The sequence below is a fragment of the Enterobacter hormaechei subsp. hoffmannii genome, from assembly GCF_001729745.1.
In the GTDB taxonomy this organism is placed as follows: domain Bacteria; phylum Pseudomonadota; class Gammaproteobacteria; order Enterobacterales; family Enterobacteriaceae; genus Enterobacter; species Enterobacter intestinihominis.
The window spans coordinates 2,810,305-2,867,975 of the sequence record NZ_CP017186.1; the positions used below are offsets into that span (position 1 = coordinate 2,810,305).

The following is a 57,671-nucleotide window of genomic DNA, read 5'->3' on the forward strand; positions in this document are numbered from 1 at the left end:
CTGTGGTTTAACTTCTCCCAGGGCTTCGAAATTCCGGACCTGGCGAAGTACTACGGCTCCGGCACCTATCAGCTGGTCGATGGTCACTATCGCTTGCAAAACAGCGTGAACGTGAACGACTCAACGCTGGACGGTATTAAGGTCAATGCTTACGAGCTGGGCTGGCGCTTCACCGGCGATAACCTGCGTACCCAGGTGGCGGCCTACTACTCGCTCTCGGATAAAACCATCACTATCAACAAGAGCGACATGACCATCAACCTGGAAGACGACAAACGTCGTATCTACGGGATTGAAGGCCAGGTGGATTATTTCTTCACCGACAGCGACTGGAGCACCGGGGCGAACTTTAACGCCATCAAGTCCGAAACGCGTGAAAACGGGAAATGGGAGAAGCTGACGGTCGACAGCGCCAGCCCGTCGAAAGCCAGCGCATGGGTGAACTGGGCGCCGGGCGACTGGGCCCTGCGCGTGCAGAGCACACAAACCTTCGACGTGTCTGACGCCGACGGTAAGAAGATCGATGGCTATAACACCGTTGATTTCCTGGGCAGCTACGCCCTGCCGGTGGGCAAAGTCAGCTTCAGCGTGGAGAACCTGCTGGACAAAGACTACACCACCGCCTGGGGCCAGCGCGCACCGGGGCTGTATAGTCCAACCTACGGTGCACCGGGTCTTTATACTTATAAAGGCCGTGGACGTACGTTTGGTCTGAACTACTCCGTTCTGTTCTGATCCTGCGCGCCGCCTGTCTGCGGGCGGCGCGATTTGCTGTGCAATTTGAAAGCAAATTTGCTATTAAATCATCGGTTTGCTGAAATTGTCGGCAAACGAACAAAAACGGTGTTTTCCCCTTTGACAAGGCGCACGCAGGTCGATAATATGCGCCTCGTTCACACGATTCCTCTGTAGTTCAGTCGGTAGAACGGCGGACTGTTAATCCGTATGTCACTGGTTCGAGTCCAGTCAGAGGAGCCAAATTTGAAAAGCCTGCTTTTATAGCAGGCTTTTTGCTTTTGTGGGTTCGGTAAATTTGCCGGGTGGCGGCTGCGCCTTACCCGGCCTACTGATTAGCGACTAAATCTGATAATCAATCGCCACCTCTTCCGGCTCCATCACCTGGCGTTTGATCTCATCCACCGACAGCCCCGCGTTGCATAGCTCAATAAAACGCCACACGTAGTTACGCTGAAGCTGCCCGCGCTTTAGCCCCAGCCAGACGGTATTCGCATCGAACAGGTGACGCGTATCCAGGCGCACCAGATTTCCGGCCTCATATTCTCCGCCAGACTGCTCGGCCACCAGGCCAATCCCCAGCCCTAACTCGACGTAGGTTTTGATCACGTCGGAATCCTGCGCGCTCAGCACCACGTCCGGTGTGAGCCCTTTACGCTTGAACGCTTCATCAATGCGCGAGCGTCCGGTAATGCCCTGCCGGTAGGTAATCAGCGGCCATTTGACGATCTCTTCCAGCGTCAACGGCGAAACCTGATTCAGGGGGTGATCGGCGGGTAACAGCAGGCTGTGATGCCAGCGGAACCACGGGAACGCCACCAGCAGCGGGTCGTTGCTCAGCCGTTCACTGGCGATACCAATATCTGCCCCACCGTTATGCAGCAGCACTTCGATTTCCTGCGGCGTGCCCTGGATCAGTTCCAGACGTACGTCCGGGAAGATCTCACGAAATGCTTTGATAACGGTCGGAAGACTGTAGCGCGCCTGCGTATGGGTGGTGGCGATTGTCAGCACACCTGACGCGTCGTTGGTAAAGAGATCTGCCAGCCGACGAACGTTGCTGGCCTCGTTGAGAATGCGCTCAGCGATGGTCAGCAATGCCTTGCCTGGCTCCGTCATGCCCAGCAGGCGCTTGCCGCGACGGATAAAAATCTCAATGCCTAACTCCTCCTCAAGCTCGCGGATATGTCGGCTGACGCCTGACTGGGAGGTGTAAAGCATGTTGGCGACCTCGGTCAGGTTGTAATCCCGCCTGGCCGCCTCACGAATAATTTTAAGTTGCTGGAAATTCACGATTCACTCCGGCGCATCTGACATAAGGCTATTGTTAGAGTCAGCCGGGCTGAAGAACAAATAATAAAAACCAGCATCTTATGCTTATTTGGAATATCAGCTGACCAGTTGCAGCTCGCGATTTTCCAGCGACGGCTTACTGACCAGAGACATCAGGATCTCTTTCACCGCCTGCGCCTGCGGTGACAGGGAGCCGCGCGCGGACATATTCAACGACAGCGGTAAGCTCATGGATGGCGTGGTGATGCGGGCCATCCAGCCATTCGCCGCGCTGCACAGTGAACGTGCGGCAGACTCGGGCAGTACCGTTACCCCCATGCCGCTGGCAATGGCGGCAGTCAGCGTGGAGATGGAATCAATCTCCCCGATAATCTTCGCCGTCAGACGGCGCAGCGAGAACGCTTCGTCAACGCGAACGCGCACGGCGCTGTAGTCGCGCGGCAGGAACAGGTTCATCTCTGCCACGGCGGTTAAATCAATGCTCTGGCCGGGGCAATCACGGGTCCCGACCAGATAAAGATCTTCCTTCAGCAGCGGCTGGCTGGTGATCCCGGCAACCGGTGAGCGATCGTACAGCACCGCCATATCCAGCTGACCGTTGAGCAGTTTGTCATTGAGCACGGAACCACTGTTCTCATGCAGATAAACCAGCACTTCCGGTAGCTCCGCGCGCACCGCCTGAAGCAGCGGCATGGTTACCGACGATGCGGCCGTTCCCGGCGCCAGGCCGATGGAGACATTCCCGCTCAGGGTCTGACCTACGTTGTGCACGGCCAGTTGCGCCTGTTCGCACTGACGCAGGATCGTACGGGCATGGGTATATAAAATTTTTCCCGCTTCGGTAGGCGTTACGCCGCGCTTGGTGCGGATCAACAGTTGCTGGTCCATTTCGCCTTCCAGAGTCGCGACCTGCTGGCTCAGCGCAGGCTGCGCGATATGCAGCACTTCAGCCGCCTGGGTCAGGCTGCCGATATCGACGATTTTTACGAAGTATTTCAGTCGTCTTAAGTTCATGTTGCCCCCTGTTCGAAAATAGCGTGCCGGTAACGGCTGTGTTGTTAAACAGGTTTTGCAATATGGATGCCAGGTTTTGGCAGCGAATAAATATCTTTGCTAAGCGGCTGAAAATAAGGAAAGCCAATCGCTGGTGCCTGTTTTCAGACAGTGACAACGGATTCCGATCTGCCCCATTCGGGGTATATCTGCACAATAATGGTGCATTCCGTTGGCAAAAACGTCAGTTTGCTGTTTTTGTCAGCAAACAGTCTAAAGTCGGCGATCCATCCTTTGACAAGGCGTACGCAGGTCGATAATATGCGCCCCGTTCACACGATTCCTCTGTAGTTCAGTCGGTAGAACGGCGGACTGTTAATCCGTATGTCACTGGTTCGAGTCCAGTCAGAGGAGCCAAATTTGAAAAGCCTGCTTTTAAGCAGGCTTTTTGCTTTTCTGCGTTTGGTAAGTTTGTCGGGTGGCGCTCTGCTTACCGACCTACGGTCCTGTAGGCCCGGAAAGCGCAACGCCACCGGGCATTGCAAGCCTCACCGGCATCCCCGACCGCCGTTCCAGCTCAGCGCCCGCCCCTTCACTTATCAGCTGCGTCCTTTGCGCGGCCGAAATGGGCAGCGGCACTTTTCGGGTTGATTCAAATTCCGCGCGATTGCGTGAAAGCGGCTCGTGAACCTCTACCCAGCGGCTACCATCCGGCTCGGTGGTCACTTTTACGGGCTGATCGATAAGCTGTACCCGCGTCCCCACCGAAACGTTATCGAACAGGTATTTGATATCGTTATTACGCAGGCGAATGCAGCCCTGGCTGACGCGCAGGCCAATGCCGAAATTTGAGTTGGTACCGTGGATCGCGTACAGCCTGCCGATATAAAGGGCATACAGCCCCATCGGGTTATCCGGCCCGGCGGGAACGAACGCGGGCAACGTTTTCCCCTCTTTCGCGTAAGCACGTCGCGTGTTTGGTGTGGGTGACCAGGTTGGGCCTTCCTGCTTGCGCTCAACGGCGGTTACCCAGTTACGCGGCGTTTCGCGCCCGGCCTGACCAATGCCAATAGGCAGCACCTCAACCGTGTTGCTGCCGGGTGGATAATAGTAAAGACGCATTTCCGCGACGTTCACCACAATCCCTTCACGCACCGTTGGCGGCAAAATTAGCTGCTGCGGCACCACCAGCGCTGTACCGGCACGTGGTAAAAACGGATCTACCCCCGGGTTAGCTTCCAGCATATTGCTTAACCCTTGCCCGTGCTGCGCTGCAAACGCTTCGAGCGGCAGGGTATTACCTTCAGGTACGGTGACAGTTATCGGCGCTCCCACCAGGCGGCTCCCCTCGGGAGGGAGTGGGTAGGTTACAGCAGATGCAGCGGGAACCAGTATACAAAGCGTAAAAACGAACGCGGCAAATCGAATCATAGTGTTCTGTACTCGGTCAAAGAGAAAGCCTGCCGGTGGGCAGGCTTAGCCTACTCATTCAGTTAACCTTTCGTCGTGCGCCATCTCCGGGTAAGGACTTTTTCCGCTTCCACAATCATGAACATTGCGAACCCGATCAGGAAGGTAATGATCCAGTAGCGGAACGGCAGCGCTTCGGTACCGAACAACATCTGCATAAACGGCGCATAGACGATCAGAAGCTGAAGGGCCAGAAGTACGCCGCTCACGATCCATATGCCCTTGTTAGCCAGCAGACCTTTACTCAGGGAGAAGCCGTCGGTGACGCGGCAGTTGAGCATGTAAAACCACTGGGCAGTGACCAGCGTTTGCAGCAACACGGTGCGGATGAACTCCGCCGAGTAACCGCGCGGTTGCAGCCAGGCCTCCAGCACAAAGGCGCTGATGGCAATCATCAGGCCGACAAACACCACGCGCCAGATGGCGTAACCGTCCATCACGTGCAGGTTAGACTTACGCGGCGGCCGGTTCATGATGTCCTTCTCACCCGCTTCAAACGCCAGACCAAACGACAGCGTTGCCGAGGTTGCCATGTTCATCCACAGGATCAGTACCGGTGTTAACGGGATCAGGTTCCCCGCCAGCAGGGCAATAATGATCAGCAGGGCCTGGGCGATGTTGCTCGGGATAACGAACAGAATGGTCTTTTTCAGGTTGTCGTAGACCCGACGCCCTTCATGGACCGCCCGGGCAATGGTGGCAAAGTTATCATCCGTTAACACCATATCGGCGGCTTCTTTGGTGACTTCAGTACCTTTGATCCCCATCGCGATGCCGACATCCGCCCGCTTCAGCGCAGGCGCATCGTTCACGCCGTCCCCGGTCATCCCGACCACTTCCTGCTTACTTTGCAGCGCCTGCACCAGACGGAATTTATCTTCCGGGCTGGTTCGGGCAAAGATATCGTATTTTTGCGCCGCCTCGCTCAGCTGGTGGTCGTCCATCGCCTCCAGTTCGCGCCCGGTAATGGCGCTCGCCGCGTTGCCAATACCCAGCATCTGACCAATGCTCATCGCCGTTTGTGGATGATCCCCGGTAATCATTTTCACGCGAATGCCCGCCTGCAAGCAGTCGGCAATGGCCGAAATGGCTTCGGGGCGCGGGGGATCCATCATGCCCGCAATGCCGAGCAGTATGACCCCCTCTTGCAGATCCGCATGTGTCAGCTCGCGCTGCCCGCTGGCGGCCGGTTTCCAGGCCGCAGCCACCATGCGCAATCCCTCGCGCGCATACTCTTCAATCTTCTCTTCCCAATAGTGCAGGTTGAACGGCTCCAGCCCGTTTTGAGTCTGCTGGTGCTGGCAAAGACGAAAAAGGACGTCCGGCGCACCGGTGATTAACATCACCTCTTCGTCGCCCAGGCGATAAAGGGTGGACATGTATTTATATTGCGAATCGAATGGGATTTTACTGCGCAATTCGGCGTCAATTGGCGGAAGCGGGATTTTTGCCGCCAGCACCTTCAGCGCGCCTTCGGTGGGCCCGCCGGTGATTTTCCACAGCCCTTGCTCATCTTTGATCAACTGACTGTCATTACAGAGATCGACGGTGCGCAGATAGCGCTCCAGCACAGACCCCTGGGTCACGGTTACCGGTGTTGGATCGTCAACAGGGTGAATATTGCCCACCGGCTCGTAGCTGTCTCCCTCCACGCGGTAGGTGGTGTCCGCGGTAATCACCGCTTTTACCGTCATCTCATTCATGGTCAGGGTGCCGGTTTTATCCGAGCAGATCACCGTCATCGCCCCCAGCGTTTCCACGGTAGGCAGCTTGCGAATAATCGCCTTGCGACGCGCCATCGCCTGCACGCCCAGCGAGAGGATGATAGAGATAATGGCCGGTAAACCTTCCGGCACCGCCGCCACCGCAAGGCTAATCAGCGACAGCACCAGCTCTGAAACGGGCATATCGCGGAAGATAAGACTGAAAACGAACAGCGCCAGCATCATCACCAGAATGGTGATAAAAATGGTCTTGCCGAGCTTGTCCATTTGCACCATCAACGGGGTACGGTGTTTTTCAATGTCCGACATCATCTGGTTGATATGGCCGAGTTCGGTCTCCCCCCCGGTCGCCACCACCAGCCCTTTTCCCCCGCCGGAGCTGACGGTGGTGCCAGAATAAAGCAGGTTGTAACGGTCGCCTAACGGCAACTCCCCGTGGAGCGCATCGCTGCTTTTCTCCACTACCGTGGATTCGCCGGTAAGAATAGCTTCTTCCACCCGCAGGTTGTGCGCCTCTATTACGCGAAGGTCGGCAGGAATGCGATCCCCGGCGCGTATCACCACGATATCTCCCGGCACCAGCGCTGTCGTCGGGATAGTTTCATGGTTGCCCTGCCGGATGACCACAGCCTCGCTGGAGAGCATATTACGAATGCTTTGCAGCGATTTCTCCGCATTGCTCTCCTGAATATGTCCAATCAGGGCGTTGATGATGGCCACCCCAAGAATGACAAACATATCCACCCAGTGTCCCATTATCAGCTTCAGCAGCGCCGCCGCCAGAAGGACGTAAATAAGGACATCGTTGAAATGGGCCAGAAAGCGCAGCCAGCCAGGTTTACCCGGTTTTTGCGGTAAGGCATTTTCACCGTATTTTTCCAGTCTGGCGGTGGCTTCTGCACTGGTAAGTCCGTCCAGGCTGGATTGGATATTTGTCAGGGTTTCATCAACGGTCTGTTGATAATACGGATGGTGAGGCTTTTCTGTTATCATCGTTCCTTCCTCGGGTTCTTTTCAGAAATCACCTTGCTTTCATGTCATTAACGAATAACGAAAACAGGAACATGTGCATAACGAACGATACTCGCCGCCTCTGACCCTAATAAATGGGTTTGAATATTGGGATTGCGCGACCCCACAATAATCGCGCCGACGTTAAGTTCATCCGCCAGTTTGATTACCTCATCACGTATATTCCCGCTGCGAACATGTAGATGGACATTTGCTTCCGGCAGGCTGATTTTTTTTACCAGCGCGGCCAGTTTTTCTTTAGCATTATTAATCATATATTCATCCATCTTTCTCGCGTCTGCAATAAAACCGCGGGTCAGTTCCGCCGAGAACTTTGGCATAACGTACAGCAGATGGACATTACCCGATGCGCTTTGCGCCAGGAATTGGGCATGCTGTAGCGCTTTATCAGACAACGCTGTTTCGTATACATCCACCGGCACCAGAATCGTTTTATACATATCAAGCATCCTTTTTATAACCAACACAACAGTGAGTGAATCAGGAGAGATCGCATCAAACCCATGGGTACAGGCGTGAATGCCTTTTACGGAAAAAAGGAATGGATGCTATTAAACGTAGCACAGGAATATCAGGATGTTATTCAAAGGGGATACGCTATCGTATCGCTTGTTTCGCCTGAGTATGTCACGCCACTAATAATGGTTATTTAACATTTATTTATTCACCGACTATGCTCATAGTCAGACATGCAACACGTTCATTCTCATTATCCCGCGCCACCTTCAACCTCATGGAGGAATGCATGTACGGTTTAAGCCTGATTCGCCTTGGTTTGTTTATTGCGCTTGCCATTATCGCCAGCACAGCAATCGGTTTATTTACCTATGTGGTCGTCTCGGCCCTGGCGGAATAGTGCCACCCCAGCATTGATGACGAAATAAATAAAACAATTATTATCAGGGGAATACTGTGAAGCGCTACCTCTCTCTTCTGCCTGCTGTTTTATTGCTGCTGACGGCGTGCGACCCCAAACCCGACCGCGCCGCACCCCTGCCAAAAATGGTAAAAGTCACAGAGGTGGTCAAGGCCGGCAACGCGCAGCAGCGCGTATTTCCCGCGCGTATCGAATCCGGCGACGCCACCGATCTCGCGTTCAAACGTGCCGGGCAGATTGAGACTCTGGACATTCGCCAGGGTGCCGTTGTCAAACAGGGGCAACGGCTCGCCAGTCTTAACGATCGCGAAGCCCGGCAGCGTCTGAACGACAGGCAAACGGCGGCGACCCTGGCTCAGCGGCAATTCGACCGCTTCCAGACCCTGGCAGGACGCCAGGCCGTGTCGAAGGCCGAGATGGATGTCCAGCGCGCAAACCGCGATTCTGCAAACGCCGCGCTTCAGATTGCACGCGAAGAATTGAGTCAGATGACGCTCGTCGCCCCCTTTAGCGGGACAGCGGCCAGCGTACATGTGCGAAATCATCAGGTCGTCTCAGCAGGCCAGCCCGTCGTCACATTGACCCGTACCGATCTGCTGGACGTGGTGTTCAGCCTTCCAGAGAACCTGTTTAACACCTTCGATATTCGCAATGCGCAATACAAACCGGTAGTGAGGATCAACGCCCTGCCCGGTCGCGAGTTTACCGCTGTGTACAAAGAGCACTCAGGCAGTAGCGACAGCAACACATTGACCTGGCAGGTGATTTTAACCATGCCCCGCCCGGATGATTTTCCCGTCGTGGGCGGCGTCAGCGGAACGGTCACCATCAATTTAACCAACCTACCGGCGGGCGTGGGCAGTGAGGCGCTGGTGGTGCCGGTTGAAGCGGTCTTTAACCCGGATAACCGCCCGCGCAATGAGCCACACGTCTGGGTGGTGACGGGCGAAGGCGATACGTTGCACCTGGAAGATCGTAAGGTCAGCGTCGGGCAAGTCAGCGCTGAGGGGGTCGTCATCGTCGGTGGGCTTAAGGCGGGTGAACGCGTGGTGGCCGCAGGCGTTGGGGAGTTACATCCCAACCAGCCGGTACGTATCTGGACGCGTGAACGGGGACTGTAATGGATATCTCTCGTCAGTTTATCAGCAACCCGGTTCGCGTCTGGCTGACTATTCTGCTGCTGGGCGTAGGTGGCATTATTGCCCTGTTGAACATCGGCAGACTGGAAGATCCGGCGTTTACCATCAAAACGGCGGTGGTAATCACTCATTATCCGGGCGCGTCGGCGCAGCAGGTTGAGGAAGAGGTCACCCTGCCGCTGGAAAACGCGCTTCAGCAGTTACCTTACCTGGATAACGTCAGCTCCATCTCCTCCAGCGGCCTGTCGCAGATCACGGTCAATATAGCCTCGCGCTACCACTCAAATGCGCTGCCGCAAATCTGGGATGAACTGCGTCGCCGGGTGGGAGATGCCGCCCGACAGTTTCCACCGGGGGTAGTGACCCCGTTTGTGAATGACGATTTTGGCGATGTGTTCGGCTTTTTCTTTGCCATTTCCGGCGATGAATTCAGCAATCCGGAACTGGTCCGGTATGCCGAGCAGCTGCGCCGGGAGTTGGTCCTCGTGCCGGGCGTGGGCAAAGTGGCCATCGGCGGAGCCCTCACCCAGCAGATTAACGTGGACATTTCTCTGAGCAAAATGGCCGCGCGCGGGATTACGCTTAACCAGCTTTCTGCCCAGCTCAGCAGGCTGAACGTGGTTTCCAGCGCGGGAGAGATCCCCTCCGGTACTGAGTCAATTCGTCTGCATCCTACCGGTGAATTCGAAAGTATTGACGAGCTGGCCGATCTCATCGTGACCCCGCCCGGCGTTGGGGCGGCTACCCGCTTACGGGATATTGCCACCCTGTCACGCGGGCTGGATGCGTCCCCTGCCAGCATCTACCATGCCAACGGCAGAAAAGCCGTCACCATGGGCGTCTCCTTTATCCCCGGCGTTAACGTGATCGACGTGGGACATGCCCTGGAGGCGAAGCTTGAGCAGATGTCAGCCGAGAAACCGGCAGGTATCCACATCGACCTGTTTTACGATCAGGCGGCGGAGGTCGGGCATTCCGTCAACGGATTTATCATTAATTTCCTGATGGCGCTGGCGATTGTCGTCGGTGTGTTGCTGATCTTTATGGGCTTACGCAGCGGGCTCATTATCGCCTTTTCCCTCGCGCTCAACGTGCTGGGCACGCTGCTGATCATGTATCTCTGGGGCATAGAACTACAGCGTATTTCACTGGGGGCGCTGATCATCGCCCTCAGTATGCTGGTCGATAACGCCATCGTGGTTGTCGAAGGGGTACTGATAGCCCGGCAGCAGGGCTCGCCCCTGCTTAACGCCATTAACGCGATTATTCGCCGCTCTGCGCTGCCGCTGCTGGGTGCGACGGTCATCGCCATCCTGGCTTTTGCGCCCGTCGGGCTGTCACAGGATTCCACCGGCGAATACTGTAAGTCGCTGTTTCAGGTGCTGTTGATTTCGCTGATGCTGAGCTGGTTCTCAGCCCTCACCATTACGCCGGTGCTGATTAAATGGTGGCTGTTTAAACATGACGCTGCACCGCCAGACGCCGACGAAACGGATCCCTACGACAAACGCATCTATCGGATCTACCGGGGTTTGCTCAATGCACTGTTACGGCGTAAAGCGCCAACGCTGATGGTGATGGCCGCACTGCTGGCTGCCGCCATCTGGGGCTTTGGCTCGGTGCGGCAGAACTTCTTCCCCTCTTCCAGTACGCCAATTTTCTTTGTTGATCTCTGGCTCCCTTACGGGACCGACATTAACTGGACCGAGAAGATGACCGGCGATATCGAGAAAACCATTAACGGCCAGCCTGGTGTGGAAACTACGGTCTCGACGATTGGTCAGGGAAGTATGCGATTTATTTTGACCTACAGCGGACAGCGGCAGTACAGCAACTATGCACAAATCATGGTGAGAATGGACGACCAGCGTAACATCCCCGCCCTGACCCGCCACGTTGATGAGTACATCGCACGGAACTACCCGCAGGTTAACGCCAGCACGAAACGGGTGATGTTTGGCCCCTCCGGTGACAGCGCCATTGAAATACGTATTAAGGGCCCCGATCCGGACAGGCTGCGTCTGATCGCCAGCCAGGTAGACAACATTCTTACGCGCGATCCGGCGACGGACAGCGTCAGGAACGACTGGCAAAACCGCAGCAAAGTGATCCGCCCGCAGTACGTCACCGCGCTCGGACGTGAGCTTGGCGTGGATAAGCAAGACGTCGATAACGCCCTGGAGATGAATTTCTCCGGCAGCCGGGCGGGACTGTACAGAGAAGGAAGCGACCTGTTACCCGTGGTGGTGCGCCCGCCGGAAAGTGAGCGGCTGGACGCCAATCACCTGAATAACGTCCTGGTCTGGAGCCAGACCCGGCAGCAGTATATTCCGCTGAGCAACGTCGTCAGCGGCTTCGCGCTGGAGTGGGAAGATCCGCTGATCCTGCGTCGCGACCGCTCGCGCGTGCTGACCGTGCAGACCGACCCTGACCCGCTAAGCCAGCAAACGTCCGGCGATATTCTCGCCCGCGTGAAGCCGCAAATAGATGCCCTGCCTCTGCCTCACGGCTACAGCATTGAATGGGGCGGGGACGCGGAGAACTCCAGCGAAGCGCAGCAGGGGCTATTTACCACGCTGCCGCTCGGGTATCTGGTGATGTTTGTGATCACGGTGCTGATGTTCAGTTCGGTGAAAAACGCCGTCGCTATCTGGCTGACCGTGCCGCTGGCGCTGATCGGCGTTACGCCCGGTTTTTTACTTACCGGGATCCCCTTTGGCTTTATGGCACTGATTGGCCTGCTGAGCCTGAGCGGGATGCTGATCCGCAACGGCATTGTGCTGGTGGAAGAGATAGAGCAGCAGAAAGCGCAGCAGGATCAGCACAGTGCGATCGTTTACGCCGCCACGTCGCGCCTGCGTCCCATCCTGCTCACCGCCTTTACGACCGTGCTTGGCCTCGCCCCCCTGCTGCTGGATGTGTTCTTCCAGAGCATGGCCGTTGTGATTATGTTTGGGCTTGGGTTTGCTACAATCCTGACGCTGCTGGTACTCCCCGTAATTTACGCGTGTTTTCATCGTAAGGACGAAGCTGAACAACAATGAATGCGACAGGGCTGAACATCATCAAGACGCTGGGCTGTATGACGGCGGTCACCTTCTTCACCATCTACAACACCTGGGACCATTACGATTATGACTATCACTGGATACTCGGTTTTTTAACCTTCATTTCGACCATCGCCACGCCGTTGTTTTTTGTGGTTGCAGGGTATCTGGATGGGCAATCCCGACACGGCACGCGCTGGCAGCTGGATAAGATCAAAAGCCTGGTGATCGTCTTTCTGTTCTGGGTAACCATTTACTACCTGTGGGAGCCCTATCAGCGCGGATATCTGATCCAGCCTTGGTTCGTGTTCGCGTTTGTCGTGATTTACACTTTTCATCCGGCGGTGGAGTGGCTCAGCCAGCGGCGAACGCTGTTTTGCGGGGTGATTGCCACCCTGCTGCTTTTCTCATACGGGTACGATTTGCTGTCAGCCCTCTATCCTGATGTCCACGTGCTTTCATTGTCGCCGCAGTATCGCCTGTGGACGTGGCTGCTGTTTTATCTGACGGGGCAGCTCTTTTGCGATCCGCAGATTGCGGCGTGGATCGGCCGCAAAAATGTGGTCAGGGCAGCGGTGATTGCCATACCGTTTATCTATCTCTTCACGTGGTTTTACGAACGGCATTTCTTTTTTGCGCTATTTAAAGCGGACAGAAACGCCTTTATCCTCACCGGATCGCAAATCTACATCCTGATTATTGCCCTGGTGATTGCGGCCAACGGCGTACGTTTTCGCCGCAATGCGGAGTTTAAAGAGTCCGTGCTGGCCGCCATTAGCAAAACGATGACCGGGGTCTATATCATGCACTACTCGGTGTTTCACCTGCTGACGGCGCTCATTCCGGTAACGTCCCTGAGCACCAAACTTGCTCTGATTGTGCTCACCTTTGTTACGTCGGTCCTGTTTTCGCTGCTGATTCTGTCCAACGCAGTGGCCAAAAAAGTGATCACTCTTTAAAAGCCCAGGCGCAGCCAGGCAAACAGCACGTTGCCGTTGTTGTAGGTTCCGGGAATATAGGTGAACTGTACGGTGACGCGCTTATATCCGGCAGAAAAAAGCGGGAAGATAAACGGCAGCGGGACATAGTTAGCAAAGTCGTCGCGCGCGGTGATCCCCGCGGCGGCCCCCAGCCCCAGACGGAAATCTTTTGCGTTATCCAGATACCAGCCCTTTTCCCAGCCGTAGCCCATCGCGGGCTGCCACTCGTTATGTGAATCTTTAAACATCATGGCAAAGAGTGCGCTCCAGTTGCCCTCGTCGTTGTAGCGAGAAACGCCCAGTCCGCCGCCCCACGGCATTTCGTTGTAGTTATCCGTTTTCTCTTTGTCATACATAAAGCGGGCATGCCAGCTCAGAAACGGCAGGTAGAGATCGTAACGATCTGGCTGCTCCCAGGTCTGGGAAATATCGTCTGTTACCGCATCCCACCAGCGGTGGATGCGCTGTTCGCCGTAGACTTTTGGCTCCGCATGCAGCGGCGAAGCCACCAAAAATAGGACTACCCAGAGTGCAGGAAAGAGGCGTTGCATCGTTATTCCCTCAGCTTACGTCACACAGCGATCATTATTACTGTAAACCATTCAGCCCTAACCGGAGCCAAACAGGCTGATTTATATTGGGACCCGATAAGATGAAATTTATTGATTCTGCGCTTTCAGGAAAGATAAAAACGTTTTCTCAGGCCGTCTGTCGCGGTAGTCTCATACGTTCCGTCAATATGACGGCTGCAACGTGAGTGACCTTTTCTTATACCAATAATTAAAAATCAGTACAGACAGGACAACTATGGACTCCACCCTCATCTCCGCTCGCCGCAACGAGGAGACACCTTCGCTTAACCGCGCCCGCCGCGCCGCTTTAGGTAGCTTCGCAGGCGCCGTCGTCGACTGGTATGACTTTCTGCTCTACGGTATTACCGCTGCGCTGGTCTTTAACCGTGAATTCTTTCCTCAGATCAGCCCCGCCATGGGCACGCTTGCTGCGTTTGCCACCTTCGGCGTCGGTTTTCTGTTTCGTCCGTTGGGCGGGATAATTTTCGGCCACTTCGGCGATCGCCTTGGCCGTAAGCGCATGCTGATGCTCACCGTCTGGATGATGGGCATTGCCACCGCGCTGATCGGTATTTTGCCCTCCTTTGCATCGATTGGCTGGTGGGCCCCGGTGTTGCTGGTGACGCTGCGCGCCATTCAGGGCTTTGCCGTCGGCGGCGAATGGGGCGGCGCGGCACTGCTGTCCGTGGAAAGCGCGCCGAAGAACAAGAAAGCGTTCTACAGCAGCGGCGTGCAGGTAGGTTATGGCGTGGGTCTGCTGCTCTCCACGGGCCTGGTGTCGCTCATAAGCCAGCTCACGACAGACGAGCAGTTCCTGAGCTGGGGCTGGCGTATTCCGTTTATCTTCAGCATTGTGCTGGTCGTGGTGGCCCTGTGGATCCGTAACGGCATGGAAGAGTCGGCTGAGTTTGAGCAGCAGCAACGCGTAAAACCGGTCGCGAAAAAACGGCTGCCGGTGATGGAAGCGCTGGTGCAGCACCCTGGCGCTTTTCTGAAAATTATCGCCCTGCGCCTGTGCGAACTGCTGACGATGTATATCGTCACCGCCTTCGCCCTCAACTACTCCACGCAAAACCTCGGCCTGCCGCGGGAATTGTTCCTGAATATTGGCCTGGTGGTGGGCGGGATCAGCTGCCTGACCATCCCCTGCTTCGCCTGGCTGGCGGATCGCTTTGGCCGTCGACGGGTGTATATCACCGGGGCGCTCATCGGCACACTCAGCGCCTGGCCGTTCTTTATGGCGCTGGAGGCACAGTCGGTCTTCTGGATTGTCTTCTTCGCGATCATGCTCGCGAACATCGCTCACGATATGGTGGTCTGCGTGCAGCAGCCGATGTTTACCGAGCTGTTTGGCGCAAGCTACCGCTACAGCGGCGCGGGCGTGGGATATCAGGTGGCGAGCGTGGTCGGCGGCGGGTTTACGCCGTTTATCGCCGCCGCGCTGGTGACGTTCTCCGGCGGGAACTGGCATAGCGTGGCGATTTATCTGCTGGCAGGTTGCCTGCTTTCTGCTGCCACCGCCCTGTTGATGAAGGAAACCGCGCACAGCTGATCTCCTCACTTTTGTTTCACAGGCGTGTGACATACTATCGGTTATAGCCGCACACCTGTGGAACAAGGAGACAGACATGAATAATAAGGGCTCCAGCCTGACCCCGGCTCAGGCGCTGGAAAAACTCGACGCGCTGTATGAACAGTCCGTCAATGCACTGCGCAGCGCCATCAGTGACTATATCGAAACAGGGAAACTTCCCGATGAAAAGGCCAGAACCCAGGGCCTTTTTGTTTATCCATCGCTCTCTGTCACCTGGGACGGCAGCGCCAGCAGCAATCCGAAAACCCGCGCCTATGCGCGTTTCACCCACTCCGGCTGTTACAGCACGACCATCACGCGTCCTGCGCTGTTCCGCCCCTACCTGGAAGAGCAGCTTACCCTGCTGTATCAGGATTACGGCGCGCATATCAGCGTTGAACCGTCCCTGCACGAGATCCCTTACCCGTACGTGATAGACGGCTCAGCGCTGACGCTGGATCGCTCCATGAGCGCGGGACTGACCCGTCATTTCCCGACCACTGAGCTGTCGCAGATTGGCGATGAGACGGCGGACGGGATCTATCACCCGGCAGAGTTTTCACCGCTGTCGCACTTTGATGCCCGCCGTGTCGATTTTTCGCTGGCACGCCTGCGCCACTACACCGGCACCCCAGCCGAACATTTCCAGCCGTTCGTACTGTTTACCAACTACACCCGCTATGTAGACGAATTTGTCCGCTGGGGCTGTAGCCAGATCCTTGACCCGGACAGCCCTTACATCGCTCTCTCCTGCGCGGGCGGGATCTGGATCACTGCCGAAACCGAAGCACCGGAAGAGGCCATCTCCGACCTGGCATGGAAAAAGCACCAGATGCCCGCCTGGCACCTGGTCACCGCCGACGGTCAGGGCATTACGTTGATTAACATCGGCGTTGGCCCGTCGAATGCGAAAACCATCTGCGACCATCTGGCGGTACTGCGCCCGGACGTCTGGCTGATGATCGGCCACTGCGGCGGCCTGCGTGAAAGCCAGCTGATTGGTGATTATGTCCTCGCCCACGCTTATCTGCGTGACGACCATGTTCTTGACGCGGTTCTGCCGCCGGACATTCCTATCCCGAGTATCGCTGAAGTACAGCGCGCCCTGTACGACGCCACCAAAGAGGTGAGCGGCATGCCGGGTGAAGAGGTGAAGCAGCGCCTGCGTACCGGTACGGTCGTCACCACCGACGATCGTAACTGGGAGCTTCGCTATTCCGCCTCCGCCCTGCGTTTCAATCTCAGCCGTGCGGTCGCGATCGATATGGAAAGCGCCACCATTGCCGCGCAGGGCTACCGCTTCCGCGTCCCGTACGGCACGCTGCTGTGCGTGTCCGATAAACCGCTGCACGGCGAGATCAAACTGCCGGGTCAGGCGAACCGTTTCTACGAAGGGGCGATCTCAGAGCACCTTCAGATTGGTATTCGCGCCATCGATTTACTGCGTGCAGAGGGCGACAAACTGCATTCCCGTAAGCTGCGCACCTTCAATGAGCCACCGTTTAGGTGATACTAAGGACACAATATGCACACCACATCACCGCTTACGGCCCTGCGCCAGTGGCTACAGGACAATCAGCTCGACGGGATGATTGTGCCGCGCGCCGATGCCTGGCAGAGCGAATCTTGCGCACCGTATGATGCAAAGCTGGCCTGGCTGACGGGCTTTGACGGCTCGGCGGGGCTTGCGCTGGTACTGAAAGACAGAGCGCTGCTGTTTGTTGACGGACGCTATCAGGTTCAGGCCCGCGTACAGGTCAATCTCCACGAGGTGGAGATCCACCATCTGCACAACGAGCCGCTGGCCGAGTGGCTGGCGAAAAACGTTGCGGCCGGCACGCGCATCGGCTTTGATACGCTGCTGATGACCAATGCAGAGTTTACGCGGCTCTCGGCCACGCCGTGCGAACTGGTACCGCTCGCGCGCTCTCCGTTCGATACCCTCTGGGTTGACCGCCCTGCCGCCCCCGCAGGGCTTATCCGCGAGATGCCTGTAGACATCAGCGGCGAAAGCAGCGCCGCCAAACGCCAGCGCGCCGCCGCCGTGCTTGCAGAGCACCGCGCGGATTATCTGGCCGTTACCCTGCCGGACAATATCGCCTGGCTGCTGAACGTGCGGGGCTCAGATATCCCCTTTTGCCCGGTGCCTCTGTCGTTTGCCCTGCTGAGCCGCGAGGGTGCGGTGGAATGGTTTGTGGATGATAGCAAGCTGAATGCGCTGCCGGATGCCGTGCGGAACGCCTTCACGATTGCGCCCCAGGAGGCCTTTATCCCGCGCTGTAGGCAGCTTGCGCAGGGTAAGCGGGTCATGATCGATCCCGATTCCGCACCGGTGGCGTTACGCTTTGCGGTTGAACCTCAGGGGGAAATTATCTGGCAGACCGACCCGATCACCCTGATGAAAGCTACGAAAAACCCGGTGGAGCTGGCGGGCTATCGTGAATGCCATCACCAGGACGGTGCGGCATGGGTGAATTTCCTGGCCTGGCTGAGCCGGGAAGTTACTCAGCGAGCCGCGTCGGGAATGCCGCTGACCGAGCTTGACGTGCAGGCGAAACAGCTTGCGTTCCGCCTGCAACAGCCTGGCTTTGTCGAGCCGAGTTTCGCCACCATTTCCGCTTCCGCGAGTAACGCGGCGATGTGCCATTACCACTCAAGCGAGGCCAGCAACAAGCCCATCGGCCACGACCACTTTTACCTGAATGATTCCGGGGGGCAGTACCGCAACGGCACCACGGACGCGACGCGTACCCTGGCCTGGGGAAAGGTCGATCCACAGCAGCGTTTGCACTACACCGCTGTGCTTAAAGGCTTCCTGTCGCTGATTACCCTTCAGTTCCCGTCCGGCACTCAGGGGCACCAGCTGGATGCCTTTGCGCGCCGTCCGCTGTGGGAGTTGGGACTGGATTACGACCACGGCACCGGGCATGGCGTAGGGCATCAGCTTCTGATCCACGAGAACCCGCACCGTTTTGCGCAAAAGGTCAACCCGTGGCCGCTGGTGGCGGGCAATATTATGACCATTGAGCCGGGTTACTACCTGGGCGATAGCCACGGTATTCGCATTGAAAACCAGGTGGAGATTGTCGAAAGCCGTCCGGGATTTTGTAAGTTTGCCTCGCTGACGCTGATCCCAATCGATTTAAGCCAGGTGGAGCTGCATCTGTTGAGCGAGTCAGAAAAACAGTGGCTGGATGAGTACCACCAGCAGGTACGAGAGGCGCTTTCACCCCGGGTGGACAGCGATGCGCGGCCGTGGCTGGTGGAGGCAACGGCGCCAATACGTGTGAACCGGTAGTGCGACTTTTGCCGGGTGGTGGCTTCGCCTTACCCGGCCTACGATTCGATGTTTTTGTAGGTCGGGTAAGGCGAAGCCACCACCCGACAATTTTACTGAACGCAGCAAAGCAAAAAGCCTGCTTTAAAAGCAGGCTTTTCAAATTTGGCTCCTCTGACTGGACTCGAACCAGTGACATACGGATTAACAGTCCGCCGTTCTACCGACTGAACTACAGAGGAATCGTGTGAACGGGGCGCATATTATCGATGCGCCCTGAGGATGTCAAAGGGTGAATGCAGATTTTCAATCGTTTGCCGATTTATTCTCCACTTCGCACATTTGTCAGGCACTTGCCGTTTCCGAAACCTCCTGCTCCGGTTTTTTTCGCGGATATTTCCACAGCCAGCGTCCGCTCACCATGCGCCAGTAGAACAGCACGCCGCGCACGGCCCAGTCAAGGAACATCCCCAGCCAGACGCCGACAACGCCCATACCTAACATTACCCCCAGCGTGTAGCCCGCCACGACGCGGCAGCCCCACATGCCGAGCATGGAGACCCACATCGCAAACCGGGCATCGCGCGCCCCTTTCAGCCCGGCAGGAAGTACCCAGGACGCGGCCCAAATTGGCATAAACGCCGCGTTGAGCCAAATCAGCACCTTCACGACCTCTTTCACGTCATTTTCGTGCGTATAGAACGAGGCCATCAGCCCGGCTAAAGGCGCAGTTCCCCACGCAATCGCCGTCAGTCCAATGGTTGAAAGCCAGAAGACATGCCGAAGCTGCCGTTCCGCCTGCCCTATCTGCCCCTTTCCGAGGCGTCTGCCGGTGATGATCGTCGACGCCGATCCCAGTGCGTTTCCGGGCAGGTTAATGAGCGAGGCGATGGAAAAAGCAATAAAGTTGCCGGCGATGACGTCTGTTCCCATCCCGGCAACAAACATCTGCGTCAGCAGTTTCCCACCGTTAAACAACACGGATTCGATGCTGGCCGGAATCCCGATCCCCATCACTTCCCAGATAATGGCGAAGTTAAGCGGACGGAAATAGCTTTTAAGCGTCAGGCGCAGCGATGGCGTAATTCCCGCCATCAGTACGCCGATTATCGCCGCCGCACCAATATAGCGGGAAATGGTCAGCCCTAATCCCGCGCCGACAAAGCCCAGCCCCTCCCAGGAAAAGACGCCGTAAATCAAAACGCTGCTGATAATGATGTTCAGGATGTTCATGCCGCCGTTTATTAACAGCGGAATTTTGGTATTCCCTGCGCCACGAAGCGCACCGCTACCAATCAGCGCGATGGCAGCCGCCGGATAGCTCAGCACCGTCATTTCCAGATAGGTGAGCGCCAGGTCCTTCACTTCACCTGTCGCTTCACCCGCGACGATGTCGATAATTTCTTTGCCGTAATAATGGATAACCGCCGCCAGGATGATCGAAAAGAGGGTCATGATCATCAGCGACTGTCTGGCCGCCTCCCGGGCGCGTTTTGGATCGAGTTTTCCAAGACTAAACGCCACCACTACCGTTGTACCGAGATCGATAGCGGCAAAGAAGGACATCACAACCATGTTGAAACTGTCCGCCAGCCCTACTCCGGCCATGGCTTCTTTACCGAGCCAGCTCACCAGGAAGGTGCTTAACACCCCCATCAACAGGACGCAGGTATTCTCCAGGAAAATAGGCACAGCAAGGGGGGTGATTTCACGCCAGAACAGAACTCGATAACTCTTACGTTTTGCATACCAGGGCGTGCGCATAATCGCCTGGCGCAGGGGTGCGGTGACGTTCAAAATGGGCCTTAACGAGAAAGTTGAAACTCCATTTCAAATGATGGGGCAGAAATGCGTATCCTGCAAAGTATTTTCCATAAAATTATGTTTGGATTTACAACAAAATGACGACAGAATCATCAAACAATCACTTTTGCCTGAGATCAGGTTTGACAAAAGTTTTTTCGCCGCTAAGATAAGCCTCCACAACGATTCCTCTGTAGTTCAGTCGGTAGAACGGCGGACTGTTAATCCGTATGTCACTGGTTCGAGTCCAGTCAGAGGAGCCAAATTAAAAAAGCCTGCTTTTAGAGCAGGCTTTTTGCTTTTCTGCGCCACGTAAATTGTCGGGTGGCGCTACGCTTACCCGACCTACGGTCTTGCAGGCCCGGTAAGCGCAGCGCCACCGGGCAACAGAGTGTGCGATTACTCGCCTTTAGCGTCGACGTTTTTGATTTCGCCCATCACTTTCAGCTTTTTGGAGATGTCGCGACGCTCTTTGGACAGCTCAGCGTTTTTGATGATGTAGTCATCAACGCGATCTTCATAATCGCTCTTCATGCTGGCGATGATGCCCTGAATGGCTTCAACGCTCATACCTGGCTTGATGTAGTCGCTCAGGTTGTCCAGCAGCAGGACACGTTTCTGGTTGTCACGGATCTTCTTCTCTACGTCCTGGATTTCGCGCTGTAGCTTGTTTTTGCGGCGGAACAGGCGGACGAACTCCAGAACATCCTGGAACGAAGGCTTGGTAGTTTCCATTTTTACACCCCTGATAATGTGAGATTCGGATTCGTTAAAGCAACCGTTTTAACAGACAGCGGCTGCGAATGACAATGAGTATATCGTTTAAAACCATCATAAACCTAATTGTTGCTGAATCGAAGCAGCAGGCATCACATACGCTTTTTATTTGCGCAGTGCCCGGCAAATCAGCTGCGATAACAACTCCAGCTGTCGCGCCAGCTCCATACTCAGCCAGACATAGCCGTGGATGGGCGTTTCCGACACATTGTCGCCCTGACGCTCATTCATCAGCTGTTTGAGCTCGATGACGATGTCATTCAGCCGCTCGCTGTTCGCCCGTATCGGCTGTGGGTTACCTTCGTAAAGTGCATGAGCGATGGTCAGCAGGGTCTGTTGCGTCATCTGCTGCGTCTCTTTCAGCGTATGCGCGTTGAGCATCAGAAGATGGCTGGGGCGTGAGGCCCAGTGGGCATTGATTTGCAGTTCAAGCATACAGACCAGATTACGGCTGACCGTTTGAATGGCTTCAAAAATGGCTTTCTGGATATGCGTCTCTTTGCTTGCCGGGGTAATTAACCCGCGCATTTTGACCACATCATTAAGGATTTTTTGCAGGTGCTTTTCCAGCCGCGGACGCTCAATCAGATTCGGCGAAAACCCGGCCTGGTAAACCCGGTTAAATGCCGTGACGTAGTTTGCCATCTGAATGCGCCAGTGCAGGAAGGCGCGCTGCGGCCAGATGCCGGTAAACAGCATGGCGAGCAACGAGCCGAGGATCACGTCCCCGCTTCGCCACAATGCGGTGGTCATATCGCCCGCCGGTGCGCCGACCACTACCGCGAGCGTAATGCCAATCAGCAGCGCCTGATACGGTTTCTTGCCGAGGGCCAGCCATCCGCAAAGAAACATCGCCACCGCACACCACAGCAACATGAACGGAAATGAAATTAGCTCCAGCTTCAGGGCGATAAGCCCAAGCGCCGAGCCTAAAACGGTACCGCCTATGCGTTCGAAAGCGCGAGGGACCACGTTCCCCCAGAATGAGATCGGCCCCATCACCACCACCAGCGTGATCAGCGGCCACGTTCCTTCCGGGATATCCAGCAAACGAACCAGTACGAAGGTCAGCACAAACGCCAGCGCAATGCGGCAACCGTGCACCACGCGATAATGTTTGTATAACCGAATTTCAAAAGGGGTTAATGACTTGTCGGGGCGCACACCCGTCTCCAGCTCTACGGCAAACCACAATTGTACTGTGTTTTCAGCCGGGTGGATCGCGCCCGGCTGAAAAACCCTGCGTTTCGCAGGATTATCCCACTTTGTGCTCTACCGGTACAAACATCTCAATATCCCAGTAGCCGTCAGCATTGCCATCGTTCAGATAGCGTTCGAAGCAGGGTTTTGGCGCAATCTGGAATTTGCTGTCTTCCAGCAGGGAGTTGAAGAACTGATACCATGGGGTGGCGAAATCATGATTTTCGACGCGCGCGGCGGCAATAGCATACTCTCCGGCAGCAATTTCGGTCAGCATTACCCCTTCGCTGTTATCAGGGATAGTGAAATCGTCCGCTACCGTTACGGCGGTAACGCAGCGAAGCTTTTCCGCCGGCACGTCATCCGGATTGTCATAATAAACGGCCACCCACTCCTGCGGCTGAATATGACGTCCATCTACCCACATAACCAGCTGTTCAAATCCCTGCTTGACCGTCTTTTCCCACGGCCCCACGAGATGAAAGCCAGCGATCGTACGTTTCTGTTGCTGCCTGATGCTGTAGTCCATGCTGCCTCCGTTTATTACTGTATATATATACACTATAAAGCAGAATCGAGATTATCGGCAAACCAGGAGTGTTTATTATGTGAGCAGACTCGCAACACTGCCAGTCTGCCCGAAAAGGTTAGAGTTTATGATGCAGATAATCGCCGAGGCGGGAGAAAAGGCCGCCCTTTTCAACGCGCTCCAGCGTAACCAATGGCCAGTGCGCTACCACCTTGTCACGATCGTACAGCTGGATCTCCCCTACCCGCTGATGCGCGGCGATCGGCGCTTCCAGCTCTTTTTTATCCATTACATATTTCGCCTTGATGTTCGGCACTTCTGTTTTGGGTAATGCCAGCCAGAAATCCTGATCCGTGCCCAGCGCGATCTGCTCTTTATCGCCATACCAGATGCGTTCGGTTCCCACTTTTTTGCCGTTATGCAGGATCTGCACCGTATCGAAATTTTGCTGTCCCCAGTGGAGCAGCTTGCGCGCCTGATCTTCACGTCCTTTCGGGCTGTCTGCCCCCATCACCACCGCAATCAGTCGACGCTGACCATCCACCGCGGAGGCGATCAGGTTAAAGCCCGCGCCCGAGGTGTGTCCCGTTTTCAGACCATCCACGTTCATGGTCTTATCCCACAGCAGGCCGTTGCGGTTCTGCTGAGTGATGCCGTTCCAGGTCAGACTCTTCTCGCTGTACATGTGGTAGAACTCAGGCTCGCCGTGGATGATGGCCCGGGAAAGCACGGCGAGATCGTAAGCGGAGCTGTGCTGACCCGGTGCATCCAGCCCGTGTACGGTTTCGAAGTGGGTATCGCGCAGGTTCAGCTTTTCAACGTAGTCATTCATCATCCTGACGAACTGCGGCTGACCGCCCGCCACGTGATCCGCCAGCGCCACGCAGGCGTCATTGCCGGAATCAACAATCAGGCCGCGGCTGAGATCGCGCACAGAAACCCGATCGCCCTGCTTCAGAAACATCAGAGACGAACCGTCAAAGACCGGATTGCCTTTTGCCCAGGCGTCACGTCCGACCGTCACAATGTCATCGGGGCTGATGCGGTGGCTATCAATGGCACGATCGACAACGTACCCCGTCATCAGTTTGGTCAGGCTCGCCGGATTACGCTGCTGATGTTCGTTGCCCGCCGTTAAGATTTGACCCGTGGTGTAATCCATCAATACCCAGGATCCTGCCTGGATGGCAGGCGGCTGAGGTGAAAAATCCAGCGGCTCGGCAGCCAGCGCGGATGAAATACTCGAAGCGAGTAAAGAAACAGCAATAAACAGACGGCGTTTCAACGGTATATCCTCAGGTCAGTAAAAATCGATGACCTTTTTACGGGAGTTCTGATGTCGTTACCTGCCTTAATTGCAAAAAAATGTGACAGCACGCAGATTTTTTCGGAACAAATCTCGCAAATTTCTTGCCTGAAGGTGCTTTTTATTCGGACTGCTCACCCCAATCGTTTACCATAGAGACGTCAATTTTTAACAGGATGAGATTACTGGTGTCTGACTCTGCCGCGCGCCCGACTTTTTTGTTCCACGATTACGAAACCTTTGGCACCCATCCGGCGCTGGACCGACCGGCGCAGTTTGCGGCTATCCGAACCGATGACGAATTTAACGTCATCGGCGAACCCGAGGTGTTTTACTGTAAACCCGCCGATGACTATCTGCCGCAGCCGGGCGCGGTGATGGTGACGGGCATCACCCCTCAGGAAGCGCGGGATAAAGGCGTTAGCGAAGCAGAATTTGCCTGTCGCATCCACGACCTGTTCACGGTGCCCAATACCTGCGTGGTGGGTTACAACAACATCCGTTTTGACGATGAAGTGACGCGCAATATCTTCTACCGCAACTTCTACGATCCCTATGCCTGGAGCTGGCAGAACCGCAATTCGCGCTGGGATTTGCTGGATATTATGCGCGCCTGCTATGCGCTGCGCCCGGAGGGAATTAACTGGCCGGAGAACGACGACGGCTTGCCGAGCTTCAGGCTCGAGCACCTGACGCGGGCCAACGGCATCGAGCACAGCAACGCCCACGACGCGATGGCAGACGTCTACGCGACCATCGCTATGGCGAAGCTCGTAAAAACCGCGCAGCCGCGCCTGTTTGAGTATCTGCTGAGCCATCGCAGCAAGCAAAAGCTGATGACGCTGATTGACGTGCCGCAGATGAAACCGCTGGTGCACATTTCAGGGATGTTTGGCGCGTGGCGCGGGAACACAAGCTGGGTGGCGCCGCTTGCCTGGCATCCGGACAACCGTAACGCCGTCATCATGGTGGATCTTGCCGGGGATATCTCGTCGCTGCTTGAGCTCGACAGCGACACCTTACGTGAACGGCTTTATACGCCGAAAGAGGCGCTGGGTGACCTGCCAGCCGTACCGGTAAAACTGGTGCACATCAATAAATGCCCGGTGCTTGCGCAGGCCAACACGCTGCGCCCGGAAGACGCCGACCGGCTGGGGATTAACCGTCAGCACTGCCTCGATAACCTGAAAGTGCTGCGCGACAACCCGCAGGTGCGCGAGAAAGTCGTCGCCATTTTTGCCGAAGCAGAGCCGTTCATGCCGTCTGAGAATGTGGATGCGCAGCTTTATAACGGCTTCTTCAGCGATGCCGATCGCGCGGCGATGAACATCGTGCTGCAAACCGACCCGCGTAACCTGCCCGCGCTGGATATCACCTTCGCAGATAAGCGCATTGAGAAGCTGATGTTTAACTACCGTGCGCGCAACTATCCAGGCTCGCTGGATGAAGCAGAGCAGGAGCGCTGGTTACAGCATCGGCGCAACGTGTTTACACCGGAGTTTCTTAATAGCTATGCCCAGGAGCTGGAGATGCTTTACGGCCAGTATGAAGGGGATGCTGAGAAACAGGCGCTGCTGAAAGCGCTGTTCCAATACGCGCAAGAAATTGTCTGAGTAGCGGGTACAAAAAAGCCGGAGGCGATGTCTCCGGCTTTTTTTTTGCCGGGTGGCGCTAACGCTTACCCGGCCTACAAAACTGTAGGTCGGGTTGAGCATAGCCGCCACCCGACACAGTCTTACGCGACGTCTTCGTACTGAGGAACCGGGTTGCGGAAGCTCTTCGTTACGCAAGCCAGGTAAATCAGACCGATTGCACCCCAGATCAGACCCAGAACCATTGAGCTCTCTTCCAGGTTGATCCACAGGGCGCCCACCGTCAGGGCACCACACACTGGCAGCACCAGATAGTTGATGTGGTCCTTCAGCGTCTTGTTGCGCTTCTCACGGATCCAGAACTGCGAAATCACGGAGAGGTTAACGAAGGTGAACGCCACCAGCGCACCAAAGTTAATCAGCGCAGTGGCCGTTACCAGGTCGAACTTGATTGCCAGCAGGGCAATTGCGCCCACCAGCAGCACGTTCCACGCCGGGGTACGCCATTTCGGATGCACGTAACCAAAGAAGCGAGTTGGGAACACACCGTCACGGCCCATCACGTACATCAGACGAGAAACGCCCGCGTGCGCTGCCATACCGGATGCCAGTACGGTGACGCTGGAGAAGATCAGCACGCCCCACTGGAAGGTTTTACCCGCCACGTACAGCATGATTTCAGGCTGCGATGCATCCGGATCTTTAAAGCGAGAGATATCCGGGAAGTACAGCTGTAAGAAATAAGACGCACCGATGAAGATCAGGCCGCCAATCAGCGCGGTCAGGAAAATCGCTTTCGGGATCACGCGCTCGGCATCTTTGGTCTCTTCAGACAGAGAAGAGATACCGTCGAAGCCCAGGAACGAGAAGCACAGGATAGTCGCCCCGGTGATCATCGGCACAACGTGCGCACCTTCAGACCAGAACGGACGGGTGCTGGTCAGCGTACCTGCGCCTTCACCGTGGGAAACGCCGTAGATGATCAGCCCAACGATAACCGCAACAATCCCCATCTGAAGGATCACGATCAGGGTGTTGAAGTTAGCCACGGTCTTGATGCTGCGCAGGTTAGAGATGGTCATAAAGGCCACCAGCGCCACAACGAAGATCCACGACGGTACGGAAGGTACCAGCGCTTCGAAGTAAATTTTTGCCAGCAGAATGTTGATCATCGGCATGAACAGGTAGTCCAGCAGTGATGACCAGCCCACCATAAAGCCAACAGCCGGGCTAATGGATTTCTGAGCATAGGTGTACGCAGAGCCTGCGGACGGGAAACGGCGAACCAGTTTACCGTAGCTCAACGCTGTAAAGAGAATGGCGACCAGTGCAAAGGCGTACGCCGTTGCAACGTGACCGTCAGTAAGGCCTGATACGATACCGAATGTATCGAACAGCGTCATCGGTTGCATATAGGCAAGGCCCATCATAACAACCGGAATCAACGTAAGCGTTTTACGTAATTCCACGCGAGAGGTGTTTGGAGTTGCGTTATGCGACATAGTTATTCTCCTTTACGGTGATAACCGCCACGTAAGCGAAAAATTGCCCCATTTCTTTCTTCCTCAGCGACAACAACTGTCGGATTTTAGTAAATATCTATCCGGTACGAAGCCCGGCCTCTTGGTTTTTAGTTTCGTTTCGTACATGCAAAAAAAAATAACCGACGCCTTTTATATCGTCGATTATTCATTTGTTTGCAGCGGCGGCATTTTGCCCTATTCCAGATACAAAAGGCAATACATTGAGAAACCTGCCCATAAATTAATTTTACTAACTGCTTGATTTCCCATCATCTGCCTGAGTGTAAACTGTGGCGATAGCACTATTTGCTAAAATTTCGTCTCGCCACCAGGCGCTGGCAAGCCCGGCGGTCTGTTCATTCCAGCCCACCCATACCGATTCGTTACTGCTCTGCGCTAAAACCTGTTTTTCCACCAGCGCGCCGCTTTCAATAAAGCGCTGTGCTAAATAACGGGGAAGGTAGCCGCACCCCAGGCCGCTTATTTGCAGTTCCAGCTTGGTTTTAAAATCAAAAACGGTGATGGCCTCCTGCTCATCCAGAAGCTGCGATGAAATGCCGCACTCGGGGCGGGAGCTGTCTCCCACCACAATGGCGCGATGGTTTTTAATAACGCGTCTTGAAACAGGCTCCGGTTCATTCGCCAGCGGGTGGTGAGGCGCAACGGCAAAGATCTGCTCCAGAACGCCCAGCCGGGCGAAACCAAATTCACTCAGTTGAGGAGGCTCATGCAGCGCTCCAACGATGATATCCGCCCTGCCCTGCGTTAAGGCGTCCCACGAGCCGCCCAGCACGCCGTTGATAAAAACCAGCCGCGTGACGCTATGGCGCTGATAGAACGCCTCAATAAGCGGGGTAAGCAGCGAAAAAGGGAAAGTATCATCAACCCCAATCACCAGCTCATTTTCCCAGCCCTGATGAAGTTTGACGGCCTGTTTTTCCAGCTCGCGAACCGTATGCAGCACGTCACGCCCTTTTTCCAGCAGCATCTGCCCAGTACGGGTGAAACGCGCGCGATGGCCAGTGCGGTCAAGGATTTGAATATTAAGATCGCTCTCGAGCTTTTGCACGGTGTAGCTCAGAGCCGAAGGGGTTTTATAGAGCTTCGCCGAGGCGGCGGCAAAGCTCCCCTCTTTTTCCAGCGCATCCAGAATAACAAGAACATCCAGCAGCGGTTTCATCTTCGCCCCCTTGCGGTGTGCGATGGCCTCCGCCGGCGCAATTATTCCATGGGCATAACCAGCGGATCGGGATACTGATATTCAAATCCCAGTTCATGGCAAATACGATTGCCATCAATAATTTTGCCTTTGCGCTCCCCCTGCGCCTCACTGAACACCGGCGGCGCCAGACCCAGCTGGCGCGCCATCAGCGGATAAAAGGTGCTGCGTGGCGGATGCGAAGGCGCACATATATTATAGATGTGCCCCCCTTTCGGAGCCTGTAAAAGCAGCTCTATTGCACCGATAACATCTTCAAGGTGTACAAGGTTAACGCCGTGCTGACCATCCGGCGCGGATTTACCGGCAAAGAAGCGTCCCGGATGACGCCCCGGCCCCACCAGCCCGGCGAGGCGTAAAATATCCACCTGCGTGCCAGGCAGATTGTGCAGCCAGTCTTCCAGCTCTTTCAGTACCCGTCCGCTGGCGGTTACGGGACGGCGCTCGGTGTTTTCTTTCGCCGTACCGTCGATATCGCCATAGACGGAGGTCGAGCTGGTGAAAATGATACGCGGAATATGGTGCGCCAGGGCGCTGTCGACAATCTCCTGCACCGCCTGCAGGTAAAACGTCTCGCCCGGCCCGCTGCGCCGCGCTGGTAAGGTAATGACCAGCGCGTCCACATTCATCAGTTCATCCAGCTCGTCGGTATCGCAGATAAGCTCGGGTTCGAGACGCAACTCGACACCATCAATGCCGCACATGCGCGCCGCCTCAACCCCGTCCCGCGTGGTCTTACTCCCTGTCACCTGCCAGCCTTTCGCGGCTAATGACATCGCCAGTGGCATTCCTAACCACCCTAATCCGACAATCGCGACCTTTTTCATGACATTCTCCGCTTAACGACGCCTGTTATAAGGCTACGCCAGCCTTATGGAACGCACAATTCATACCATCAATATGAAATGAATTAATGATCAAAAAAAGCCCTTGCTTTATGGCGTACAACTGGTTTAGGTTAAAAGACATCAAATGCATAAGCATTCAACGAGAATTTATATGACACGCGTTCCTTTTAAAAACCACCATCATCACCATCATCCTGACTAGTCTTTCAGGCGATGTGTGCTGGAAGACGTTTGGATCTTCCAGTGGTGCATGAACGCATGAAAAAGCCCCCGGAAGATCTTCTTCCGGGGGCTTTTTTTTGGACCGCATTCAGACAGGTTAAAACAGGTTAACGAGGAACACAGAATGTTAGATAACTCACGTTTACGCATAGCTATTCAAAAATCAGGCCGTTTAAGCGATGATTCACGCGAACTGCTGGCCCGCTGCGGGATTAAAATCAACCTGCACACCCAGCGCCTGATCGCCCTGGCTGAAAATATGCCGATCGACATTCTGCGCGTACGTGATGACGATATTCCGGGCCTGGTGATGGATGGCGTCGTTGACCTCGGCATCATCGGCGAAAACGTACTGGAAGAAGAGTTATTAACCCGCCGCGCGCAGGGCGAAGATCCGCGCTACTTTACCCTGCGTCGTCTGGACTTCGGCGGCTGCCGCCTGTCGCTGGCCACGCCGGTTGATGAAGCCTGGGATGGCCCGGCCGCGCTGAACGGCAAACGTATCGCCACCTCTTACCCTCACCTGCTGAAGCGTTACCTCGATCAAAAAGGCGTGCAGTTTAAATCTTGTCTGCTGAATGGCTCTGTTGAAGTGGCGCCACGCGCGGGCCTGGCCGATGCCATCTGTGACCTCGTCTCCACCGGCGCCACGCTGGAAGCCAACGGCCTGCGCGAAGTGGAGGTGATCTACCGCTCCAAAGCGTGCCTTATCCAGCGCGACGGCGAGATGGCCGATGCCAAACAGCAGCTCATCGACAAGCTGCTGACCCGTATTCAGGGCGTGATTCAGGCGCGTGAATCCAAATACATCATGATGCACGCGCCTACCGAGCGCCTGGACGAAGTGATTGCCCTGCTGCCAGGTGCTGAGCGCCCAACCATTCTGCCGCTGGCGGGCGACCAGCAGCGCGTGGCGATGCACATGGTCAGCAGCGAAACCCTGTTCTGGGAAACGATGGAAAAACTGAAGGCGCTGGGCGCGAGTTCTATTCTGGTGCTGCCAATTGAGAAGATGATGGAGTAACGACCATGAGCTTTAACACAATCATCGACTGGAATACCTGTAGCGACGCGCAACAGCGTGAGCTGCTGATGCGCCCGGCAATTTCCGCCTCGGAGAGCATCACCCGCACCGTGGCGGAGATCCTCGATAACGTCAAAGCCCGCGGAGACGACGCGCTGCGTGAGTACAGCGCGAAGTTTGATAAAACTGAGGTCGACGCGTTACAGGTCACCGCACAGGAGATCGCCGGGGCGGAAAGCCGCCTTGGGGATGAGATCAAACAGGCGATGGCCGTCGCGGTGAAAAATATTGATACCTTCCACACCGCGCAGAAATTGCAGGCGGTGGATGTGGAAACCCTGCCCGGCGTGCGCTGCCAGCAGGTGACGCGCCCGGTGGCGTCCGTTGGCCTCTATATTCCTGGCGGCTCTGCCCCGCTGTTTTCGACCGTCCTGATGCTGGCCACTCCGGCACGTATTGCCGGTTGTCAGAAGGTGGTGCTCTGCTCTCCGCCACCGATCGCCGATGAGATCCTGTATGCGGCGAAGCTGTGCGGCGTGCAGGCGATCTATAAAGTGGGCGGCGCGCAGGCGATTTCCGCCCTGGCGTTCGGGACGGAGTCTGTTCCCAAAGTCGACAAAATCTTTGGCCCGGGTAACGCATACGTTACTGAAGCGAAGCGCCAGGTCAGTCAGCGTCTGGACGGCGCGGCGATTGATATGCCTGCCGGTCCGTCTGAAGTGCTGGTGATTGCCGACAGCGGCGCTACACCTGATTTCGTGGCCTCTGACCTGCTCTCGCAGGCCGAGCACGGCCCTGACTCGCAGGTGATTTTACTGACGCCAGATGCCGATATGGCAAAACGCGTGGGCGAGGCCGTTGAGCGTCAGCTGGCCGACCTGCCGCGTGCGGAAACGGCGCGTCAGGCGCTATCGGCCAGCCGACTGATTGTGGCTCGCGATATCGACCAGTGCATCGCCATCTCCAACCAGTACGGTCCTGAGCACCTGATTATTCAGACCCGTAACGCGCGCGATCTGGTCGACAGCATAACCAGCGCAGGCTCGGTGTTCCTCGGGGACTGGTCACCGGAATCCGCCGGGGATTACGCCTCCGGCACCAACCACGTGCTGCCCACGTATGGCTATACCTCAACCTGCTCCAGCCTGGGGCTGGCGGATTTCCAGAAGCGCATGACCGTGCAGGAACTCTCCCGCGAGGGATTTGCCTCGCTGGCGTCGACCATCGAAACCCTGGCCGCCGCCGAGCGCCTGACTGCCCACAAAAATGCCGTGACGCTGCGCGTTGCCGCCCTGAAGGAGCAAGCATGAACATCGAAGAATTAGCCCGCGAAAATGTCCGTCGCCTGACGCCCTATCAGTCTGCGCGTCGTCTCGGCGGGAACGGCGACGTCTGGCTGAATGCCAACGAATACCCCACGGCGGTGGCCTTTGAGCTCTCGCAGCAGACGCTGAACCGCTACCCGGAGTGTCAGCCGAAAGCGGTGATCGAGAACTATGCGCAGTATGCAGGCGTGAAGCCTGAGCAGGTGCTGGTCAGCCGCGGGGCGGATGAAGGGATTGAGCTGCTGATCCGCGCCTTCTGCGAGCCGGGCAAAGACGCGGTGATGTACTGCCAGCCCACCTACGGGATGTACAGCGTCAGCGCCGAAACCTTTGGCGTGGCCTGCCGCAACGTGCAGGCGCTCGACAACTGGCAACTGGATTTGCAGGGCATCGCCGATAACCTCGACGGCGTGAAGGTGGTGTTTGTCTGTAGCCCGAACAACCCGACCGGGCAGATTATCAATCCGCAGGATATCCGTTCCCTGCTGGAAATGACGCGCGGCAAAGCGCTGGTTGTGGCCGACGAAGCCTACATTGAGTTCTGCCCGCAGGCGACGCTGGCAGGCTGGATTGAAGAGTATCCGCATCTCGTCGTGCTGCGTACCCTGTCGAAAGCCTTCGCTCTCGCCGGTCTTCGCTGCGGTTTTACGCTGGCAAATAAAGCGGTTATCGACCTGCTGCTAAAAGTGATCGCCCCGTATCCGCTCTCAACGCCGGTTGCCGATATTGCGGCACAGGCACTGGCCCCGCAGGGCATCAGCGCGATGCGCGAGCGTGTGGCGCAGATCCTGGAGGAGCGTCAGTATCTAGTCGATGCCCTGAAAACGATTCCGTGCGTGGAGCAGGTGTTCGACTCGGAGACCAACTACATCCTGGTGCGCTTCACCGCCTCAAGCGCGATATTTAAATCGTTGTGGGATCAGGGCATTATCTTACGAGACCAGAATAAACAACCTACCCTGAGCGGCTGCCTGCGTATTACCGTCGGCAGCCGCGCTGAGAGCCAGCGCGTGATTGACGCCCTGAAAGCGGAGAAAGTATGAGTCAGAAGTATCTCTTTATCGATCGTGACGGCACCATCATCTCGGAGCCACCCAGCGATTTTCAGGTCGATCGTTTCGACAAGCTGGCCTTTGAACCCGACGTGATCCCGGTGCTGCTGAAGCTTCAGAAAGCAGGCTATAAGCTGGTGATGATCACCAACCAGGACGGTCTGGGCACAGACAGCTTCCCGCAGGCGGACTTTGACGGCCCGCACAACCTGATGATGCAGGTGCTGACCTCGCAGGGCATCGCCTTCGACGAGGTGCTGATCTGCCCGCACATGCCTGCCGACGAGTGCGACTGCCGCAAGCCAAAAGTGAAGCTTGTTGAGCGTTATCTGGCGGAAGAGGCGCTGGATAAAGCGAACAGCTATGTGATTGGCGATCGCGTCACGGACATCACGCTGGCCGAAAATATGGGCATTGCAGGCCTGCGCTATAACCGCGACACGCTAAACTGGGCGATGATTAGCGAGCAGCTCACCAGACGCGACCGCTATTCTCACGTTGAACGCAACACCAAAGAGACGCAGATCGACGTGAAGGTCTGGCTCGATCGTGAAGGCGGCAGCAAGATCCACACCGGCGTCGGTTTCTTCGACCACATGCTGGATCAAATCGCCACTCACGGCGGCTTCCGCATGGAGATCACGGTTAAGGGCGACCTGTATATCGACGATCACCACACCGTGGAAGATACCGGCCTGGCGCTGGGCGAAGCCCTGAAGCTGGCGCTCGGCGACAAACGCGGCATCAACCGCTTCGGCTTTGTTCTGCCGATGGACGAGTGCCTGGCGCGCTGCGCGATGGATATCTCCGGACGTCCGCACCTGGAATATAAAGCCGACTTTACTTACCAGCGCGTGGGCGATCTCAGCACCGAGATGGTGGAGCACTTCTTCCGCTCGCTTTCTTACACTATGGGCCTGACGCTGCATCTGAAAACCAAAGGCAAAAACGATCACCACCGCGTCGAGAGCCTGTTCAAAGCCTTTGGCCGTACCCTGCGCCAGGCGATCCGCGTGGAAGGTGACGCCCTTCCCTCGTCGAAAGGAGTGCTGTAATGAACGTGGTGATTCTGGACACCGGATGCGCCAACCTGAACTCCGTACAGTCGGCGATTATGCGCCACGGCTACGAGCCGGTGGTGAGCCGCGATCCGGACGTGGTGCTGCGCGCGGATAAACTCTTTCTGCCGGGCGTAGGCACCGCCCAGGCGGCGATGGATCAGATCCACGAGCGCGAGCTGGTGGATCTCATCAAAGCCTGTACTCAACCGGTGCTGGGCATTTGCCTCGGCATGCAGCTGCTTGGCCGCCGCAGCGAAGAGAGCAACGGCGTCGATCTGCTGGGCATTATAGAAGAAGACGTGCCGAAAATGACCGACCACGGCCTGCCGCTGCCGCACATGGGCTGGAACCGCGTTTATCCGAAGGCGGGCAACAGGCTGTTCCAGGGAATCGAAGACGGCGCGTACTTCTACTTCGTCCACAGCTACGCCATGCCCGTGAATACCTACACCATCGCCCAGTGCAATTACGGCGAGGCGTTCACCGCCGCCGTGCAGAAAGATAACTTTTATGGCGTGCAGTTTCACCCGGAACGCTCCGGCGCCGCCGGCGCGCAGCTGCTGAAAAATTTCCTGGAGATGTGATGATAATTCCCGCTTTAGATTTAATTGACGGCACGGTTGTTCGTCTCCACCAGGGCGATTACGGACAGCAGCGCGACTACGGCAACGACCCGCTGCCGCGGTTACAAGCTTACGCCGCGGAGGGCGCTGAGGTGTTGCACCTGGTCGATCTGACCGGCGCGAAAGATCCGGCCAAACGCCAGATCCCACTGCTTAAAACACTGGTGGCTGGCGTGGACGTCCCGGTGCAGGTGGGCGGCGGCGTGCGTACGGAAGCCGATGTTGCCGCCTTACTGGACGCGGGCGTGGCGCGCGTGGTAGTCGGTTCGACCGCTGTGAAAGATCCTGAGACGGTCAAGGGCTGGTTCCGCCGCTTCGGCGCGGATGCGCTGGTGCTGGCGCTGGATGTGCGCATTGACGAACAGGGTAACAAGCAGGTCGCGGTCAGCGGCTGGCAGGAAAACTCCGGCGTGACGCTGGAAGAGCTGGTTGAGATGTATCTCCCCGTAGGGCTAAAGCATGTGCTGTGCACGGATATTTCACGCGATGGTACGCTCGCAGGCTCTAACGTCTCGCTGTATGAAGAGGTTTGCGCGCCTTATCCGCAGGTGGCGTTCCAGTCCTCTGGCGGTATCGGCGACCTGGCGGATATCGCCGCTCTGCGCGGAACCGGTGTACGCGGCGTGATCGTGGGTCGCGCGCTGCTGGAAGGCAAATTTACGGTGAAGGAGGCGATTCAATGCTGGCAAAACGGATAATTCCCTGCCTGGACGTGCGTGATGGTCAGGTTGTAAAAGGCGTGCAGTTCCGCAACCACGAGATCATTGGCGACATCGTTCCGCTGGCAAAACGCTATGCCGAAGAAGGCGCAGACGAACTGGTATTTTACGATATCACCGCCTCCAGCGATGGCCGTGTGGTGGACAAAAGCTGGGTGGCGCGCGTGGCAGAGGTGATTGATATACCCTTCTGCGTGGCGGGCGGGATTAAATCTGCTGACGATGCGGCGAAAATTCTCTCTTTCGGAGCGGATAAAATTTCGATTAACTCCCCTGCCCTGGCCGACCCGGAGCTGATTACGCGTCTGGCGGATCGCTTTGGCGTGCAGTGCATTGTCGTGGGGATCGACACCTGGTTTGATGCCGCAACGGGAAAATATCACGTCAACCAGTACACCGGAGATGAAAGCCGCACGCGCGTCACCCAATGGGAGACGCTGGACTGGGTGCGGGAAGTGCAAAAACGCGGTGCGGGTGAAATCGTTCTGAACATGATGAACCAGGACGGCGTTCGTAACGGTTACGACCTGGAGCAGCTGAAAAAAGTGCGCGCGGTCTGCCAGGTTCCGCTGATTGCCTCCGGCGGCGCGGGAACCATGGAACACTTCCTTGAAGCCTTCCGCGATGCGAACGTGGACGGCGCGCTGGCCGCTTCCGTGTTCCACAAACAGATTATCAATATTGGTGAGTTAAAAACGTACCTGGCCGACCAGGGCGTGGAGATCAGGGTATGTTAACAGAGCAACAACAGGCGCAGCTGGACTGGGAAAAAACTGACGGATTACTGCCGGTGGTTGTACAGCATGCCGTTTCAGGCGAAGTGCTGATGCTGGGATACATGAACCAGGAGGCACTGGCAAAAACGCTCGACAGCGGCAAGGTGACGTTTTTCTCGCGCACCAAACAGCGCCTGTGGACGAAAGGGGAAACCTCGGGTCACTTCCTGAACGTGGTCAGCATTACGCCAGACTGCGACAACGACACCCTGCTGGTGCTGGTCAACCCGATTGGGCCGACCTGCCACAAAGGCACCAGCAGCTGCTTCGGCGAGGCGAGCCATCAGTGGCTGTTCCTCTATCAGCTGGAACAGCTGCTGGCAGAGCGTAAATCAGCGGATCCCGAGAGCTCATACACGGCGAAGCTGTACGCCAGCGGCACCAAACGGATTGCGCAGAAAGTGGGTGAAGAAGGCGTTGAAACGGCGCTGGCGGCCACCGTGCATGATCGGGAGGAGCTGACGAACGAAGCGTCGGATTTGATGTATCACCTGCTGGTGCTGCTTCAGGATCAGGAGCTGGATTTAACGACGGTGATTGAGAATTTGCGAAAACGACATAAATAAAAAAAGACCGGGGAAACCCGGTCTTTTTTTGTGTGTAAATCAGGCTCGTGGCTTGTAGTTTCTTAGCGCGTTACGGCCAAGGACGACAGCAGAACCGATGATCCCGCCGAGGAGAACGGCAAGGATGAGGGTAATGGCCTTTTTAGGGCTGTCACGACGGATAGGCAGATTAGGTTTCATGACGTAACGATAGACGTGAATAGTGTCTGGGTTAACGTTGAGGTTCTGAATATCCAGTAAGTTTTGTTTGGTCTGGTAGTAAGCGCCTGAAAAGACCAGCGGACGTGACGCTTCGTTATCAATCATTGACTTGAGCGCTACGGTACCCAGCAGGAACATGGTTTCCTGAGTGACATCCTGCGTTTGCTGGAGCTGTGGAGTACTAATCTTAGCTGCTTCCGCATTCTTGTAAGCTTCAGAGATCTGTTTGATACGCAGATCTTTCTGCTCCTGTGCTACTTTCTCCTGGTTCTGAAGGGAGTCGTTCAGGGTTGTGATCTGCTGCTTGAGGTTATCTCTGAGGTCAAGCGTCAGTTCTTTAGCCGTCTGCTCATCAACCTGCTGAATATACTGAGCTAATTGCTTTTGAGCTGCATCAGCGGATTCGCCCTGATAGCTTACGGTTAAAGGTAAACTTTGCCCTTTTACGGTAGGCTCAATAGTCAGTTTTTCCGGATCTTCCTGATTCTCCAGCGCCTGTGCTAATGCCGAGAAAGAGGAATTAAAACGACCAATAGCACGATTCTGAATATCCAGCATGGAAGGCGCTGCGCCACCATAGAGGATATTCAACGCATTGGAATAGGTGGCGATTTGTGCCGCATCAGGCTGGGCTATGATGGCAGAGGATGTCCATTTTTCTTTAGCTACAGTGATGTAAACAACGGCGAGAACAATGAAAGCAGCAACGAATGCCCCAATCACCCACTTTCCACGCCACAGCTGTAGCACTAAATCCAGTAAATCAATTTGCTCCGGGTCATTGTTGCGTGTGACCAGGTTGTTGTTGTTTTGCGTCATACTATCCCTAACAGATGAAAAAGGGCAAAAATAATCTTGTTTCCTTAGTGTATCTGTTGCTGGCGATTTTTCTATAAGAATCCGATGAGTTATATCGGAAAGATGGGTTATGTAAGTGAAGTGCGACGCGCTATCATAGACGGATTCTGATGTCCTGGGACATCAACAAGAACACTGTGAATGAGGGAAGCTATGAAATTTCTGGTTACGGGCGCGGCGGGCTTTATCGGTTCTCATGTCAGCAAGCGCCTGCTTGATGCAGGGCATGAAGTTGTTGGGATTGATAATCTGAATGATTACTATGACCCAAACCTCAAGCTCGCTCGCCTCGATCTGCTCAAATCCGAGAGTTTCACCTTCCACAAGCTGGACTTAGCGGACCGTGAGGGCATGGCCGCGCTCTTCGCTGAGGAGAAATTTGACCGCGTGATCCATCTTGCCGCCCAGGCGGGTGTGCGTTACTCTCTGGAAAACCCGCATGCCTATGCAGATGCGAACCTGGTAGGTCACCTGAACGTGCTGGAAGGCTGTCGCCACAACAAGGTTCAGCATCTTCTGTATGCATCATCCAGCTCTGTTTACGGCCTCAACCGTAAGATGCCGTTTTCTACTGACGACTCCGTAGACCATCCGGTATCCCTGTATGCCGCAACCAAAAAAGCCAATGAGCTGATGTCGCATACCTATTCGCATCTGTATAACCTGCCGACCACTGGCCTGCGCTTCTTTACCGTCTATGGCCCGTGGGGACGCCCGGACATGGCGCTGTTCAAATTCACCAAAGCCATGATTGACGGCAACAGCATCGACGTATACAACTACGGCAAGATGAAGCGCGACTTCACCTATATCGATGATATTGCGGAGGCGATTATTCGCCTACAGGACGTCATTCCTCAGGCCGATGCCGACTGGACGGTCGAAACCGGTTCGCCAGCAACCAGCTCTGCCCCGTATCGCGTGTATAACATCGGTAACAGTTCACCTGTCGAACTGATGGATTACATCACTGCGCTTGAAGAGGCGCTGGGCAAAGAAGCGGTGAAAAATATGATGCCGATCCAGCCGGGGGACGTGCTGGAGACCAGTGCGGACACCAAAGCGCTGTATGACGTTATTGGGTTTAAACCACAAACCTCAGTCAAAGAAGGCGTGAAAAACTTCGTCGACTGGTACCGCAACTTCTATAACGTTTAAAAACAAAAAACCCGGCACAGTGCCGGGTTTTTTTATATCACGATTTTGATCAGTCGCTGCCGAACAAATCGCGGGTATAGACTTTATCTTTCACGTCCGCCAGCTCTTCCGCCATACGGTTGGAGATAATCACGTCCGCTTCTTTCTTAAACGCATCCAGATCGCGGATCACACGCGAATGGAAGAACTCGTCTTCTTGCATGGCCGGTTCATAAATAATGACCTGTACGCCCTTCGCCTTAATACGCTTCATGATCCCCTGAATGGAAGAAGCGCGGAAGTTATCGGAACCACTCTTCATGATCAGGCGATACACGCCCACCACTTTCGGCTGACGCGCGAGAATAGAATCTGAGATGAAGTCTTTACGCGTGCGGTTGGCATCCACAATGGCGGAAATCAGGTTGTTCGGCACCGCCTGATAGTTAGCCAGCAGTTGCTTGGTGTCTTTTGGCAGACAGTAGCCGCCGTAGCCAAATGACGGGTTGTTGTAGTGGTTACCGATACGTGGGTCGAGACACACGCCTTCGATGATCTGACGGGTGTTCAGACCTAAGCTCTCGGCATAGCTGTCAAGTTCGTTGAAGTAAGCCACACGCATCGCCAGATAGGTATTGGCGAAGAGCTTAATGGCCTCTGCCTCGGTTGAATCGGTGAACAGGACCGGAATATCTTTTTTGATCGCGCCTTCCTGAAGCAACGCAGCAAAACGTTCTGCACGCTCGGAACGCTCGCCAATCACGATACGGGATGGGTGCAGGTTATCGTATAACGCCCTGCCCTCGCGGAGAAATTCCGGCGAGAAGAAGACATTATCAATACCCAACTCTTCTTTAATCGATTTGGTGAAACCCACTGGAATTGTCGACTTGATGATCATCACTGCGTTCGGGTTGATTGCCGTAACATCTTTAATCACCGCTTCAACGGTAGAGGTATTGAAGTAGTTGGTTTTAGGATCGTAGTCGGTTGGCGTGGCGATGATGACGAAATCCGCATCGCGGTAAGCATCTTCTTTGTCCGTGGTAGCGCGGAAGTTCAGCGGTTTGGTCGCGAGGTATTCTTCAATTTCTTTATCGACGATCGGGGACTTCTTCTGGTTAAGCATGTCCACTTTTGCCTGCATGATATCCAGCGCAACCACTTCATGGTTTTGTGCAATCAGAATACCGTTTGAGAGACCAACATAGCCTGTTCCGGAGATGGTTATTTTCATTTGTTTGACTTCTACACGTTTGAGTTTTTGATGACCATAACACAGTCACCACAATGATTAACTAAGCGTTTTTTATCGCTAACCTTCATTCGCTGTCAAGGTTTCAGGTTTTTTGAAAAATGTTTTTGCTCAACAAAAAGTCCTGTCGTAACACTAAGCAAAGTACCTGTTTTACAGCGACAATAAGACGTTGAAGGGCAGTCGAGAGCAAGCAGAGGAAAACTGCTTACTTCGTCAAATCAGACTAATCCCTTGATCAGATTCAGCAGATACTGACCATACCCTGTCTTTTTCAATGGTTCAGCGAGTACCCGAAGTTGTTCGGCATCAATAAAACCTCGTCGGAACGCAATCTCTTCAGGACATGAAACTTTTAGCCCCTGTCGCTCTTCAATTGTGGCGATAAAATTGCTTGCCTCGATCATACTCTGATGCGTTCCGGTATCCAGCCAGGCGTAACCGCGCCTCATCATCGCGACAGACAATCGTCCCTGCTGCATATAGATGCGGTTGATGTCGGTAATTTCGAGTTCACCTCGCTCGGACGGCGTTAAACTTTTGGCCATCTCAACCACATCGTTGTCGTAAAAATAAAGACCGGTTATTGCGTAATTACTCTTGGGTTGCTGAGGCTTCTCCTCAAGACCAATTGCAGCACCGTCTTTATCAAACTCAACGACGCCATAGCGTTCCGGGTCGCTGACATGATAGGCGAATACGGTCGCACCCTCTTGCTGGCTTGCTGCGCCTTCAAGCAGTCTGGGGAGATCGTGTCCGTAAAAAATATTATCGCCTAATACCAGCGCACAATTATCCTCACCGATAAACTCTTCACCCAGAATAAAAGCTTGTGCCAGTCCATCAGGACTTGGTTGCACTTTATACTGGATATGCAATCCCCACTGACTACCGTTTCCGAGCAGTTGTTCAAAACGCGGAGTGTCCTGAGGCGTGCTGATAATCAGAATATCCCGTATACCTGCCAGCATAAGCGTAGAGAGCGGATAATAGATCATTGGCTTATCGTAAATTGGCAACAATTGCTTACTTACGGCCATTGTCACGGGATAAAGACGTGTACCCGATCCGCCAGCTAATATAATCCCTTTACGTTTCGTCATTTACTTACGCTCCCCATAATTCTGCTCAATCCAGCTCTTATAGGCGCCACTTTTCACATTCAATACCCACTCCTGGTTATTTAAATACCATTCAACCGTTTTACGGATGCCGCTTTCAAAGGTTTCCACAGGAGTCCATCCGAGCTCGTCGCTAATTTTATGAGCATCAATTGCATAACGTTTGTCGTGTCCAGGACGATCCGCTACATAAGTAATTTGTGCGCGATAGGATGTTTCTTTCGGTACCATGTCATCGAGCAGATCACAAATGGTCTGAACGACTTCAATATTTTTCTTCTCGTTATGGCCGCCAATATTATAGGTTTCGCCCGGCTTACCCGTGGTCAGAACCGTATACAGTGCACGAGCATGATCTTCAACGTATAACCAGTCACGGATTTGATCGCCCTTACCGTAAATCGGCAATGGTTTATTATCCAGCGCATTAAGGATAACAAGAGGGATCAGCTTTTCAGGAAAGTGGTATGGGCCATAATTATTCGAACAATTTGTCACAATCCCAGGTAAACCATAGGTGCGTATCCAGGCTCGAACTAAATGGTCGCTGGACGCTTTTGACGCTGAGTAAGGGCTGCTTGGCTGGTACGCTGTGTTCTCGGTAAACAGCGGTAACGGGGTGGAATCAGAATGTTCATCGGGATGAGGCAGATCGCCGTAAACCTCATCAGTTGAAATGTGATGGAAACGGAAAGTAGATTTTGCTGTCTCATCCAGTGAAGACCAGTAAGCACGGCTCGTTTCTAACAGGTTATACGTGCCAACAATATTGGTTTCAATAAACGCAGCGGGACCGGTAATAGAACGGTCGACATGGCTCTCGGCAGCCAGGTGCATTACCGCATCAGGCTGATGGGTAGCAAAAATACGCGCCATTGCCTCTTTATCACATATATCGGCATGCTCAAAAACATAGCGCTCGCTATCGCTTACTTCACGCAAGGATTCCAGATTACCGGCATAGGTCAATTTATCAACGTTAACAACGCTATCCCGAGTATTGCTAATAATATGTCGGATAACCGCGGAACCGATAAAACCGGCACCGCCAGTAACTAGAATTTTCACGCAATCTATTCCATTAAACAGTAGGTGGATCGGGTAAGATAAAAAAGCCCGGTATCGCTACCGGGCTTGATGGCATGGCTAACCGTATATTAATCCAGCCATTCGGTGTGGAACACACCTTCTTTATCCGTACGCTTATAAGTATGCGCACCGAAGTAGTCACGCTGTGCCTGAATCAGGTTCGCTGGCAGAACGGCAGCACGATAGCTGTCGTAGTACGCCACCGCAGCGGAGAAGGTTGGAACCGGGATACCATTCTGCACCGCGTACGCAACAACATCACGCAGCGCCTGCTGATATTCGTCTGCAATCTGCTTGAAGTAAGGCGCCAGCAGAAGGTTGGCGATACCCGCATTTTCAGCATAGGCATCGGTGATTTTTTGCAGGAACTGGGCGCGAATGATACAGCCGGCACGGAAGATCTTCGCAATCTCACCGTAGTTCTGATCCCAGTTGTTCTCGTCTGAAGCTGCACGCAGCTGAGAGAAGCCCTGCGCGTAAGAGACGATTTTACCCAGGTACAGTGCACGACGGACTTTTTCAACGAATTCAGCTTTGTCACCAGCTGGTTTAGCCTGCGGGCCGGACAACACTTTGGATGCCGCAACGCGCTGCTCTTTCAGAGAAGAGATATAACGTGCAAATACGGATTCGGTGATCAGAGATAATGGCTCACCCAGATCCAGAGAGCTCTGGCTGGTCCATTTACCGGTACCTTTGTTCGCCGCTTCATCCAGAATCACATCAACCAGGTATTTACCCTCTTCATCTTTCTTGGTGAAGATATCTTTGGTGATGTCGATCAGGTAGCTGTTCAGCTCGCCTTTGTTCCACTCGGTGAAGGTCTTTGCGAGCTCCTCGTTGGAGAGATTCAGACCGCCCTTCAGCAGAGAGTAGGCTTCAGCAATCAGCTGCATATCGCCGTATTCAATGCCGTTGTGAACCATTTTCACGTAATGACCAGCGCCATCAGGACCGATATAGGTCACGCACGGCTCGCCGTCTTCAGCTACGGCTGCGATTTTAGTCAGGATTGGCGCAACCAATTCGTACGCTTCTTTCTGACCGCCAGGCATGATTGATGGACCTTTCAGAGCGCCCTCTTCACCACCGGATACGCCGGTACCAATGAAGTTGAAACCTTCAGCAGACAGTTCACGGTTACGACGAATGGTGTCCTGGAAGAAGGTGTTGCCACCATCAATAATGATGTCGCCTTTATCCAGATACGGTTTCAGTGAATCGATAGCTGCATCGGTACCTGCGCCCGCTTTCACCATTAACAGGATACGACGAGGTGTTTCGAGAGACTCAACGAACTCTTTAACCGTATAGAAAGGAACCAGTTTCTTGCCTGGATTCTCAGCGATGACTTCTTCGGTCTTATCACGAGAGCGGTTGAAAATGGAGACGGTATAACCACGACTTTCGATGTTAAGCGCTAGATTGCGCCCCATCACCGCCATACCGATAACGCCGATCTGTTGTTTGGACATTTAGTGCTCCTGTCAGGTGATTCGCTGTAACTACTGCATTAAAATGAAACTCATAGCATATAAATTAATTAATTTCGTAGTGTCAATCAAGAACTTCTTGAGTCTCTTTGTAAAAATAATATTTCCCATTATTTGGTGGCACGCATATATGAATAAATATCCCTAAGAATACTTAATGGTAAAAGACGAACAAAGACCCTTAACGCCAAGGTAATTAAACCATTATACCATCGAACAATTTTCAGTTTATTTTTTAAATGAAAAAGTTGAATTTCACTTTTTATATAGGCAGTTCCCTTACGCCTTTTAATCATTCCGTCCCCACCGCGTACCTTAACTAAAACATCCGATAAGTTCTGGACTATTCTTCCACTCGCCAATACTCTTAACCAAAGATTGTAGTCTTCCATAAACAAATGATGTTGGTAACCACCTACTTCTTGTATTATTGATTTTTTAAACATAACCGTCATATGATTAAAGGGATTCCTTTTCTTAGCAAAAGCTAATATATCTGCATAATTTTCCGGAGTTTTCCTTATGCCTTTAACAATAGTCATGGATTCGTCGTATTCTTCTATGGCACCGCCTAATAATTGCAGATTAACATTTTCATTAAATTTACTTAATTGCAATGAAAAACGGTTTTGTTCGCATATATCATCGGTGTCCATGCGAGCCACTAGGTCATTAGAACAATATTGCAAACCAATATTCAATGCAGAACCGAGACCAACATTTTCTTTGATATTTACTGTCTTAATAGGTAATTTTTCACTCCACATTGCAATTTCATTATTTAACTTATCTGAAATCGGTCCATCGATCACGATAATTATTTCATTTGCAGGAGAAGTTTGTTTTGCGAGGCTATCTAGACAACTTCTTAAATATTCTACTTTCTCGCGACTATAGATAGACATTAAGACAGAAAAATCAGTCATTCACAAAGTCCTTACCATTTATTTCATGATGCTTATTGAGAAAAATTATAAGCTCTTCTTCATTCATCGAAAACTTTCTCCCCCAAAACCTATCCAAAGGGAAGTCCTCATCATGTTTCAAATATAGTGGATTTTTAGAGCCAGTCCATTTTATATAAAACAAATTGTCGGAAACTATTTCTTTCTTCCAAATTGAATTAGCAATAAGCGTATGAAAAAAAACCTCATCAGCACATACGCTTTTATCCATTTTACTTATTTTTTTGTCGATATTACTGTTGAGTAACCAAGAAACGGTTTCTCTCTTTAATGTAAACCAAGGAGAGCCTTTATAAATTTTCTGACCATGAAAAGTAGTATTTTTTATACCAAAAAAGGCTAATAAAAAACCTAAAAAGAGAGATAACTTACGTATTAAAACTTTCTTAGAAAAGATTGAGGAATTAACAAATAAGTTTAAGTTCTCGACTCTAAATCTCATTTTTTCTTGATTGGAATAGCTTATTAGATTTTTGTTTTTATTATTAACTTCAGCAATAAAAAGAGATAAATTTTTCAATGGAAAGCATTCGCCACTTATATGAGTGAAATATTTATTCTCACAAATTTTGAACGACTCTTTGAGTAGTGCGTAAATGGCTTTTAGTTGAGAATAATGTCCCCAAAAAATTTTTTGCCTGTCTTCAAGAACTGTGATCTTGGTTAGTTTTTCATCCTGAACGAAATTTTTTATAGCTTGATAAATATCTTCATATTTAGCATCTACATGAATATAGACATTACCATGCTCATTTAAAAGTTTACATAATGTGGCAAACTGGACAGTAAATTTATGGGTTTGAATAAGAAAAGCATGCATAGTTTTTCTCGTTACGCGTATTTATAAAATTTTTTGATTATTTTACCAGGAATCAAACACAACACTGAGGCTTTTAAACTGAAATTGTTGATAAGTGATAAAAAACCATATTTGATCTTATCTTTTTCAGAACTAGATGAAGCTGAAATGGCCACTCGAAGATAGATATTAGCTTTGAATGCGCGTTTAAGTTTTCCATCAATGTATTGATTATACTTATTTAAGAGGTAATTACCTGCTTCAAGATATCTACAATAATTGGAACTAATTTGTTTTCCGTCTTCATGAACAGTGTACAGAACACCATAATCATGATCATTCAAGACTTTTGACAAGGAAGACATTCGAATCCAAAGGTCGTAATCTTGCAGACATTTAAGATTAACATCAAACCGCCCCGCGCTTTCAAATATCTCTTTTCGAATTAGTGCACGAGACGTCGAACCGATCAGATTACCTGATTTTAGGAGGTCTGATTGTGTAACAACATCTGATTTGCACTTAACTTTCCTAGAAATTTTTGTCAGGTTCTTACTGCTAACAATATCAACACCTGTAAAAACTATGCCGACATCTGGATTTTTGTTTATCAAATCGAGCCTTTTTTTAAAGGTATGAGGATAAAAGGCATCATCATCATCTAATAAAAAAATTAAATTTGTTTCGGCCGTATCGATACCAAGATTTCTGGAATAGTTGGCACCTTTAGAAGCTTTGTTATTTATTATAATATATTTTATAGAAGTAGGTGGCAGGTCTTGTTCAGCAATCTCTATACCACCATCATTAACAATTACAATATCATATGGTAAGATACTAGAATTAACGATACTTTGAACAGCTCTTAATAAGTATGATTTTCTATCTTTAGTGGTTATTACAACAGTAAACATTTTCTTTAATCTCATTTTTTTCAGTAGTTAAAGCATTATAACTGACCACACCTAAAAGAAAAAATACTACACTACTACTCGCAAAATCATTCGAAATCATCCAACTCATAAATGAATAGCAAAACAAAACAATTGCGAACAAACTAAATTCACAGTAATTTCTCTTACATTTGTTTATAGCCTTAGATAGTATATAAACAATGTAAAACATAAATAAAAAACAACCAATCAAGCCAGAATTTAATGCAATTTCAAGTAAAATATTATGTGGATAAGGTTCAGTTATATAGTTCGTGTAATTACCATAGCCTATACCAAATGGATTGTCTAAAATAATCTTAATACACTGGGAGTATAGTTCGTATCTACTATCATTACTAAATTGCTCCATACTTTGCATTTTATTTATGAAATAACCACTTAGGTTATTAATTATAAACGGCAAGGATAATAAGACAATCAAACCAAATATTGATAGTAGTAATATTACTTTTTTCGCAGAAATATGTTTCCTGAAAATAACCATAAGTATAGCGCATAGTAATAGAGGTAGAAATATAGCGGTTCTACTCCCCGCAAATAAAATATTATAAAAAATAAAGAGAATTAAAAGAAGTCTTGATAAGTTACGCTCACTATTGACATTAAAACTTTTAAATAAATACCATGTTACTACAGTTGCCAAAGGCAAAGTAAAATTCAAATGATTATACTCAATACCATCGGAATAATTAATTAGTCCCATGAGATTAGCGCAAGAAAGAAGTATGGCCCATATGGTCATAAATATAACACAATATTTTTTTACAAAACTTCCACCTAGTACAATTCCAAATATAAATGCTAAGTTAACAGAAATTACGCGAATCAATGTTTCAAGAGAAAATGCTGAATTTAAAAAATAAATATATTGAATACTAAAAAAAAAGCATATGTATATAATTGCTAAAACTTTATTGAAATTTACTTTTATTCTTCTTTTAAATCCCAGAAGAAGAAGCAATAAACAACATATAAAAAATGGGACTAAGTTTATTAATGCCGATTTATATATAAATTTTAGGCTTGGATTCATCACATACGCAAAAAATGCAAAAGATGCTATTATCGCGTAAATACTATTTGTGTTATTAAAGGATTTTATTTGCATATCTCACCAAAAATACTGGATTGACTCCACGGAATAATGAAGCAATAAATGGCCAATCTTTTTTGTAAACAAAATAACCGAAATTCGCAATCATGTAACCGCTAGCAGTGCTCAGTGCTACCAAATAAATATTTTTATACACAACTACGGCGATCAATGTCAACATAACATTTATTATTGATGCAATGAAAGTTTTATTTAATTCTGCTGCATAATTGCGTTGAATTATCAGGTGTTTCCCAGAAATTGGCCCAAGAAAAACAAATATTAAGCTTGCAATATGTATTAAAAAAAGATTATAAGCTGAAGTATATTCTTCGGAAAAAAACATGTAAAAGATTTCTTTTCCAAAGAATACTGTTACAAGTACTATTAAGATATAAATAAAAGTGATACCTCCAGCTATAAAGGAAAGTAATTCATAATAATCAGCTTTATTTTGTATCCATTTTTTTGATAAATTTGCAAAAAAAGTACTAACTACTATTGCTGATATAAATACTAATGGAGTAGCTAATCTTGTTGATGCATAAAATTCCCCAGCTTCTTTATCGCCAAGTACTGCACCAATTATGATAATATCTAACTGTGTAAATAAACTAATGACTATCGTTGAAAGAGCAAGCTTATAATTTATCTTTAATAAAACTAACGATTTTTTATAATTAAAACGGAATCCTAAAAGCTTTAACTTATCAAAAAAGATAAAATACATGAAAAAGGTAAGGAAGTCAGTTAAAAAGTATGAAACAGCTACCCAAAAGACATCAAGTTTTTGAACGACACAATACAATCTGAAGCCATTTATTAATGTCAAAGAAAAGAATTTTGAAATTGCATAATCTTTAAATCTCCCCTGACCTTCAACAAAATTATAATAAATATCGAGGCTAAAGAAAAATTTCCCTAGCAAAAAAGGAATAGCAAGAATTAAAAGATTGGGCTTTATTATATAAATAAGCAAAAAAGATATAACTAAAAATACAATATAGCCACAAAAGCGAAGCGAAATACTATCCTTGAACTTTCCTGAAATTAGATTGTAATTGTTTGATCTGCTTACAAAATTTGAAAAAACTGGACCTATACCTAAAGTAGTTAAAAAACTTAACAACATGCATAAATTTATTAAAAACCCTATTTTCCCTTGTTCAGTGGGACCCAAATAATTTATAATAGCTATTCCAATTGTTAGATTTAATAAAAGCTCATATATTTTAGGCGTAAAAGACCAAAAGAACTGATATTTCATAATTAATCTCTAACTAATTTGAAAATTTTTCTAATTATTTTTAATGCTTTCTTTGGTAGTAGTTTTTTTAAGTAATAATATTTTTCATGCGGATTGTTTTTACTTAATATATGGGCATCCCATCCTATATGTTCGACAGCGCTTTCATCTAGTAACGCCATGTTCATTCCTAATCGAAGAAAATGCTCACTTATTTCTCTCTCATGGCCTATATTGGAGAAGGCTATAACTTTTTCTTTATAGTCACTCGTACGTCTAAGCCCGGGATTGAAAGAATAACCGCCCCATACTTCTTTATCCCGCCCCTTAATTTTATGGAAAATAATTTGATTCTTAGTTGAGCATTTTTCCATCAGCTCAAGAAAACAATTTACAGATACATCTTTTTCCCAGTCACGAAGCGAAACCATTGATATATCTGGATACTCCATTAGTATTTCTAAAGAATCTTCAACAAATCCATTTCTGTAGAAAAACCAATCGTCTTCGCAATGGAAAATATAATCGCTAGTTACAGTTTTATAGGCTTTGTCGATACTTTTGATTTGTCCTAGATTTTTTTCATTAATGATTATAATGAATTCGTCTCCATATTTTTTTTCGATTTCTTTGATTACGTTATTTTTACCCGAATCTTCAATTATGATTTTTTGATCAAACTTGTATTTATCACATAAGGATTTTATGGTGTGATCCAAAAGATCCAATCTTCCACAACTTGTGATGACCAAACTAACCGTATTCATTCATTCCTCACTGAATATCACACGCTACCGCCCCTGGCTTGATAGCTACCAGAGTGCGACTTACATTATAAAACTCATGCAATACATTAGATGTAGATACTAATAAATGGCCAATATGCCCATATTATACTAGGTAATAAGCCTTAAATTTTAAAAGTGAACATTTCAAAATTGACCTGTCCACTTGATGAAATTTAAACCAATGTTATTTATTCATGTAAAAGGTTTTCAATGCACTTCCTGAACTTCGCCCCTTCCTTCAGGTTACGCAGACCGTAGTTCACAAAAGCCTGCATATACCCCATTTTCTTACCGCAGTCATAGCTGTCGCCGGTCATCAGCATAGCATCAACCGACTGCTTTTTCCCCAGCTCAGCAATCGCATCGGTCAGCTGGATACGCTCCCAGGCACCCGGCTTAGTTTTTTCCAGTTCGGCCCAGATATCCGCATTCAGCACATAACGGCCGACGGCCATCAGGTCAGAGTCCAGGGTCTGCGGCTGATCGGGTTTTTCGATAAACTCAACGATCCGGCTCACCTGCCCTTCCGTCTCCAGCGGCTCTTTAGTCTGAATAACAGAGTACTCAGAGAGATCGCCCTTCATACGTTTCGCCAGCACCTGGCTGCGACCCGTCTCGTTGAAGCGTGCGACCATTGCCGCCAGGTTGTAACGCAGCGGATCGGCAGAGGCGGTATCAATGATGATATCGGGTAGAACCACGATGAACGGGTTATCACCCACCACCGGCCGCGCGCACAGAATCGAGTGGCCCAGACCCAGCGGCTGCGCCTGGCGCACGTTCATGATGGTCACGCCAGGAGGACAAATAGACTGAACTTCTGCCAGAAGCTGACGCTTAACACGCTGCTCAAGCAGCGCTTCGAGTTCATAAGAGGTGTCGAAGTGGTTCTCGACGGCGTTCTTAGAAGAGTGCGTCACCAGAACGATTTCTTTAATCCCAGCAGCAACAATCTCGTCGACGATGTATTGAATCATCGGCTTGTCAACGATCGGCAGCATCTCTTTTGGAATGGCTTTTGTGGCGGGCAACATGTGCATGCCCAGACCCGCTACCGGTATAACTGCTTTCAAATTGGTCATTTTATCTTCCACCTTAAAATGGTTGACGAAGTATAGACCTAATCAGGAAAATTGCCCGATCAAGAAGTCTACTACGCCTTATGCAAATCACGTTTCGCGCTAAAACTCACATTACTAAACATGAGTATGCATTAAGTGTGACCCAGAATTATCGGAAACCCTGTCGCGAAAATCGCAAAGCCCTTTGTTTCCGACAAATCGCAACCTTTGAGGCATTATTCAGATACAAACGTGATGTCATCTTTCTTCTCATGAACGAACTCATACTTCAGCGTACGGTCCAGACCTTGAGATAAGGTATAAGGCGCTTTAAATCCAGAGCGGTGTACCTTGGTCGCGTCAAACTGTGTAGTTGCACAGAATTTCTTCACGCGCACAGAGCTTATTGCATATTTCTTCCCGGTAACTTTGCTAAGAATGTCAAAGCAATACCCACCTAACATACCAAGCGGGTAAGGAAGATGAACAGAAGGGATTTTTTTATTGAGACTCTTCTCAACTTCTGAAACTAACTGATTCATGTTCAGGTCTGGTTTGTCTACATAGTTGTAGACATCATAACCCGGCTTAACATTGGTCAGCTTAAATTTGATAAATTCAACAATGTTACCTACATAAGCCATTGATTTATAGTTGGTTCCAGCGCCTACCATGGCGAATTTACCACCTGCAATTTGCTTAAGCAGGTTATACACGTTTCCACGGTTACGCTCACCGAAGATGACCGTAGGCCGGACAATTGTCAGGGATCGTTCCTCTGGAGCTTTATTAAACCACTCGCGCAGAACTTCTTCCGCTTGCCATTTGCTTTTGCCGTAATGGTTGAAAGGATCATGGGGATGGGATTCGTCAGGGTTCACTTTGTTAAGACCATACACAGCCACAGAACTGGTAAAAATAATGTTCTGAACGTAATTTTTTTCCATAGCAGACAATACGTTACGAGTACCCTGTACGTTTACATCGTAGTATAGCGTTGTTGGGCTAACGTCATCACGGTGCTCAGCGGCGAGCAGCACGACAGTATCAAAACCAGCAAGCGCCTGATCGAGTTGATCCTGATTACGAACATCACCGGAAACAGTAATATCCGGATAAAAATGACTTTGCTGTTTGTCGAAGTTAGTAACATCAAAATCAGTCTTGGAAATCTCGATTAAACGAGTGCCGACAAAACCAGACGCGCCAATAAACAAAACCTTATCGTTCATAATCCACTCAATGCGTTATGTGTGTTTGGCGAACCTCTGGCAATCGCTTCTTTCCCTGAGGTAGCGCTGTTGATTAAACAAAACTTGCAAAGTAATTTCACGGATTATAAACCTTAAAACCGCTGAATTCAGTAACAAATTTTTAGGGGTTACATCAGATTGAATGGCATACGCCTAAGGCTTCCACCGTCACCTGTGCGGCAGCGCAAAATTCAACCGTTCCGTATTCACCACGTGCTGATCAACGCGATCAATATCCACCGAGCTCTGCCCCTTTTCATTAACCGCTTTTATGTTCGCAAGCGACAGCAACGTCTCGTTTTTAGCCATAAACTTCCCGCGCACGTCTTTGCGCAAATCGAAGTTCATCTTCAGAGCCGGTCCCGTCGTTGACTCCTGCATCACGTTGATATTACGTAAGAAAAGGTGCTGGGGTTTGTTATGCAGCTCAAGCGTTGCCCGCTGCATCTCAACGTTGGTGATGGCAACAAACGACGTGGCATTGCCGGAGGAAATCTGTATCCCGCGCAGCTTATAGGCAAGCCGTCGGTTATCCAGGCGAATATCGTTAAGTTTGAAGTTCTGCGGTATCGACAGATAATCGCCCTTGATCACGCCATAGCCAATTAGCATTCCGGCGCTGTTGACCATATCGACATTATCAATAACGAAATTATCACAGCCATAAATAGCTACCGTCGCGTTATCAATTCCGGCCTTTTTACTGAAGTCAGGAGTAATATTGCTGGCCTTGATATTACGGATCACAAAGTGTTTACCGTTTTCAACATGCACCAGCTGCCGACAGTTGCTGCCGGTGATATTCGCCACCACGAAGTTTTTAACGGTCTGCTGTTCCGGATAATCATTGTCGTACGTACTGCCGGCCAGCCCAATGCCTATGCCCCAATTGATCTTGCCGTTGGTGCAGTTGATGTTATCGATCACGTGGTCAGAGATCAGGATGTTGCGGTCGTTAATCGCCACGTTCCACTCAATCGCGTCACCCTGCAAGTGGCTGAATTTACTGTTGGTAATGCGCGCACCGTCCACCTGATTGTGGAACCCCTGACGCAGGATCGCGTAGTTGGCCTGCGTCACGGTGATGTTATCGATGAGCAGGTTGCGCATCACTCGCCGTTTTTTACCGCCGATGTAGATCTGGGTGACGGGGCCGAAGCCGCTCATCGCCAGCCCTTTAATGACACAGTCGGAGCCACGCACGTCCAGCGTGATGTTATGCGTGCGCCCTTCTCCTTCCCCAATGACCTTGCAGCCCTCCTGAAGCACAAACCGCCCGCGCCCGTTGCCCTTCAGCGCACCGCGGATCAGCAGGGTTTTGCCATCAGGAATGAAAATGCCGGTATTGATGTTTTCACAGGTTAACCCGGCGGGAACAACAACGGTATCGCCCTCGGTAAATGCCTGCTTAAAGGCGGCGATCCAGTCGTTATTGTTGTAGCGATCGACAGAAACCGTCTTCCCGGTTGCCGCCCGCACAGCGCGGGGTGACAGCAGCGGCATGGCAGCCAGGACGGATAAAGAAGAGACAAATCGGCGTCGGGTAATCTTATTCAGCATACAACCTCAGCGTTACAGCGTTTGCAGCAGGCTCGCTAACTGGCGATTAATCACCTGCTGATTGAATTCTGCTTCAACTTTTTGCCGCGCATTTTGCAGCACAGGGATCAGCGTCTGCTGATCGATATCGCTGAACGCGGCCAGACGGTCCGCCAGCGCCAGCGCATTGTTTTCAGGAACCAGCCAGCCGGAATGCTCAGAGGTGATCAGCTCCGGGATGCCGCTGTGTAACGTCGAGACCACCGGAATGCCGACGGCCATCGCCTCCATCAGCGCCACGGGAATGCCTTCCATATCGCCGTCGGCACCGGTTACGGAAGGCAGCAGGAACACATCCGCCTCATCGAGCATGGCTTTCACTTCGTGGCTCGGCTTGAAGCCCGGCATCTCGACCACGTCTTCCAGCTGATACTGTTCAATCAGCGTGCGCAGGCGACGCTCCCACGGCCCGATACCCAGGATGCGATAGTGGAAGTCCACGCCGCGCGCCTTCAGCTGGCGACAGGCTTCGATGGCAACGTGCAGTCCTTTCTTTTCGGTCAGGCGGGCAACAGAGATAATTTGCAGCGGCTTGCCCGGCACCTTGACCGGTCGCTGGGTGAAGCGTTCCATGTCCACGCCCATGCGTGAAACGGCGATTTTCTCGCTCGGGCACCCCATGTTTTTCAGGCGTCCGGCCCACAGGTTGCTTATCGGCAGCATCATGTCGCCACGGCGAAACAGCTGCTGATATTCCGGCGTGTAGTGGTTCAGCACTTCCCGACTGGAGATATCGATACCGTGGAAAATGGTGGCGATTTTGCCGTCAATCACCCCCAGCTCACGCAGTTTTGCCGCCGTAACGCCAGCCGGGCCAAAGTGAGCGATAAAGACATCGGCCCGGTACGGCTGGGCCGTTTGCCCGCAAATGGCGGATAAGATCAGGTTGCGGGCCTCCGCCCCATAGCGCGACATATTCAGCGCCCGCCACGTCGAGGCGCGATGCAGGCCGCGCAGCGTCTGTCCGGCGCGATGGCGCAGTTTGTTCATCCGTCCGGCGGGTTCGTCCTGCAACCAGCGGGTTTTCGCCTCCAGCCCATACTGGGTATACGCCGCATGGGTGTTTTGCGTATCGCCCTTTTGCAGGGCGATAATCTCCACGTCATACCCCATATCGATAAACGCGGTGATTTGGTTCAGCACAAAGGTTTCAGACGACAGCGGAAATTTCAGTAAGAAGAAACCAACCTTCATTTCCCCTCCCGGACGCGGTCGAGTACGGATTTCACCATGCCAATACCTTTTTCGCGTTCGGCTTTTACCGCCACCGCCAGACGTTCGTTGATCGCAGGCAGCTGACCGAGCGTGTCGCCCACCATCGCACCCAGCGATCCGTCCAGCAGATGACGAATATCGACGGCCATTTCCGGCATACCGAGCTGCTGCATAATGCCTGCGGATTTGTGCTCGTAGTTGATAGCGATGGCTGGCGTGCCGAAGTTCATCGAGATAATGGCCGAGTGCAGACGCGTGCCCACGGTCAGGTCGCAGGCGGAGAGCAGCTTGCCCATCTCCAGGTCGTTCAGCTCGTCCATCACCACGTGGTAGCGGGATGGGTCGTTCACCAGGTTGCGCAGGTTGAGCGCCACCATGCGGTCATCTTTGTTGTAGCTGTCAATACCGGTACAGGTGGAGAGCGCCAGCACCTGGTAACCGCTGTCCAGCACGCGGTTCACCACCTCGGCAAAGGCTTTTTCATACGCAGCCTGAGTCGTGCCGAGGCGTTTATCGAAGGGCGCAAGTTCACGCAGGGTAATGGCGACGGTTTTCTGTTTTGCCGCCACGTCCAGCCAGTGCTGTACCGCGTAGCTGGCCTGGAAGCTGTCATCCTGATGATCCACCAGCCAGGCGGTGTCTACGCCGTGCTCCACTTTGGTGGTGTCGATTTCGCTGCGCTTCATCATGTCGAGGCTGACCGATTCGCGCAGGATCAGCGCGTCACAGTGGCCGAAGACATAGTTCGCCAGCTGGTTGAACTGCGGATCCTGGAACGGCCCGACGCTGTGGCCGATCATAAACAGCGGTTTTTTCGCCATAAAGGTGCAGAGCGCATGCTCAAATTGCGGCACGCCGTACAGGTCGACGAAGAACGAACCGCCCACCTGAATAATGGCGTCATAGCCGGACAGCAGACGCACGAAATCGGTAAAGCCCTGCGCGATGGCGATGTTGCGCAGCTTGCCGGTGTCGGTTACGCGAGAAAGCAGCACCTGATGCTGGTAGCGGCGACGCAGCACTTTCTTCACGCGCCCCATCACGCCCGCAGCGTTGTTGTGCTGTTTCATCTGGCTGTAGAGCGGGTCGCCCATCACCGGGCGGTTCAGTAACCAGGATGAGCTGACCGGATAACGGCTCATCACATCCACTTCTGTCTCAGGCTTAAGGGTGTTAATTGCATCCAATAAACCGCGCAGGATGGCGCTGTCGCCACGGTTGCCGCAGGTATGGTTGCCAAGAATAAGTAATTTCATAATGGCCTCGTAAAATTAGCCTGCGCGAAGCAGCGTTTTCATTTTTTCGTTACGGCAAAACTGGCGCTTTATCTCAACCACCAGCGCATTGCGTGACAGTACAATCATCACGCCGAATGCCAGCGCGCCTGCCGCGACCTGCACCGCAAGCAGCGCCGCCAGCGGCAGATGCCCGTTGAGCACCACGCCCAGGCCGTAGCTCACCGCAAGCGTCGGTAAGGAGAGATAGAACGGCAGCCACAGGCTGAGGATGTACTGACGGTAGCTGGAGCCCAGCACCGGTTTGATCATCACGAAGTAACTCAGCACGGTATTGACGATCTGCACCAGCAGGAAGCCGAGCGTCACGCCAATGGCACCCGCCATGTGCCCGCCCACAATAATTGCCGGAATAAACAGGAAGGTTTTAAACACGTTGAACTTGAAGCTGATATCCACGCGCGCCTTCGCCATCAGCAGAGAACCAATCGGGTTCCCCACCGAGCGCAGCAACCCCACAACGCACAGCAGTTGCAGGATTGGGATGATGCTGTTCCACTTCTCGCCAAACACCAGCGGTACGAAATTGCTGGCGACCACCATCAGCCCCAGCAGTACCGGGAAGTTGATGATCCCCACCACGGAGAGCAGCTTGTAAAAGTTCACACGCAGCTTCTCGGTATCGTCCTGAATTTTGGCGAACGCCGGGAACAGCACGCGGGTAATGATTGGGTTGAGCTTCATCGGTGGGACAACCGCGACGTTATACGCCAGGTTGTAGCCGCCCGCGACGCTCGCGCCCAGAATGCGCGCCAGCACCAGCGTAGAGAGGTTAGTATTCACATAGTTGATAATGCTGTCTGCCGTCAGCCACGCGCCGAAGCGCAGGTTGGATGAAACAGACGCCAGCGAAAAATGCAGTCCCGGGCGATAAATCTTGCGGCCAAAGAAGCCAAACAGCAGCGTGCGCACGGCAGAGTTAACGAGGTAGCCGAGAATGGCGGTCATCGCCAGCGGCCAGAAATGGGCGCTGACAACGGTGAAGGTAAAGCCCGCCAGCACGGCGCTGGTTTCAATCATGCCGATCTTGTTGAACTCCAGCTCTTTCTGCATCAGCGCGCGGAACTGCTGCCCGTGCGGGATCACCACGAAAGCAAACGACAGGGTGCGCATCAGCGGCGCCAGGTCCGGGTTATGCAGCACGCCGGCAATCACATCGCTCAGCAGGAACACCAGCACAAAGACGAAGATACCCAGCCCAACGTTCAGCCAGTAGAGGGTGGTCAGCTCAAGATGGCTGATCTCTTTGCGCTGGATAATGGAGTTGGCGATACCAAAGTCCGACAGCGTATCGGCCAGGGCGATAATCACCAGCGAGACGGTCAGCAGACCAAACTGGTGGTTATCGATAATGCGCGCCAGCACCGTCA

The 57,671-nt window shown here is 52.3% G+C and carries 49 protein-coding genes, 4 tRNA genes, 1 pseudogene and 1 other annotated feature (2 of these 55 only partly in view); of the genes and pseudogenes, 21 read left to right on the forward strand and 33 right to left on the reverse strand.

The genetic code is table 11. The features are described 5' to 3' along the window. Positions 1-735, forward strand: the 3' end of a protein-coding gene (locus BFV65_RS13240; RefSeq protein WP_038416341.1) for a TonB-dependent siderophore receptor. The gene continues 1,455 nt to the left of window position 1, outside the view; 735 of the gene's 2,190 nt are visible here — the last part of the coding sequence; the start codon falls outside the window, past its left edge; it ends in the stop codon at positions 733-735. Between the two features lie 167 nt (positions 736-902). Next, a tRNA-Asn gene (locus BFV65_RS13245) sits at positions 903-978 on the forward strand. A 99-nt stretch (positions 979-1,077) separates the two neighbouring features. Here BFV65_RS13245 and cbl read toward each other — a convergent pair. After that, the gene (cbl, locus tag BFV65_RS13250; protein WP_003859532.1) at positions 1,078-2,028 is read right to left on the reverse strand and encodes an HTH-type transcriptional regulator Cbl; all 951 of its coding nucleotides are present in this window, start codon (positions 2,026-2,028) and stop codon (positions 1,078-1,080) included. A gap of 96 nt (positions 2,029-2,124) precedes the next feature. Further along, complete coding sequence (gene nac, locus BFV65_RS13255) at positions 2,125-3,042, reverse strand: nitrogen assimilation transcriptional regulator NAC (protein WP_022648585.1); 918 nt, start codon at positions 3,040-3,042, stop codon at positions 2,125-2,127. Positions 3,043-3,362: 320 nt separating this feature from the next. Here nac and BFV65_RS13265 point away from each other — a divergent pair. After that, a tRNA-Asn gene (locus BFV65_RS13265) sits at positions 3,363-3,438 on the forward strand. An 81-nt stretch (positions 3,439-3,519) separates the two neighbouring features. On the opposite strand, the gene ldtA is transcribed toward BFV65_RS13265, so the two are convergent. From ldtA to BFV65_RS13280, 3 genes are all read right to left on the reverse strand, one after another. After that, positions 3,520-4,452: a L,D-transpeptidase gene (gene ldtA / locus BFV65_RS13270; protein ID WP_032671311.1), complete on the reverse strand. Its 933-nt coding sequence runs from the start codon at positions 4,450-4,452 to the stop codon at positions 3,520-3,522. A gap of 62 nt (positions 4,453-4,514) precedes the next feature. Beyond that, positions 4,515-7,208 carry a cation-transporting P-type ATPase gene (locus tag BFV65_RS13275; protein ID WP_038416342.1) on the reverse strand — a complete coding sequence of 898 codons (2,694 nt, stop codon included), beginning with the start codon at positions 7,206-7,208 and terminating at the stop codon, positions 4,515-4,517. Positions 7,209-7,255: 47 nt separating this feature from the next. Continuing rightward, positions 7,256-7,687 carry a universal stress protein gene (locus BFV65_RS13280; RefSeq protein WP_023300514.1) on the reverse strand — a complete coding sequence of 144 codons (432 nt, stop codon included), beginning with the start codon at positions 7,685-7,687 and terminating at the stop codon, positions 7,256-7,258. A 472-nt stretch (positions 7,688-8,159) separates the two neighbouring features. On the opposite strand from BFV65_RS13280, the gene BFV65_RS13285 reads away from it, so the two are divergent. Genes BFV65_RS13285 through BFV65_RS13295 form a run of 3 tightly spaced genes read left to right on the forward strand, consistent with a single transcriptional unit; the run spans position 8,160 to position 13,269 of the window. After that, positions 8,160-9,245: an efflux RND transporter periplasmic adaptor subunit gene (locus BFV65_RS13285; protein ID WP_023300515.1), complete on the forward strand. Its 1,086-nt coding sequence runs from the start codon at positions 8,160-8,162 to the stop codon at positions 9,243-9,245. Further along, complete coding sequence (locus BFV65_RS13290) at positions 9,245-12,307, forward strand: efflux RND transporter permease subunit (RefSeq protein ID WP_069596742.1); 3,063 nt, start codon at positions 9,245-9,247, stop codon at positions 12,305-12,307. The genes BFV65_RS13285 and BFV65_RS13290 overlap by 1 nt, the downstream gene beginning before the upstream one ends. A gap of 38 nt (positions 12,308-12,345) precedes the next feature. Further along, positions 12,346-13,269, forward strand: coding sequence for an acyltransferase (locus tag BFV65_RS13295; protein WP_161956935.1), 924 nt, complete (start codon positions 12,346-12,348; stop codon positions 13,267-13,269). Here the strand turns inward: BFV65_RS13295 and pagP are convergent. Beyond that, a complete protein-coding gene (pagP, locus tag BFV65_RS13300) occupies positions 13,266-13,841 on the reverse strand; it encodes a lipid IV(A) palmitoyltransferase PagP (RefSeq protein WP_023300518.1) in 576 nt (191 codons plus the stop codon). The two genes, BFV65_RS13295 and pagP, sit on opposite strands and share 4 nt — an antisense overlap. 256 nt (positions 13,842-14,097) lie before the next feature. Between pagP and shiA the strand changes: the two genes are divergently transcribed. From shiA to BFV65_RS13315, 3 genes are all read left to right on the forward strand, one after another. Continuing rightward, positions 14,098-15,414, forward strand: a complete 1,317-nt coding sequence (gene shiA / locus BFV65_RS13305; protein WP_063199184.1) for a shikimate transporter — start codon at positions 14,098-14,100, stop codon at positions 15,412-15,414. Between the two features lie 76 nt (positions 15,415-15,490). Beyond that, the gene (locus BFV65_RS13310; RefSeq protein WP_022648595.1) at positions 15,491-16,945 is read left to right on the forward strand and encodes an AMP nucleosidase; all 1,455 of its coding nucleotides are present in this window, start codon (positions 15,491-15,493) and stop codon (positions 16,943-16,945) included. 15 nt (positions 16,946-16,960) lie between these two features. After that, the gene (locus tag BFV65_RS13315) at positions 16,961-18,733 is read left to right on the forward strand and encodes an aminopeptidase P family protein (protein WP_069596743.1); all 1,773 of its coding nucleotides are present in this window, start codon (positions 16,961-16,963) and stop codon (positions 18,731-18,733) included. Positions 18,734-18,878: 145 nt separating this feature from the next. Here the strand turns inward: BFV65_RS13315 and BFV65_RS13320 are convergent. After that, positions 18,879-18,954, reverse strand: a tRNA-Asn gene (locus tag BFV65_RS13320). A 103-nt stretch (positions 18,955-19,057) separates the two neighbouring features. After that, positions 19,058-20,541, reverse strand: a pseudogene (gene emmdR, locus BFV65_RS13325) (multidrug efflux MATE transporter EmmdR). A 161-nt stretch (positions 20,542-20,702) separates the two neighbouring features. On the opposite strand from emmdR, the gene BFV65_RS13330 reads away from it, so the two are divergent. Then, positions 20,703-20,778: transfer RNA gene (locus tag BFV65_RS13330), tRNA-Asn, on the forward strand. 136 nt (positions 20,779-20,914) lie between these two features. Here the strand turns inward: BFV65_RS13330 and BFV65_RS13335 are convergent. The 4 genes from BFV65_RS13335 to dacD all read right to left on the reverse strand — a co-directional run bounded on the left by BFV65_RS13335 (position 20,915) and on the right by dacD (position 24,312). Continuing rightward, positions 20,915-21,250 carry a DUF496 family protein gene (locus BFV65_RS13335; RefSeq protein ID WP_000450410.1) on the reverse strand — a complete coding sequence of 112 codons (336 nt, stop codon included), beginning with the start codon at positions 21,248-21,250 and terminating at the stop codon, positions 20,915-20,917. A 147-nt stretch (positions 21,251-21,397) separates the two neighbouring features. Continuing rightward, complete coding sequence (locus tag BFV65_RS13340; RefSeq protein ID WP_022648598.1) at positions 21,398-22,456, reverse strand: FUSC family protein; 1,059 nt, start codon at positions 22,454-22,456, stop codon at positions 21,398-21,400. A gap of 91 nt (positions 22,457-22,547) precedes the next feature. Then, positions 22,548-23,021, reverse strand: a complete 474-nt coding sequence (gene sbmC / locus BFV65_RS13345; protein WP_022648599.1) for a DNA gyrase inhibitor SbmC — start codon at positions 23,019-23,021, stop codon at positions 22,548-22,550. Between the two features lie 118 nt (positions 23,022-23,139). After that, positions 23,140-24,312, reverse strand: coding sequence for a serine-type D-Ala-D-Ala carboxypeptidase DacD (gene dacD, locus BFV65_RS13350; RefSeq protein ID WP_139153368.1), 1,173 nt, complete (start codon positions 24,310-24,312; stop codon positions 23,140-23,142). A gap of 191 nt (positions 24,313-24,503) precedes the next feature. Here dacD and sbcB point away from each other — a divergent pair, with 191 nt between their 5' ends. Beyond that, on the forward strand, positions 24,504-25,940 hold the full coding sequence (sbcB, locus tag BFV65_RS13355; protein WP_418744688.1) for an exodeoxyribonuclease I: 1,437 nt from the start codon (positions 24,504-24,506) through the stop codon (positions 25,938-25,940). 122 nt (positions 25,941-26,062) lie between these two features. Here the strand turns inward: sbcB and BFV65_RS13360 are convergent, their stop codons facing one another. The 4 genes from BFV65_RS13360 to BFV65_RS13370 all read right to left on the reverse strand — a co-directional run bounded on the left by BFV65_RS13360 (position 26,063) and on the right by BFV65_RS13370 (position 29,488). Further along, entirely contained in the window at positions 26,063-27,421 is a 1,359-nt protein-coding gene (locus BFV65_RS13360; protein ID WP_022648602.1) for an APC family permease, read from the reverse strand. Next, positions 27,411-27,473 carry a membrane protein YoeI gene (yoeI, locus tag BFV65_RS23165; RefSeq protein ID WP_099458931.1) on the reverse strand — a complete coding sequence of 21 codons (63 nt, stop codon included), beginning with the start codon at positions 27,471-27,473 and terminating at the stop codon, positions 27,411-27,413. The genes BFV65_RS13360 and yoeI overlap by 11 nt, the downstream gene beginning before the upstream one ends. Positions 27,474-27,692: 219 nt before the next feature. Then, on the reverse strand, positions 27,693-28,622 hold the full coding sequence (locus tag BFV65_RS13365) for a LysR substrate-binding domain-containing protein (protein ID WP_069596745.1): 930 nt from the start codon (positions 28,620-28,622) through the stop codon (positions 27,693-27,695). 41 nt (positions 28,623-28,663) lie between these two features. Next, on the reverse strand, positions 28,664-29,488 hold the full coding sequence (locus BFV65_RS13370; protein ID WP_006811206.1) for an SDR family oxidoreductase: 825 nt from the start codon (positions 29,486-29,488) through the stop codon (positions 28,664-28,666). Between the two features lie 172 nt (positions 29,489-29,660). Between BFV65_RS13370 and hisL the strand changes: the two genes are divergently transcribed. The 9 genes from hisL to hisIE all read left to right on the forward strand — a co-directional run bounded on the left by hisL (position 29,661) and on the right by hisIE (position 36,877). Beyond that, positions 29,661-29,711, forward strand: coding sequence for a his operon leader peptide (gene hisL, locus BFV65_RS23170; protein ID WP_099516347.1), 51 nt, complete (start codon positions 29,661-29,663; stop codon positions 29,709-29,711). Next, positions 29,687-29,810, forward strand: a sequence feature (His leader region). (Overlaps the previous gene by 25 nt.) 45 nt (positions 29,811-29,855) lie before the next feature. Continuing rightward, a complete protein-coding gene (hisG, locus tag BFV65_RS13375; RefSeq protein WP_000886595.1) occupies positions 29,856-30,755 on the forward strand; it encodes an ATP phosphoribosyltransferase in 900 nt (299 codons plus the stop codon). A 5-nt stretch (positions 30,756-30,760) separates the two neighbouring features. Continuing rightward, positions 30,761-32,065 carry a histidinol dehydrogenase gene (hisD, locus tag BFV65_RS13380; RefSeq protein ID WP_023300525.1) on the forward strand — a complete coding sequence of 435 codons (1,305 nt, stop codon included), beginning with the start codon at positions 30,761-30,763 and terminating at the stop codon, positions 32,063-32,065. Continuing rightward, positions 32,062-33,123, forward strand: a complete 1,062-nt coding sequence (gene hisC, locus BFV65_RS13385) for a histidinol-phosphate transaminase (RefSeq protein ID WP_069596746.1) — start codon at positions 32,062-32,064, stop codon at positions 33,121-33,123. Before hisD ends, hisC begins: the two co-directional genes overlap by 4 nt. Then, entirely contained in the window at positions 33,120-34,187 is a 1,068-nt protein-coding gene (hisB, locus tag BFV65_RS13390) for a bifunctional histidinol-phosphatase/imidazoleglycerol-phosphate dehydratase HisB (protein WP_069596747.1), read from the forward strand. The genes hisC and hisB overlap by 4 nt, the downstream gene beginning before the upstream one ends. Beyond that, positions 34,187-34,777, forward strand: a complete 591-nt coding sequence (hisH, locus tag BFV65_RS13395; RefSeq protein ID WP_003859485.1) for an imidazole glycerol phosphate synthase subunit HisH — start codon at positions 34,187-34,189, stop codon at positions 34,775-34,777. Before hisB ends, hisH begins: the two co-directional genes overlap by 1 nt. Next, a complete protein-coding gene (hisA, locus tag BFV65_RS13400; protein ID WP_069596748.1) occupies positions 34,777-35,514 on the forward strand; it encodes a 1-(5-phosphoribosyl)-5-[(5-phosphoribosylamino)methylideneamino]imidazole-4-carboxamide isomerase in 738 nt (245 codons plus the stop codon). Before hisH ends, hisA begins: the two co-directional genes overlap by 1 nt. Next, positions 35,496-36,272, forward strand: coding sequence for an imidazole glycerol phosphate synthase subunit HisF (gene hisF / locus BFV65_RS13405; RefSeq protein ID WP_063849677.1), 777 nt, complete (start codon positions 35,496-35,498; stop codon positions 36,270-36,272). Before hisA ends, hisF begins: the two co-directional genes overlap by 19 nt. Further along, positions 36,266-36,877 (forward strand): bifunctional phosphoribosyl-AMP cyclohydrolase/phosphoribosyl-ATP diphosphatase HisIE, encoded by a 612-nt coding sequence (gene hisIE / locus BFV65_RS13410; protein WP_023306558.1) that lies wholly within the window; start codon positions 36,266-36,268, stop codon positions 36,875-36,877. The genes hisF and hisIE overlap by 7 nt, the downstream gene beginning before the upstream one ends. A 39-nt stretch (positions 36,878-36,916) precedes the next feature. Here the strand turns inward: hisIE and wzzB are convergent, their stop codons facing one another. Beyond that, positions 36,917-37,897, reverse strand: coding sequence for an LPS O-antigen chain length determinant protein WzzB (wzzB, locus tag BFV65_RS13415; protein WP_063147739.1), 981 nt, complete (start codon positions 37,895-37,897; stop codon positions 36,917-36,919). Between the two features lie 192 nt (positions 37,898-38,089). On the opposite strand from wzzB, the gene BFV65_RS13420 reads away from it, so the two are divergent. After that, positions 38,090-39,094: an NAD-dependent epimerase gene (locus BFV65_RS13420; protein ID WP_069596749.1), complete on the forward strand. Its 1,005-nt coding sequence runs from the start codon at positions 38,090-38,092 to the stop codon at positions 39,092-39,094. 49 nt (positions 39,095-39,143) lie between these two features. Here the strand turns inward: BFV65_RS13420 and ugd are convergent, their stop codons facing one another. The 16 genes from ugd to wzxC form a co-directional block, all read right to left on the reverse strand. After that, positions 39,144-40,310 carry a UDP-glucose 6-dehydrogenase gene (ugd, locus tag BFV65_RS13425; RefSeq protein WP_069596750.1) on the reverse strand — a complete coding sequence of 389 codons (1,167 nt, stop codon included), beginning with the start codon at positions 40,308-40,310 and terminating at the stop codon, positions 39,144-39,146. Between the two features lie 239 nt (positions 40,311-40,549). Then, the gene (rfbA, locus tag BFV65_RS13430) at positions 40,550-41,431 is read right to left on the reverse strand and encodes a glucose-1-phosphate thymidylyltransferase RfbA (RefSeq protein ID WP_069596751.1); all 882 of its coding nucleotides are present in this window, start codon (positions 41,429-41,431) and stop codon (positions 40,550-40,552) included. After that, a complete protein-coding gene (gene rfbB / locus BFV65_RS13435) occupies positions 41,432-42,517 on the reverse strand; it encodes a dTDP-glucose 4,6-dehydratase (protein ID WP_069596752.1) in 1,086 nt (361 codons plus the stop codon). 89 nt (positions 42,518-42,606) lie between these two features. Next, a complete protein-coding gene (gene gndA / locus BFV65_RS13440) occupies positions 42,607-44,013 on the reverse strand; it encodes an NADP-dependent phosphogluconate dehydrogenase (protein ID WP_069596753.1) in 1,407 nt (468 codons plus the stop codon). Between the two features lie 128 nt (positions 44,014-44,141). Continuing rightward, positions 44,142-44,957, reverse strand: a complete 816-nt coding sequence (locus BFV65_RS13445) for a glycosyltransferase (protein WP_069596754.1) — start codon at positions 44,955-44,957, stop codon at positions 44,142-44,144. Beyond that, complete coding sequence (locus BFV65_RS13450; protein ID WP_069596755.1) at positions 44,950-45,816, reverse strand: beta-1,6-N-acetylglucosaminyltransferase; 867 nt, start codon at positions 45,814-45,816, stop codon at positions 44,950-44,952. Before BFV65_RS13450 ends, BFV65_RS13445 begins: the two co-directional genes overlap by 8 nt. Positions 45,817-45,827: 11 nt before the next feature. Then, positions 45,828-46,709 (reverse strand): glycosyltransferase family 2 protein, encoded by an 882-nt coding sequence (locus tag BFV65_RS13455; protein ID WP_069597108.1) that lies wholly within the window; start codon positions 46,707-46,709, stop codon positions 45,828-45,830. Beyond that, complete coding sequence (locus BFV65_RS22515; protein WP_081330553.1) at positions 46,684-47,859, reverse strand: O-antigen ligase family protein; 1,176 nt, start codon at positions 47,857-47,859, stop codon at positions 46,684-46,686. Before BFV65_RS22515 ends, BFV65_RS13455 begins: the two co-directional genes overlap by 26 nt. Further along, complete coding sequence (locus tag BFV65_RS13460; RefSeq protein ID WP_069596756.1) at positions 47,840-49,111, reverse strand: oligosaccharide flippase family protein; 1,272 nt, start codon at positions 49,109-49,111, stop codon at positions 47,840-47,842. Before BFV65_RS13460 ends, BFV65_RS22515 begins: the two co-directional genes overlap by 20 nt. Before the next feature lie 2 nt (positions 49,112-49,113). Next, a complete protein-coding gene (locus BFV65_RS13465) occupies positions 49,114-49,857 on the reverse strand; it encodes a glycosyltransferase (RefSeq protein WP_069596757.1) in 744 nt (247 codons plus the stop codon). 209 nt (positions 49,858-50,066) lie between these two features. Continuing rightward, complete coding sequence (galF, locus tag BFV65_RS13470; RefSeq protein ID WP_069596758.1) at positions 50,067-50,960, reverse strand: GalU regulator GalF; 894 nt, start codon at positions 50,958-50,960, stop codon at positions 50,067-50,069. A gap of 215 nt (positions 50,961-51,175) precedes the next feature. Further along, positions 51,176-52,171: an NAD-dependent epimerase/dehydratase family protein gene (locus BFV65_RS13475; RefSeq protein ID WP_069596759.1), complete on the reverse strand. Its 996-nt coding sequence runs from the start codon at positions 52,169-52,171 to the stop codon at positions 51,176-51,178. A 189-nt stretch (positions 52,172-52,360) separates the two neighbouring features. Beyond that, entirely contained in the window at positions 52,361-53,752 is a 1,392-nt protein-coding gene (gene wcaM, locus BFV65_RS13480; protein ID WP_063146250.1) for a colanic acid biosynthesis protein WcaM, read from the reverse strand. A 12-nt stretch (positions 53,753-53,764) separates the two neighbouring features. Next, complete coding sequence (gene wcaL, locus BFV65_RS13485) at positions 53,765-54,985, reverse strand: colanic acid biosynthesis glycosyltransferase WcaL (protein ID WP_069596760.1); 1,221 nt, start codon at positions 54,983-54,985, stop codon at positions 53,765-53,767. Continuing rightward, positions 54,982-56,262 (reverse strand): colanic acid biosynthesis pyruvyl transferase WcaK, encoded by a 1,281-nt coding sequence (gene wcaK, locus BFV65_RS13490; protein WP_022648628.1) that lies wholly within the window; start codon positions 56,260-56,262, stop codon positions 54,982-54,984. The genes wcaL and wcaK overlap by 4 nt, the downstream gene beginning before the upstream one ends. Before the next feature lie 15 nt (positions 56,263-56,277). Beyond that, positions 56,278-57,671: the 3' portion of a colanic acid undecaprenyl disphosphate flippase WzxC gene (gene wzxC / locus BFV65_RS13495; RefSeq protein ID WP_069596761.1), read on the reverse strand. Its footprint extends 85 nt past the window's final position; only the last 1,394 of its 1,479 coding nucleotides appear in the window; its start codon lies off the right edge, out of view; it ends in the stop codon at positions 56,278-56,280.

Bases quoted from the DNA above. Each gene is read 5' to 3' on its own strand.
- BFV65_RS13275 (WP_038416342.1), bottom strand. From the start codon at position 7,208: ATGATAACAGAAAAGCCTCACCATCCGTATTATCAACAGACCGTTGAT.
- BFV65_RS13455 (WP_069597108.1), bottom strand. From the start codon at position 46,709: ATGTTTACTGTTGTAATAACCACTAAAGATAGAAAATCATACTTATTA.
- hisH (WP_003859485.1), top strand. From the start codon at position 34,187: ATGAACGTGGTGATTCTGGACACCGGATGCGCCAACCTGAACTCCGTA.
- wcaK (WP_022648628.1), bottom strand. From the start codon at position 56,262: ATGAAATTACTTATTCTTGGCAACCATACCTGCGGCAACCGTGGCGAC.
- rfbA (WP_069596751.1), bottom strand. From the start codon at position 41,431: ATGACGAAACGTAAAGGGATTATATTAGCTGGCGGATCGGGTACACGT.
- hisA (WP_069596748.1), top strand. From the start codon at position 34,777: ATGATAATTCCCGCTTTAGATTTAATTGACGGCACGGTTGTTCGTCTC.
- BFV65_RS13365 (WP_069596745.1), bottom strand. From the start codon at position 28,622: ATGAAACCGCTGCTGGATGTTCTTGTTATTCTGGATGCGCTGGAAAAA.
- BFV65_RS13315 (WP_069596743.1), top strand. From the start codon at position 16,961: ATGCACACCACATCACCGCTTACGGCCCTGCGCCAGTGGCTACAGGAC.
- galF (WP_069596758.1), bottom strand. From the start codon at position 50,960: ATGACCAATTTGAAAGCAGTTATACCGGTAGCGGGTCTGGGCATGCAC.
- BFV65_RS13475 (WP_069596759.1), bottom strand. From the start codon at position 52,171: ATGAACGATAAGGTTTTGTTTATTGGCGCGTCTGGTTTTGTCGGCACT.
- BFV65_RS13445 (WP_069596754.1), bottom strand. From the start codon at position 44,957: ATGACTGATTTTTCTGTCTTAATGTCTATCTATAGTCGCGAGAAAGTA.
- hisF (WP_063849677.1), top strand. From the start codon at position 35,496: ATGCTGGCAAAACGGATAATTCCCTGCCTGGACGTGCGTGATGGTCAG.
- wzzB (WP_063147739.1), bottom strand. From the start codon at position 37,897: ATGACGCAAAACAACAACAACCTGGTCACACGCAACAATGACCCGGAG.
- nac (WP_022648585.1), bottom strand. From the start codon at position 3,042: ATGAACTTAAGACGACTGAAATACTTCGTAAAAATCGTCGATATCGGC.
- BFV65_RS13290 (WP_069596742.1), top strand. From the start codon at position 9,245: ATGGATATCTCTCGTCAGTTTATCAGCAACCCGGTTCGCGTCTGGCTG.
- BFV65_RS13310 (WP_022648595.1), top strand. From the start codon at position 15,491: ATGAATAATAAGGGCTCCAGCCTGACCCCGGCTCAGGCGCTGGAAAAA.
- hisD (WP_023300525.1), top strand. From the start codon at position 30,761: ATGAGCTTTAACACAATCATCGACTGGAATACCTGTAGCGACGCGCAA.
- BFV65_RS13295 (WP_161956935.1), top strand. From the start codon at position 12,346: ATGACGGCGGTCACCTTCTTCACCATCTACAACACCTGGGACCATTAC.
- ldtA (WP_032671311.1), bottom strand. From the start codon at position 4,452: ATGATTCGATTTGCCGCGTTCGTTTTTACGCTTTGTATACTGGTTCCC.
- hisG (WP_000886595.1), top strand. From the start codon at position 29,856: ATGTTAGATAACTCACGTTTACGCATAGCTATTCAAAAATCAGGCCGT.
- BFV65_RS13460 (WP_069596756.1), bottom strand. From the start codon at position 49,111: ATGAAATATCAGTTCTTTTGGTCTTTTACGCCTAAAATATATGAGCTT.
- sbcB (WP_418744688.1), top strand. From the start codon at position 24,504: ATGAGATTACTGGTGTCTGACTCTGCCGCGCGCCCGACTTTTTTGTTC.
- BFV65_RS13465 (WP_069596757.1), bottom strand. From the start codon at position 49,857: ATGAATACGGTTAGTTTGGTCATCACAAGTTGTGGAAGATTGGATCTT.
- BFV65_RS13280 (WP_023300514.1), bottom strand. From the start codon at position 7,687: ATGTATAAAACGATTCTGGTGCCGGTGGATGTATACGAAACAGCGTTG.
- BFV65_RS13370 (WP_006811206.1), bottom strand. From the start codon at position 29,488: ATGAAAAAGGTCGCGATTGTCGGATTAGGGTGGTTAGGAATGCCACTG.
- pagP (WP_023300518.1), bottom strand. From the start codon at position 13,841: ATGCAACGCCTCTTTCCTGCACTCTGGGTAGTCCTATTTTTGGTGGCT.
- BFV65_RS22515 (WP_081330553.1), bottom strand. From the start codon at position 47,859: ATGCAAATAAAATCCTTTAATAACACAAATAGTATTTACGCGATAATA.
- gndA (WP_069596753.1), bottom strand. From the start codon at position 44,013: ATGTCCAAACAACAGATCGGCGTTATCGGTATGGCGGTGATGGGGCGC.
- hisB (WP_069596747.1), top strand. From the start codon at position 33,120: ATGAGTCAGAAGTATCTCTTTATCGATCGTGACGGCACCATCATCTCG.
- hisC (WP_069596746.1), top strand. From the start codon at position 32,062: ATGAACATCGAAGAATTAGCCCGCGAAAATGTCCGTCGCCTGACGCCC.
- hisIE (WP_023306558.1), top strand. From the start codon at position 36,266: ATGTTAACAGAGCAACAACAGGCGCAGCTGGACTGGGAAAAAACTGAC.
- shiA (WP_063199184.1), top strand. From the start codon at position 14,098: ATGGACTCCACCCTCATCTCCGCTCGCCGCAACGAGGAGACACCTTCG.
- BFV65_RS13420 (WP_069596749.1), top strand. From the start codon at position 38,090: ATGAAATTTCTGGTTACGGGCGCGGCGGGCTTTATCGGTTCTCATGTC.
- BFV65_RS13360 (WP_022648602.1), bottom strand. From the start codon at position 27,421: ATGTCGCATAACGCAACTCCAAACACCTCTCGCGTGGAATTACGTAAA.
- ugd (WP_069596750.1), bottom strand. From the start codon at position 40,310: ATGAAAATAACCATCTCCGGAACAGGCTATGTTGGTCTCTCAAACGGT.
- wcaM (WP_063146250.1), bottom strand. From the start codon at position 53,752: ATGCTGAATAAGATTACCCGACGCCGATTTGTCTCTTCTTTATCCGTC.
- BFV65_RS13450 (WP_069596755.1), bottom strand. From the start codon at position 45,816: ATGCATGCTTTTCTTATTCAAACCCATAAATTTACTGTCCAGTTTGCC.
- BFV65_RS13335 (WP_000450410.1), bottom strand. From the start codon at position 21,250: ATGGAAACTACCAAGCCTTCGTTCCAGGATGTTCTGGAGTTCGTCCGC.
- wcaL (WP_069596760.1), bottom strand. From the start codon at position 54,985: ATGAAGGTTGGTTTCTTCTTACTGAAATTTCCGCTGTCGTCTGAAACC.
- sbmC (WP_022648599.1), bottom strand. From the start codon at position 23,021: ATGGACTACAGCATCAGGCAGCAACAGAAACGTACGATCGCTGGCTTT.